This window comes from Neisseria benedictiae (genome assembly GCF_958267435.1).
Taxonomy (GTDB): Bacteria; Pseudomonadota; Gammaproteobacteria; order Burkholderiales; family Neisseriaceae; genus Neisseria; species Neisseria bergeri.
In genome coordinates, this window is the sequence record NZ_CATQFV010000027.1 from 113,540 (window position 1) to 171,210 (window position 57,671).

The window sequence follows — 57,671 nt, forward strand, 5'->3', positions numbered from 1 at the left end:
AGGACGGCGGCTGGTATCAGACCAACGGCCTCTTCCTGCTCGCCCCCAGCGCGTTCTTCATCATCGGCTTTTTGATTTGGGGACTGCGTACCTGGAAGCCCGAACAGGCGGAGGAATAAGCTATGGAACACTATTTGAGTCTCTTCATCAAATCCGTCTTCATTGAAAATATGGCGCTATCCTTCTTTTTGGGTATGTGTACGTTTTTGGCGGTATCCAAAAAAGTATCCACCGCATTCGGTTTGGGTGTGGCGGTCATTTTCGTACTCGGGCTGTCCGTCCCCGCCAACCAACTCGTTTACTCGCTGCTCAAAGACGGCGCGATTGTCGAAGGCGTGGATTTGACCTTTTTGAAATTCATCACCTTCATCGGCGTGATTGCCGCTTTGGTGCAGATTTTGGAAATGTTTTTGGACAAATTCGTCCCCGCCCTCTACAACGCATTGGGTATCTACCTGCCTCTGATTACCGTAAACTGCGCAATTTTCGGCGCCGTATCGTTTATGGCGCAGCGCGAATACAACTTCGGCGAATCCGTCGTGTACGGCTTCGGCGCGGGTTTAGGCTGGATGTTGGCGATTGTCGCTTTGGCGGGCATTACCGAAAAAATGAAATATTCGGACGCTCCCAAAGGCCTCAAAGGCTTGGGCATTACCTTTATCGCCGCCGGCCTGATGGCGATGGCGTTTATGTCGTTCTCCGGCATCCAGTTATAAGAAAGGGACCGGTATGGAGATTATTTTAGGTATCGTGATGTTTACCGTCATCGTTTTGGTTCTGGCACTGATGATTCTGTTTGCCAAATCCAAACTGGTCAGCGAAGGCGACATCACCATCAAAGTCAACGGCGAAAAAGAGCTGACGATGCCCGCCGGCGGCAAACTCTTGGGCGCGCTTGCCAACGAAGGCATCTTTATCCCCTCCGCCTGCGGCGGGGGCGGTTCGTGCGGTCAGTGCCGCGTTGTCGTGAAAAGCGGCGGCGGCGACATTCTGCCGACCGAGTTGTCCCACATCAGCAAACGCGAAGCACGCGAAGGCTGCCGTCTGTCGTGCCAAGTCAACGTCAAAACCGACATGGACATCGAAGTCCCCGAAGAAGTGTTCGGTGTGAAAAAATGGGAATGTACTGTCATTTCCAACGACAACAAAGCCACGTTCATTAAAGAACTCAAGCTTGCCATTCCCGAAGGTGAAGAAGTCCCCTTCCGCGCCGGCGGCTACATCCAAATCGAAGCCCCGCCGCACACCGTTGCCTACAAAGACTTCGACGTTCCCGAGGAATACCACGAAGACTGGGACAAATACAATCTGTGGCAATACGTTTCCAAAGTGGACGAGCCGATTTTGCGCGCCTACTCTATGGCTTCGTATCCTGAAGAAAAAGGCATCATTATGCTGAACGTGCGTATCGCCACGCCGCCCCCACGCGTACCCGATGCGCCTCCGGGACAAATGTCTTCCTACATCTGGTCGCTCAAACCCGGCGACAAAGTTACGATTTCCGGCCCGTTCGGCGAATTTTTCGCCAAAGACACCGATGCCGAAATGGTATTTATCGGCGGCGGCGCGGGTATGGCACCGATGCGTTCCCACATTTTCGACCAGTTGAAACGTTTGAACTCCAAACGCAAAATTACCTTCTGGTATGGCGCACGTTCCAAACGCGAGATGTTCTATGTCGAAGACTTCGACCAACTCGCAGCCGAGTTCCCGAACTTCACGTGGCACGTCGCCCTGTCCGACCCGTTGCCTGAAGACAACTGGGACGGCTACACAGGCTTCATCCACAACGTGGTTTACGAAAACCACCTGAAAAACCACGAGGCACCGGAAGACTGCGAATTCTATATGTGCGGCCCTCCGATTATGAACCAGTCCGTCATCAAAATGCTCAAAGACTTAGGCGTGGAAGACGAAAACATCCTCTTGGACGATTTCGGCGGTTAAATATTCGGCTTCAAACACAAAAGGAAGAAACCTCGGTTTCTTCCTTTTTTTATCCCGATGCCGTCCGAACACCCTTCAGACGGCATCCGCCCATACCAGTATCAATATCGTTGAACTTCCATTTTTACCCTGCGGCGGATGTGCGGTTAAATATTTTGGCGGAAAAGCAAAGAAGTACACTTCTTTTTAGTTATGGTTGATTCCATAACTAAAAAAGTATCGATAAACCCATTTTGCGAGGTACGGATAATGTCTGACAGCTTTGAAAACAGCCCCGAATACGATGATTGGATTGAATCGGGCGGTCGTGATGAAGATTACGAATACTACTACAATAAATGGCAACGCAGGACGCGCTGACCATTAAACCCTGACAAACCGGTTGGTAAAACACCGGTTTGTTTTTTATAGTGGATTAAATTTAAACCAGTACGGCGTTGCCTCGCCTTGCCGTACTATTTGTACTGTCTGCGGCTTCGTTGCCTTGTCCTGATTTAAATTTAATCCACTATATTACCGCCACCTAAACGACGGGCGATGCCGCCCGAACACCCTTCAGACGGCATCGGCATAGAAACATATCGGCCATTTTGCGATATAATTCAAGCCATTTGCCAAAACCGTCAAACACTATGCCGTCTGAAACACGCCTGCCGAACCTTATCCGCGCCTTGATATTTGCCCTGGGTTTCATCTTCCTGAACGCCTGTTCGGAACAAACCGCGCAAACCGTTACCCTGCAAGGCGAAACGATGGGCACTACCTATACCGTCAAATACCTTTCAAATAATCGGGACAAACTCCCCTCACCTGCCGAAATACAAAAGCTCATCGATGACGCGCTTAAAGAAGTCAACCGGCAGATGTCCACCTATCAGCCCGACTCCGAAATCAGCCGGTTCAACCAAACCGCAGCCGGCAAACCCCTCCGCATTTCAAGCGACTTCGCACACGTTACCGCCGAAGCCGTCCGCCTGAACCGCCTGACGCACGGCGCACTGGACGTAACCGTCGGCCCCTTGGTCAACCTTTGGGGATTCGGCCCCGACAAATCCGTTACCCGGGAACCGACACCGGAACAAATCAAACAGGCGGCATCTTATACGGGCATAGACAAAATCATTTTGAAACAAGGCAAAGATTACGCTTCCTTGAGCAAAACCCACCCCAAGGCCTATTTGGATTTATCTTCGATTGCCAAAGGCTTCGGCGTTGATAAAGTTGCGGGCGAACTGGAAAAATACGGCATTCAAAATTATCTGGTCGAAATCGGCGGCGAGTTGCACGGCAAAGGCAAAAACGCGCGCGGCGAACCGTGGCGCATCGGTATCGAGCAACCCAATATCGTCCAAGGCGGCAATACGCAGATTATCGTCCCGCTGAACAACCGTTCGCTTGCCACTTCCGGCGATTACCGTATTTTCCACGTCGATAAAAGCGGCAAACGCCTCTCCCACATCATCAATCCCAACAACAAACGACCTATCAGCCACAACCTCGCCTCCATCAGCGTGGTCGCAGACAGTGCGATGACGGCGGACGGCTTGTCCACAGGATTATTTGTTTTAGGCGAAACCGAAGCCTTAAAGCTGGCAGAACAAGAAAAACTCGCCGTTTTCCTGATTGTCAGGGATAAAGGCAGCTACCGCACCGCGATGTCTTCCGAATTTGCCAAGCTGCTCCGTTAAACACACACCGATTGGGAAACACTATGAAAACCCTGCTCCTCACCTTCGGCATCTTCCTGACCGTCATCATCGGTATGGCGGTCGGCTATATTTTCTCCAAACGCACCATCAAAGGCAGTTGCGGCGGCATTACCGCCTTGGGTATGAAAAAAATGTGCGACTGCGACACACCTTGCGACACCCTGCAAAAGAAACTGGATGAAGAAAAACAGGCAGGCGGCATACGGGTTGACCGTTAACGCCGAAATATAGTGGATTAAATTTAAACCAGTACAGCGTTGCCTCGCCTTGCCGTACTATTTGTACTGTCTGCGGCTTCGTCGCCTTGTCCTGATTTAAATTTAATCCACTATAAAATGCCGTCTGAAGCCCGACAGGCGGGTTCAGACGGCATTGCCGCTTTACTTCGATCGGTTTATACGCAAAACGCGCTTCAGGAAATAAATCAGATTATTCCCCAGGCGCCTTCAGGCTTCCTTCTGTGCCACCGTAACCATAGCCGGGCGCAACACGCGGTCGGACAGCGTATAACCCTTCTTCATCACACCCACCACGGTATTGGGTTCCTGTTCGCTTGCCACCGCCTGCATCGCCTGATGGATATTCGGATCGAGCTTGTCGCCCGCTTTAGGGTTGATTTCCTTGATTTGCGTGGCATCAAATGCTTTCTGCAACTCGTTCAAAGTCATCTGCACGCCCATTTTCAGCGCATCGAAATTGCCGCTCTGATCCAAAAGCGCCATTTCCAGATAATCCTTGACCGGCAGCATTTCCACGGCAAACTTCTGTCCGGCGAACTTGTGCGTATCGGCAATTTCCTGCTGATGGCGGCGGCGCAGGTTTTGCTCGTTTGCCAAAGCGCGCAGCTGTTCGTCTTTCAACTGCGCTTCCAGCTCGGCAATCCGCGCCTGCAAATCCTCATAAGCCGGCTCGGCGGCAGCCTGTTCCTGCACACCGTCCGCATTTCCTACTGTCTCGACGGTTTCCACCGCCTCCACATTTTCAACCGCTTCTTCACTGTTTTGCTGCTGTGTCTGTTCGCTCATATCATATCCCTTAAAACAAATTGGAAATCAAAATCCGGTTATTACCCGCGCAAGATAAGGACATTTTCAAGAAACTTCAAGCAAAGGCAGGAAATTTCACATCCGCCGCCGAATACCCTACCGCAAAAACCATATAAACGGTAAGATACCGCCGACCTTATGCTTTTCAGACGGCATCCATTATGAAAAAAAACCATTTGAACACAACCGGTTTCGACCTCTGGCACACCATCCGCGAAGAAACCGCGGCCGCGGCCGCCGCCGAACCGATGCTGGCAAGTTTTTTGCACCAAACCGTGTTGCGCCACGAGTCCCTCGGCTCCGTCCTTGCCTACCACCTTTCCAGCAAACTCGGCAGCCCGATTATGGACGTGCGCGCACTGTTTGAAATCTACCAGCAGGCGTTGGGCAGCGACACCCAAATCGGCAAATGCGTCGAAGCAGACTTAAAAGCCATCTACGAACGCGATCCCGCCTGCGACGAATATTCGCTGCCGCTTTTATATTTCAAAGGTTTTCACGCGATTCAGGCACACCGCATCAACCACCGGCTGTATCTCGACGGGCGCAAAACGCTGGCGTATTTCCTGCAAAACCGTATGTCCGAAGTATTCGGCGTGGACATCCATCCTGCCGCCCGTTTCGGATACGGGCTGATGCTCGACCACGCCACAGGCTTTGTTGCCGGTGAAACCGCCGTGTTGGGCAACAATATTTCCATCTTGCACGGCGTAACGCTCGGCGGTTCGGGCAAAGAAGGCGGAGACCGCCACCCCAAAATCGGCGACGGCGTGATGATCGGCGCAAACGCCTCGATATTGGGCAATATCCGCATCGGCAGCAATGCCAAAATCGGCGCGGGCAGCGTCGTGGTTTCAGACGTGCCGCCGTCCATCACGGTTGTCGGCGTACCCGCCAAACCCGTGGCGCGGTCGCTCAAAACCCCGTCGGCGGATATGGATCAAAATATCCAGTTTGCCGAAATCGACTTTATGATTTGAATATCCGCACCAATGCCGTCTGAAACGCCAAACGGGCTTCAGACGGCATTGCCCGCTTCAAGCCGCCGATACCGGCATTTATCAGTCGGACAAAATATCTTTTATTCGATACACCCGATTCCCACACAACCGGAAATATAGTGGATTAAATTTAAATCAGGACAAGGCGACGAAGCCGCAGACAGTACAGATAGTACGGCAAGGCGAGGCAACGCTGTACTGGTTTAAATTTAATCCACTATAACCGGTTTCCTTATAAACGGGCGGAGTCGGGCGATGATTCGGACAAAGCCTATTTCAAAAGCAAAATCAGCAGCAAAACAACCGCTATTACCGCCAGCCACAGGCTTTGCCGCTGCTGCACTTTGACCAAATGAATATAGGCATCGCGCATTTCCTGCCGGCGCGCCTCATCGACCAAGGCATTGATTTTGCGCGGCAATGAAGGGATGATTTGCGCCCAGTCGGGGGCTTCGTTTTTGAGGTTGCGCCAAAGGGCTTTGGGGCCGACCTGCCCGTTCATCCATTTCACCAAAAACGGTTTGGCGGTTTTCCACAAGTCCAAATCGGGATCGAGTTGGCGGCCCAGACCTTCGATGTTGAGCAGCGTTTTTTGCAGCAATACAAGCTGCGGTTGGATTTCGACATTGAAGCGGCGGCTGACTTCAAACAGGCGCATCAGCACCAAGCCGAAGGAAATCTGCGAAATCGGCTTGTTGAACACCGGTTCGCACACGGCGCGGACGGCGGCTTCCAATTCTTCCGCACGCGTGTCGGCAGGCACCCATCCCGATTCGATGTGGGCGGTGGCGACACGGTGGTAATCGCGGTTGAAAAAAGCGAGGAAGTTGATGGCGAGATAACGTTTGTCGTAATCGGTCAGCGTGCCGACGATGCCGAAATCGAGGGCGATGTAGCGGTTGTCGGCGGCAACCAAAATATTGCCGGGGTGCATATCCGCGTGGAAAAAGCCGTCGCGGAAAACTTGCGTGAAAAAGATTTCCACGCCGTAATCGGCGAGTTTGTGCAAATCGATGCCGTCTGCTTTGAGTTTGGCGATGTCGGCAACCGGCGTGCCGTCCATCCATTCAATCGTCAGCACGTCGCTTGTGCAGTAGTCGTAAAACACCTTGGGCACAATCAGCATATTGCTGTTTTGGAAATTGCGACCGAGCTGTCCGGCATTGGCGGCTTCGCGCATCAAATCCAACTCGTCGTGCAGATATTTGTCGAACTCCGCCACCACTTCGCGCGGCTTCAGACGCTTGCCGTCTGAAAACAAGCGTTCGACCCAAGCCGCGCCGAAACGCATCAGCGACAAGTCCTGTTCGATAAGGGGCAAGAGGTTGGGGCGCAAAACTTTGACCGCCACTCGTTCGCCCGAATGCAGGCGGGCTTTGTGTACTTGGGCGATGGACGCGCTGGCGACGGGCTCGGTTTCAAATTCCGCATACAGCTTTTCGATGGGCTGACCCAACGATTTTTCGATTTGTTCACGCGAAAGCCGCGCATCAAAAGGCGGCACTTTGTCTTGCAGCTTTGCCAGTTCGACGGCGTAATCGTGCGGAATCAAATCGGGGCGTGTGGACAAAACCTGCCCGAACTTGATGAAAATCGGCCCCAGGCTTTCCAAGGCAAGGCGCAGGCGGACGGCAGGCGGTTCGTTTTTCAATTTGGACGACTGCGGCATCATTTTCAGCAGAGCGCATATCCAACCGCTACCCATCAGCGAAGCGCACAGGCCTGCCAGCCGATAGCGGTAAAAAGTCCCGACAATGACCGTCAGGCGTTTCAACCATTTCATATATAAAATCCCGAATACAGCATTTATCGGACAATCAAAAAATCTTACCGAGCAGATAGCCCAAAAAGGCAATCAGCAGCCCAAAAACCAGCGGTTTGATATTGCGGGGCGGAGGTTCGGGTTGCGAAGGTGTGGGAATATCATCTTCCCGCCCGCCGTGAAGTTCAAGATATTCGGGTATTTCCCCATCCGCGCCTTCTCCTTTGCCCTCCCCTTCCTCTGGAGGCACAACCGTTTCCAACTCCATATATCTCCGGGTAATAATATCCAAACCCAAATAGCTGAAATAATCGTGCAACTCTTCCCGTTTCTCCCAAGTGCATTTTTCCTCAACCAGCACTTGCGGTTTGGAATCGAGGGACGCAATCAACCCTTCCGCCTTTTCTTCGCCGAGATTCTCCTTAAGGCACTCCCGGATAAGCCCGCGATCCACTTGGGGCGGGTAGGAAACATATACATCATACAAATCGTTTCGGTAATCTTTACTCATCTCAATCATAAGGGAACAAATACGCCTGATACCGTTCCGCCCGTTCCTTTCGGGAAACCCGATTCATCTTCAAACAATCGGATTATATGTGAATTCATCCCGATAATATATTTTCCAAAAGTAAAAATGCCGTCTGAACGTTCAGACGGCATCACACGAACCAAGCGGTCATACGGAAAACGACGATCCGCAACCGCAGGTCGTTTCCGCATTGGGATTGCGGATGACAAATTGCGAACCCTGCAAACTTTCCGTATAGTCGATTTCCGCACCGACCAGATATTGATAGCTCATCGGATCGACCAAAAAGACCAAACCGTTTTTCTCAATTTCAAAATCGTCGTCGTTTTTGATTTCGTCAAAAGTAAATCCGTACTGGAAACCAGAGCAACCGCCGCCGTTGACAAAAACCCGCAATTTCAAATCGGGGTTGTTTTCTTCGGCAATCAAATCGGCAACTTTGGCACAGCAGCTGTCAGTAAAAATAATGGGGCTTTCATCCGACATGGTGTTATTCCTTAATATAGTATTTTCTGCATTCTCTCTCAAACCCCCTTCAAAGGCAAGCAGGCTTCGCCTTTGAAAAAGGAATTGTTCCAATAGATAAGTTTGACCGCCTGCAATTTCAAGCCCCAAACTCAAATCGTCCTGCCGAACCACTCGACACGCCCGATAATCTCCACATCATCGGTCAAGTCGTTCAAATTGATTTCAAAAGCAGGGTAAGCCTCGTTGGCGGAAATGACATTGATAATCCCGCCGGGTACGATTTGCAGGCGTTTGACCAACAGGTTTTCATTAATCCGCAACACATACAGTCCGTCCTTCGGCGTATTCTCGCTATGGTTGACCAAAATCGAATCCCCGTCATTCAAAACCCCCTCCATCGAATCCCCCTTGACGGAAATTACAGACAGGTTTTTCACATCACGGGTAACATAATTCTCAATCCAATGCCGTCTGAACGCCATTGTAAATACCGGTTCCTCATGATCGACAAACTGCCCGTATCCCGCAGCCGCCCGAATATCATATCTCGGCACGAAGACAAACTCGTCCGTATCGACTTCATTGCCCAAAGTATCGTAAGCAAGGGATTTTTTTGGGGCTTCATCCGGAAACGGATCACCCTCCCCCGTCAGCAGCCAATCGATACTACACCCCTTCAACTGCTTGATTTTTTTCAATGTTTCAGACTTCGGCAGACCGCCTTCATTCCATATCCTGCTGAAGCCCGCAATCGTCATTTCAATATCGGATGCGATTTTTGCCTGCTTCGCTTCGCTTTTCCATAAAAAAACCAGTCTGTCTTTAAAGGTTTCCATAAATATCCTTCCGCTCCCCTTCATTCAATCATCTAAAGTAAACATAAAATATATTTTACCTTAGCTATCCAAAAAACGGAATAACTATGATAAACTAAATTTAAGTTATGATTTTTCTTACTCAATGCATAATTTTTCAGATTTTCCATAGGTTTGATCCTGAATTGACAGAAAAAGGATAAAAAAATGAAGAAAACCGGCAAATATCTTATCTATACTGCGGCATTTACCGCATTCTGCTTTGCCTTCCAAGAAAACCGTTCTGAAGCCAAACAGCCCGACATCACTTTATCCGCATCCCTGTGCGAACAATTCAATATGCTGAACGCCAAAGATATGGATGCAGAACAAGTCTCCCTTTCCAAAGAATGCGACATCATCGAGTCTTCACACGACTGGGAAAAAGAGTACGGCAACTTGAACGAACAGGAAATGCTCGCCGGCATCGTCTATGAATAAACCTGCCTGCCATTTGAAATACTATGCTGGAATGCATTGGAGCCAAATGTATTAAATCAAATATAAAACCAATATATTCATAAAGTTACATACTTACACCCGTACTGCGGCTTGAAACAGCCCGCCGCCCGCCCTATTTACAGCCCATCGGGACAAAATGTTCCAACATATTTCGCAAAATAAGCAAAATCAAATAGGAGTATCCACATGGCAAAAGTAATCGGTATCGACTTAGGTACAACCAACTCTTGTGTATCCATTTCTGAAAACGGTCAAACCAAAGTCATTGAAAACGCAGAAGGCGCACGCACCACGCCGTCCGTTATCGCTTATTTGGACGGCGGTGAAATCCTCGTCGGCGCACCGGCAAAACGCCAAGCCGTAACCAACGCTAAAAACACTATTTACGCCGCCAAACGTTTGATTGGTCACAAATTTGAAGACAAAGAAGTCCAACGCGACATCGAATCTATGCCTTTTGAAATCATCAAAGCCAACAACGGCGATGCGTGGGTGAAAGCACAAGGCAAAGAGCTGTCTCCTCCTCAAATTTCCGCAGAAGTTTTGCGTAAAATGAAAGAAGCCGCCGAAGCTTACTTGGGTGAAAAAGTAACCGAAGCCGTGATTACCGTTCCGGCCTACTTCAACGACAGCCAACGCCAAGCCACCAAAGACGCAGGCCGCATCGCCGGTTTGGACGTAAAACGCATCATCAACGAGCCGACTGCAGCTGCTTTGGCATTCGGTATGGACAAAGGCGACAACAAAGACCGCAAAGTAGCCGTATATGACTTGGGCGGCGGTACCTTCGATATTTCCATCATCGAAATCGCCAATCTCGACGGCGACAAACAATTCGAAGTATTGGCAACCAACGGCGATACCTTCTTGGGCGGTGAAGACTTCGACCAACGCCTCATCGACCACATCATCGCCGAGTTCAAAAAAGAACAAGGTATTGATTTGAAACAAGACGTAATGGCTCTGCAACGTCTGAAAGAAGCTGCCGAAAAAGCCAAAATCGAATTGTCCAGCGGTCAGCAAACCGAAATTAACCTGCCGTACATCACCATGGACGCAACCGGCCCGAAACACTTGGCCATGAAAATCACCCGCGCCAAATTCGAAAGCCTGGTTGAAGACCTGATTACCCGCTCTATCGAACCTTGCAAAATTGCATTGAAAGATGCCGGCTTGAGCACCGGCGACATCGACGACGTAATCTTGGTTGGCGGTCAAAGCCGTATGCCGAAAGTACAAGAAGCCGTGAGAGACTTCTTCGGCAAAGAACCGCGCAAAGACGTGAACCCTGACGAAGCCGTTGCCGTAGGCGCAGCGATCCAAGGCGAAGTATTGAGCGGCGGCCGCAGCGACGTATTGCTGCTGGACGTAACCCCTCTGTCCTTGGGTATCGAAACCATGGGCGGCGTGATGACCAAGCTGATTCAAAAGAACACGACTATTCCGACTAAAGCGTCTCAAGTGTTCTCTACCGCCGAAGACAACCAAAGTGCAGTAACCATCCACGTACTGCAAGGCGAACGCGAACGTGCTTCTGCCAACAAATCTTTGGGTCAGTTCAACTTGGGCGACATTGCACCCGCACCGCGCGGCATGCCGCAAATTGAAGTTACTTTCGACATCGACGCCAACGGTATCTTGCACGTTTCTGCCAAAGACAAAGGTACTGGCAAAGCGGCCAACATTACCATCCAAGGTTCTTCAGGTTTGAGCGAAGAAGAAATCGAACGCATGGTAAAAGATGCCGAAGCCAATGCTGAGGAAGATAAAAAACTGCATGAGCTGGTACAAAGCCGCAACCAAGCCGAAGCCCTGATTCACTCCGTGAAAAAATCTTTGGCGGACTACGGCGACAAACTCGACGCTGCCGAGAAAGAAAAAATCGAAGCCGCGCTGAAAGAAGCCGAAGAAGCCGTTAAAGGCGACGACAAAGCAGCTATCGATGCCAAAGCCGAAGCTTTGGGTGCAGCCAGCCAAAAACTGGGCGAAATGGTTTACGCGCAAGCGCAAGCTGAAGCCCAAGCAGGTGAAAGCGCACAAGCGGACGCATCATCCCAAAAAGACGATGACGTGGTCGATGCGGACTTTACCGAAGTTAAAGACGATAAAAAATAATTGATGCCGTCTGAAAAAAGCGCGAACCGTTTGGTTCGCGCTTTTTTAGGCTGTGTTTTAATATAGTGCCGACAGGCATACTCGGCTTCAAGGTATTCGATAGGATAGGTTTCTACCCAACCGGAAAAATAATTTTCTTTCCCCTGACAAGTAGTTGTAATCAACGGATTATTAAAATACAGCCTTTTTTATCAGCCGCTGCAAAAACGACAGTATGGCAACAGTTCCAAATCAATCTGCCGCAACGCTCCAAAAATCAAGTTTCAACCGATGTATCACGCTCCAGGCGTTTTTATATCATTTTCTTGTTTACTTAAATTTTTTTTAATAGGATAATAAATAATAATTATTATCATGAGCTAAAAAATGAAACTAAATACTCTCACATGGGCTTTGATGACCGTTTTTTCCGTTGCTCCATCTTGGGCAGAACAACTGGCAAATACTGAAGAAATACAATCCGTCAAAACCTTCTCCCCGCCCAAACCGATTGCACCGACCGCAGCGCAAGGCTATTTCCCCGAAAACCAATTCGACCGCACCGACCGCAGCGATCATTACTTTGTTACCGAAAACATAGACCAAGCCTTCCGTCCGCTGAAAGCAAACAGCGGCTTCTACGGCAAAAGTTTTTATAATTCCGTTACCGCGCAAGCACGCGGGGCGAAGGTATACGGCGTAGCCAACCTCAATCACACCAAGGCAAACGGCTATAAAGACGGCGGCGGGCGCGATACCGATTGGAAATACAGCCGCTTCAATCAGGCTTTGGTACTCGGTTTCGTGCCGTCTGAAAATCAAGAATACCGCCTCACTTATCTGCACGACGACATCAACAACGATCGCCAACCGCAGTTCGTCAACGACGCATTGGACACCGAACGCCACATCTCCAAACTCAATGCGCGTTGGGGCAATGCCGATTTGAGCAATACGGTCAGCGCGGAAGCAGGCGTCATCAAACTCAAACGCCATGCCGACAATTACTCCCTGCGCCAAAACAATACGCCGCAGCAAGTGTTCGTAGAGCTTGACCGCAAAGTGTATGATTTCTCGCTCAAACACGACGCGGATTTCGGCAAGTTCCACAACACCGCCGCCGTCAGCTACCGCAACGACAGCCAAAACGGCGAGCGCAACGCCCACACTCCCATGCGCGACTTCCTCAACGGCTACCGTTTCGCCGATGTACACCTCGACCGCTGGCGCATTGCCGATACCTTGTCTTACAAGTTTGACGACCAACACAAACTGGGCTTGGGCTTAAGCCACGAAATCAACGAAGCAGACGTACGCAAAAATACGGCACAGCCCGCCCATCCGATGAACCGTAACCTTGCCTTCGCCTCATCGCAACAAATCTGGAAAACCCATTACGGCTACGACTTCAACGGCAAAGTGCGCCGTCATGCTTTGTCGGGCGAACTCAAATACGATTTCACGCCGTCTGAAACGCAAAAATACAGCGTTTCCCTCGCGCATTTGGAACGAATCGGCGACAACACCGAACGCTTCAACTCGCTTGCCGCCATCGTGCAAGACCGTACGAACGGCGCGTTAACAAATTCCAAACCGGCCGCCGCCATCGCAGGCAACCCCCTGCTAAAAACCGAAAAACACAACCGCATCAAGCTCACCGCCGACAGCCGCAACGACTACTACAACGGCTACATGAACTCTCTGGCAGGCGCGGGCTGGAACGTGGGCGGCACGCTTGTGGCGGACAAAGTCAAAGACCTGATTATTTTTGACCGCGCACACGGACAAAGCGGCACAGCTTCCAAAGGCGGCGGCATCATCACACGCAATGTCGATGCACGCCTATTCACCGCGCAAGCCTACGTGCGTTACAACTTCAATCCGCACTGGGCGGCAGGCATCAAAGCCACCTACAACTACGGACACAACGAAACCGACGGCAGACCGCTCTATCAAATCCGTCCGTTTGAAGCCGCCGTCCAAGCCGACTACAAAAACTACTTTGCCCACGGCAGTTACAACATCGGCGCGGCTGCACGCTTTGTTGCCAAACAAACGCGCGGCGATTTTGACGTGGCAAGCGGTTTGGGCATAGACAAACGCGAAGCCGCCAAAGGCTTTACCGTTGCCGACGTGTACGCAGGCGTAAACCTCAAAGACAAATACGGCTTGCGCTTGGGCGTGAACAACGTATTCAACAAAAAATACGCTGAACACATCAGCGGCGACCACGTCCTCGCCCTGTCGCCCAGCGTGGTGTATGCACCGGGCAAGACATATTGGCTGAGTTTGCACGCGGCGTTTTAAAATCAGGCCGTCTGAAAGAATGCCTACACCGGCTTATTAAGAATTAGGAGATAAAAAATGGATATGAAAAGACGTGATTTCTTAAAAATGACCGCCGCGCTGGCAGCCGCAGGCGTTTCGCCTTCATTGTTGGCTGCAGGTAAAGAACAATTTACCGTGTACGGCGCACCGGCGATGCCCAGCGTAACCATTGCCGTAGCGGCGTTGCAAGGCAAGCTGGCAAAACAGGCGGATGTATCGCTGAAAATCTGGCGTTCGCCCGACCAACTGCGCGCAGGCGTAGCAAGCGGACAATTTAAAGTAATGATGAGCCCGAGCAATGTCGGCGTGAACCTGCGCAACCAAGGGCAGAAAGTCGGCATGGTCAATATTTTGACCAACGGCATCACGCAGCTGATGTGCAAAGGCAGCGCGATTGCCTCGCCGCAGGATTTGGTCGGCAAAAAAATCCTTGTGCCGTTTAAAAACGACATGCCCGACATCGTGCTGCAAGCCTTGTTGAAAAAACTGAAAATTGACGCACACAAAGTCGGCATCACTTACACCGCCACACCGCCCGAAGCAGTCGGACTGTTTTTGAGCAAGGATTACCACGCCGCCATCCTGCCTGAACCGATGGCAACCGCCAGCCTACTGAAAGGCAAAACCATGGGCGTAAACGTCGTGCGTGGTTTTGATTTGGTAAAAGCATGGGGACAGGCGTTTGACACCAAACCGCTGATTCCGATGGCAGGCATCATCGCCAACGAAGAATATTTCCACGCACACAAAGCGCAGTTCGACCTCTTCCATCAGGATTTGAAAAACGCGCTCAACTGGATACTGACCAACCGCCAAAGCGCGGCGAAAATCGGCAAAAACTACCTCCCCGCTTCCGAACCCGCCCTAGTCATGGGCTTGGACGGCGCGCGGCTGACGGTAACCAAAGGCAGCGAAGTGAAGAACGAGATTTTGAAGTTTTACGAAATCATGATGCAGTTCAACCCGAAACTTCTAGGCGGCAAGCTGCCTGATAACGGATTCTTCTTGGCTTAAAAGGAGAAGAGGTCGTCTGAAAAGGGCAGGGTGGTTGTGAATACCTGATTTATCATTTTTCAGACGACCTATCAGATAATAGTTCGAACAGTACACAAAGAGCCGTCATTCCCGCGCAGGCGGGAATCCAGTCTCTGATATTGCAGGAATGTTTTAAAATTGCAGCAACGTCAAACCTCTGGATTCCCGTCTGCGCGGGAATGACGGCGGGTAGTAACCGTAGGTTGTCAAACTCAACAAAACTGTCGAACTGTCTGAAATGTTGGGTCATGACCCAACCTACGATTACTATTTAATTGTTAAGACAAGGAATTTTTATGAACAAACAGCCCCTGACCATTGCCGGGCAAGGCAGCTTTTTCGTAGGTGGTACAGTAATTCAGGCAGACGGCACATACAGCACCGAAAACCCGATGAGCCACACAGGACAAACCTTTCACGGCGACCATGCCTACGTTTCCTACCAAATTCCCGTAAACGCCCGTCGCCTGCCGCTCGTTTTCCTGCACGGCGCAGGACAATCAGGCAAAACCTGGGAATCCACACCCGATGGGCGAGAGGGCTTCGGCACGTTATTTCTGCGGCGCGGTTTTAGCACCTATCTTTTAGACCAACCCCGACGCGGACGCGCGGGCAACAGCACCATCGCCGACAACGCCCCCGTGTTGCCCAACGACCAGTTCTGGTTTGAAAACTTCCGCATGGGCATCTTCCCAAACCTGTTTGTGAACGGTCAATTTCCCAAAGATGCCGCCAGCCTGAACCAGTTTTTGCGCCAAATCACACCCAACACCGGCGCGTATGACTTGAACGTGGTGTCCGATGCCGTTGCTGCCGTGTTCGACCGCATTGGCGAAGGCGTACTGATTACCCACTCGCAAGGCGGCGGCCCGGGCTGGCAAACTGTGCTGAAAAACCCTGAAAAAGTGAAAGCCGTGGTTTCCTACGAACCCGGCACCGAGTTTGTTTTCCCCGAAAACGAAGTGCCGAGTGTAGCCACACCTGCTAACGACGCAGCCAACATTTCACTCTCACAGCCTATCAGTGCCGAACGTTTCACCCTGCTGACTAAAATGCCTATCGTCATCTACTACGGCGATTACATCTCGGCAGACAACCCGCATTGGGTATCACAACGGTGGATTGAGCGTATCCATATGGCGCAAGCTTTCGCCGACTGTGTCAACCGACACGGCGGCGATGCCAGCGTTGTGCGCCTGCCTGAAATCGGCATACGCGGCAACAGCCATTTTGCCTTTGCCGAAGCAAATAACGTGGAAATCGCTGATGTGCTGGAGAATTGGCTTAAAGAAAAAGGCTTGGATTAGATTCGTTTGGAGGTCTCAGTTAAATATTCATGCCTCATAAATATAAAACAATATAACCAGCTTTTTTTCAGACGACCTATCATCCCCAAACCATCCCCATCAACCAACACCCAAATCATGATTAAAACCGACAAAATCCGCAAACCGCAGCCTGCGGTGTTTTACATCATCGACTACCTGTGGAGCGGCTTTGCCGGTCTGAGCGTGGCGATGATGGTAGTGGCGTTGTGGGCGTGGGGCAGTGCCGTGTTTGGCGGGTTTATGCTGCCTGCGCCGGTTGAGGTGTTTCAAAAGTCTTTGTATTTATTGAAACATTTTCAGGAAAACGAAATCGGGATTTCGCTGTGGCGGTCGGTGGTGGGGATTTCGGTTGCGCTGGTAGCGGGATTGGCGGCGGGGCTGGTGGCGGGCAGTTTTAAGACGGCGATGGCGTTGCTCAAGCCTGTGATTACGGTTTTGTTGGCGATGCCGCCGATTATTTGGGTGGTGATGGCGTTGTTTTGGTTCGGTTTCGGCAATCCGAGCGTGTTGTTTACCATCATTGTATTGGTTGCGCCGCTGACGTTTGCGAGTGCGGCGGTCGGGATGGCGAGTGTGAACAGGCAGCATGAGGAGTTGTTTGACGCTTATAAATTAGGCCGTCTGAAAAAAATCCGTTATCTGTATATCCCGCATCTGACGGGCTATGTGATTTCCAGCGTCGGCGTGGCGGTGGCGATGGGGGTGAAGGTGGTGATTATGGCGGAACTCTTGGGCGCAAGCGAAGGCGTGGGCGCGCGGATTGCGGACGCGAGGGCGATGCTGGAGACTTCGACGGTGATGGCTTATGTGGTGCTGGTTATTATGTTTGTGTCGCTGTTTGAATACCTGATTACCAAGCCTTTGGAAATTTTGTTTATGCCGTGGAGAAGATGATGCTCTGTCTTGAAAACGTGCGTTTTGAAATTCTCCGCGACCCCATTGTGCGCGATTTCAGTTTGAACCTGCAACATGGCGAAGTAAAAGCCTTGTTCGGGCCGAGCGGCTGCGGCAAGACGACGGTTTTGCGGCTGATTGCGGGCTTGGAAACGCCGAAATCGGGCACGATACGCAATACTTTCCGCAAAACGGGTTTTCTGTTTCAGGAAAACCGCCTGCCGGAAAACCTGACCGCGATGCAGAATATCGCCATTTTTATGGACAAACCCGATGAAGGCGAAATCATCGCGCTGGCGGCGAAAGTCGGGCTGACTGCGGGCGATTTGAACAAATATCCGACCGAATTGTCCGGCGGTATGGCGAAACGGGTGGCGTTTTTGCGCCTGCTGCTGTGCGGCTGCGACCTTGCCTTGCTGGACGAGCCGTTTGTCGGTTTGGACCGCGATTTGCGCGATATTTTGGTTGCCATGCTGGTGGAAAAAATCGAGCGGCAGGGCATGGCGTGTATGCTGGTAACGCACGACCGCTTCGAAGCCGCACGCCTGAGCCATGAAATCATGCTGCTTTCCACTAAGGGCATGAACGTGCAAAACGTGATGACCCTGCCCACGCCGTTGTCCGAACGCGATTCGGCTTTTGAAGAAACCGTGGTAGCAAGGGAGTTTCAAGGGATTCATTATTATGAGTGATAAGGGGATTTGAGTGTCTGACGAACCTTGCGGTTCGTTACCCTCTCCCTAACCCTCTCCCACCGGGAGAGGGAATCAGGTTGCTGAAAATCAGAGGGCGCGTAGGATTGGGAATTAGATGGCAGGTAAACCTGAAAATGTTCGGGAACGACAACCCAATCCCCTTGCCCCGTGGGGGAGGGCAAGTAAGCCGTAGGCTTGCCTCTTCGGCGAAAGGTACGAATCTGTTATCCGAACGCGACTCGGTTTTTGAAAAAGCCGTGGTGCCAAGGGGGCAGGGGATTCATTATGAGGTGCTTTATGTTTTCGACTGTGATTACTGCTGCTGTTTTATATATTGCTACAGCAGTAGATTTGTTGGTAATACTATTAATATTTTTTGCTAGAGCAAATACTAGAAAAGAATATCGAGATATTTATATCGGACAATATTTAGGTTCTGTAATTTTAATATTAGTTAGTTTATTTCTAGCTTTTGTTTTAAATTATGTTCCGGAAAAATGGGTGTTGGGTTTATTAGGTTTAATACCGATTTACTTAGGTATTAAAGTTGCTATTTACGACGATTGTGAGGGCGAAAAAAGAGCTAAAAAAGAATTGGATGAAAAAGGGTTGTCAAAATTAGTCGGTATTGTTGCTTTGGTTACAGTTGCTAGTTGTGGTGCAGATAATATTGGACTTTTTGTTCCTTACTTTGTGACTTTAGATCTTGTCGACTTATTAGTTACTCTTCTTGTATTTTTAATATTGATTTTTGTTTTAGTATATACAGCACAAAGATTGGCTAATATTGCAGGTGTTGGTGAAATTGTAGAGAAGTTTAGTCGTTGGATAATGGCTGTTATTTATATTGGTTTAGGGTTATTTATTATTATTGAAAATAATACAATTCAAACAATAATATCAATAATATGAATGATACGGGCATTTGAGTATCTGACAAACCTTCGGCTTGCTTCTTCAATACAAGATACAACCCTGTCCTCCCAATAAATCTATATCCGAAAGCATCTTCATGCAGAATCAAGCCAAACCATGAATAAGTTTTTCACCCACCCCATGCGGCCGTTTTTCGTCGGTGCGGCGGTGCTTGCCATACTCGGCGCGTTGGTGTTTTTCATCAGCCCCGGTGCCGTCATTTTGCACCGCCAAATCTTCTTAGAACTCATGCTGCCTGCGGCATACGGCGGCTTCCTGACTGCAGCCATGCTCGAATGGACGGGTTATAAAGGTCGTCTGAAACCTGTCGCTACTTTGATGGCGGCATTACTGCTCGCCGCATCTGCCATACTGCCCTTTTCGCCGCAAACTGCCTCGTTTTTCGTTGCCGCCTATTGGCTGGTATTGCTGCTGTTCTGCACTTGGCTGATTTGGCTCGACCGGAACACTGACAACTTCGCTCTTTTGACGTTGCTTGCCGCGTTTACTGCTTTTCAGACGGCCTATGCCGTCAGCGGCGATTTGAACTTACTGCGTGCGCAAGTACATCTGAACATGGCAGCGGTCATGTTTGTATCCGTCCGCGTCAGCGTCCTTTTGGGCGCGGAAGCCCTCAAAAAATGCCGTCTGAAAGACCCTGTATTCATCCCCAACGTTGTCTATAAAAACATCGCCATCACCTTCCTGTTGCTGCACGCCGCCGCCGAACTTTGGCTGCCCGCGCAAACCGCCGGTTTTACCGCGCTCGCCGTCGGCTTCATCCTGCTTGCCAAGCTGCGCGAACTGCACCATCACGAACTCCTGCGCAAACACTACGTCCGCACCTATTACCTGCTCCAACTCTTTGCCGCGGCAGGCTATCTGTGGACAGGCGCGGCGAAATTGCAAAACCTGCCCGCCTCCGCGCCCCTGCACCTGATTACCCTCGGCGGCATGATGGGCGGCGTGATGATGGTGTGGCTGACCGCCGGACTGTGGCACAGCGGCTTTACCAAACTTGACTACCCCAAACTCTGCCGCATCGCCGTCCCCATCCTTTTCGCCGCCGCCGTTTCGCGCGCTGTTTTAATGAACGTGAACCCGATATTCTTCATCACCGTTCCCGCGATTCTGACCGCCGCCGTGTTCGTGCTTTACATGCTGACATTCGTACCGATTTTTCGAGCGAACGCGTTTACAGACGATCCGGAATAAAAATGCCGTCTGAAACGGTTTCAGACGGCATCGTATTGCCGATAATCAGGCCTCCTGCGGATCGACATCCACCGACCATCGGATTTTGCCGTCCCTGTTCTGCTGCAACACCTGCACCCACAAACTCACGGCGCGGTGCAAATCCTGTCGGGACGGAGATTCGATGAAAATTTGCGCGCGTTCGCGTTCGGCAAGGCGCACCATCAGCATGGGGGCGGCACCAAACTGGGAGACGCTTTCGGGCAACAGCGGGGCAAGGGTTTCTTTGGCGGCGTTGAGAAATTCCATCGCATCGGCAACACGCGGCGCATCGGCGCGGACGGCGGTCTGGAAACCGAAGGGCGGCATCGCGAACATTTGCCGCTCGTTCAATTCGTTTTCGGCGAACACGGCGTAATTTTGCGCTTTGACGGCAGTAAAGACGGGATGTTCGGGCAGCTGGGTCTGTATCAGCACCTTGCCGGGTTTGTCGGCACGCCCCGCCCTGCCGGACACCTGCATCAGCTCGGCAAACAGCCTTTCCGGGGCGCGAAAGTCCGCGCTGTACAGGCTGCCGTCGGCGTTCAACACGATAACGAGGTTGAGCCGCGCGAAATCATGCCCTTTGGCGAGCATCTGCGTGCCGACCAAAATGTCGATTTCATTGTCGGCGATGCGGCGGTACAAATCCGCCCAGTCGTTTTTGTGCGCGGTGCTGTCCCTGTCAACACGGACGACGGCTGCCTTGGGCAGGAAGGCGCGCAGGGTTTCTTCGACGCGCTGCGTGCCGTGTCCGACGGCGGTCAGATCTTGGTTGCCGCAGTCGGGGCATTTGAACGGGACGGGTTCGCGGTGGTCGCAGTGGTGGCAGCGCAGTTGGCGGGCGCGTTGGTGCAGCACCATTTTGGCGGAGCAGTTCGGGCAGCCGAAGGTATGGCCGCAGTCGCCGCAAAACAGCGCGGGCGCGAAACCGCGACGGTTGAGGTACACCAGCGACATACCGCCCGCTTCAAAGTTCTGTTTCAAAAGCTGCAAGGCTTGCGGCGAGAAACCGTTGTCGAGTTTCAGACGGCCTACGTTGAGGATGTCCACTTGCGGCAGTTGCGCGGCGGTATGGGCGCGTTCGGTCAGTTGCAGCAGGCGGTACGCGCCGCTTTGCGCCTTGTGCCAACTCTCCAAACTGGGCGTAGCACTGCCCAACACAACGGGGCAGCCGCCCTGCTTCGCCCGCCACACCGCCAAATCGCGGGCGTGGTAGCGCAATTCGTTGTCCTGTTTGAACGAGCCGTCGTGTTCCTCATCGACCACAATCAGCCCGACATCATCCATCGGCGTGAACACCGCCAGCCGCGTACCGATCACCAGCTTCGCCTGCCCTAACATCGCGCGCAGATAATCCTGCGTACGCCTGCCTGCCGCCATCCGGCTGTGCAACACGGCAGTCGGCACGTCGGCAAAACGGTTTTCCACCCGCTTCAAAAGCTGCGGCGTGAGGTTGATTTCGGGCAACAGAAACAACACCTGCCGCCCCTGCGCCAACACTTTCGCCATCGCATCAAAATACACCTCGGTCTTGCCGCTGCCGGTGATGCCGTACAGCAGAAACGGCCGGAAGCGTCCCAATGCCGTCTGAATGGCATCGGAAGCCTGCCGTTGGTCGGCATTTAATACAAATTCAGAGTGCGAAACCTGCCCGTAGTACGACCTTAAAACCGGTTTCGCCGCTTCCGCCGTTTCAATCCAACCCTGCGCCGCCCAATCCTCAATCAATTTCGCCGCCTGCGTGTTTACCTGTTTCAACGCCGCCATCGTCATCCCGCCTGACAGTAGCGCGTCCCACAAAGCCGCTTTTTTGTTGAACCGCGCCAGCGGCGGCGTTTGCGCCCTGCCTGCTTCGTTTAAAGCATAAAACAACGGCGGCTGCGGCATTTCCACTGCGCGCGTTTCCTTCAAACCTTGCGGCAATGCGGCAAATACCGCCTGCCCGGTCGGATAGTGGTAATAACGCGACGTAAACGCCAACAAATCACGCCAGCTTTGAGGCAATGGCTTTTCTTCCACAAAGGCCGTCTGAACGCTCAAAATCCGCGCCGTATCCATATCAGGCGCGATATCCGTTTCCCACACAATCCCGACAACAGTTTTATTGCGAAAAGGCACAAGCACCCGCACTCCCTGCGGCAGCGGCTCGGAATGGGAATAAGTCAAAAGGCCGTCTGAAAGCGGCACGTTCACGGCGATGCGGTGGTAGATCATAGCGTGGTCGGACAAATGGTTTGAGACCGTCTGAAGAAACGGAAGTTATTTGCACAAATACAAACAGTCTTTATCTAAAGTAAAGCCGTAACCCTGTTTCCACAAATCGAAATAAGGACGGAGAAAATCGCTGTCGGGCTTGGTGCGGTAAAGCGGATATTGCAGATAGGCGGACAGGTAATAATCGCAATTTATAGAATAATAGGCTTCGTCCAACACTTGTTCGGGGCTGTTGTCATCTGTATTACTAACCCGCCATTCATCAAATGCTTCTCCAAACAAATCCTGAGTATCGTCAAACTCTTCCGCAGGCTCGCCAAAACGTATCTGTTTAATCGCTGCCAAGGCTGCAATCAGCTCTTCATCTTCAACAAAGCGGGCAAATTCGCGCAACCCTTCCAGCAAACGCTCGCCCGTCTGTCTCACTTCTGCCTCATCTTGCACAGGCGGGCAGAAATAGCCGGGAATATAGCCGCCGTCGAGGATTTCTTGATTGTGTTCGGCAGTGTTTTGATACACAGGCATGATGCGCGCCAGCAATTCCTGTCCCTTTTCCAAAGGTTCAAACACCGCAGCCACGCCTTCTCCGTCGGGCATAAAACCTTGAAACAAACCGTAGAAATAATCTTCCCAGCCATTATATTTATCTGCTGCCTGCGGCTCTTCGCCCAGCAGCTTAAACAGATATTCAGCGTATTCTTGTTGGTTCATCATTTTTCTCAAAGTGTCGGTAAAATCTTTCAGTTGCCCGCAGCAAATCTTTCAGACGGCCTCAAACCGCACTAAAATCCGCTTAGCCATATATTTACAGCGATGCGGTGGTAGATCATACAAACAATCAAATTATTTTTGCGTATTTTAACAGCCGGAAGCTATTTTCAGACGATAAATTGAGCCTCGGCGCAATGCAGGCGCAACAGAGGTTTGATACAATGCCGCTTTTCCAACACGCGCAATCATCTGATATGAAAACCAAGTTAATCAAAATCTTAACCCCCTTTACCGTCCTCCCGCTGCTGGCGTGCGGTCAAACGCCCGTTTCCAACGCCAACGCCGAACCCGCCGTCAAAGCCGAGTCCGCCGCCCCCGTACAAGGAAAAGTCGGCGAAGCCTTGAAAGCACGCCTCGAAAAAATTTACGAATCCCAAGACCTGAAAGTCATCAGCGTCAGCGAAACACCGGTCAGAGGCATTTACGAAGTCGTCATCAGCGGAAGGCAGATTATCTACACCGATGCAAACGCCGATTATCTATTTTCCGGCGAACTTCTTGACATCAACAACCGGAAAAACCTCACCGAACAGCGTATGGCAGATTTGAACAAAATCGACTTCGCCTCCCTGCCTTTGGACAAAGCCATCAAAGAAGTACGCGGCAACGGCAAGCTGAAAGTCGCCGTCTTCTCCGACCCGGATTGTCCGTTCTGCAAACGCTTGGAACACGAGTTTGAAAAAATGACCGACGTGACGGTTTACAGCTTTATGATGCCCATTGCCGGCCTGCACCCCGATGCCGCACGCAAAGCGCAAATCTTATGGTGCCAGCACGACCGCGCCAAAGCGTGGACGGAATGGATGCGTAAAGGCAAATTCCCGGCCGGCGGCAGCATCTGCGACAACCCCGTCGCGGAAACCACTTCCTTGGGCGAACAGTTCGGATTCAACGGCACACCGACCCTCGTCTTCCCCAACGGGCGCACCCAAAGCGGCTACAGCCCGATGCCCCAACTGGAGGAAATCATCCGCAAAAATCAATAATCCATCCGCAAAACAAAAGGCTTGGAACCGTGTTCCAAGCCTTTTTCAAATGCCGTCTGAAGCCTGCCCGGCAGCTTCAGACGGCATCTTTGTGCCAACCTCAATCCTGCGCCAATGCGTCTATCGGATTGAGTTTGGCTGCTTTATTGGCAGGCATAAAGCCGAACGCGATGCCGATTCCGGTCGAACAGGCGACCGCGCCGATAACGGATGCCGCCGAAATATCCATCGGGAAATCGGTTACAAAATGATTGAACACGAGGCTGACGGCGACGGACAAACCTACGCCGACCAAGCCTCCGATGATGCAGATTAACACTGCTTCAATCAAAAACTGCTGCAAAATATTGCCGCGCCGCGCGCCGATTGCCATCCGTATGCCGATTTCTTTGGTGCGCTCGGTAACGGACACCAGCATAATGTTCATCACGCCGATGCCGCCGACTACCAACGAAATCAATGCGATGGAGGAAATCAGCAGCTTCATCGTACCGGTGGTGCTTTCGACCATCTGCCTGATGCTGTCGCTGTTGTTCATAAAGAAATCTTCCGTGCCGTGCCGCGCTTTGAGCAGCTCGGTCAACCCTTTTTCGGCGACTTGGGTGTTGGCATCGTCTTTGATTTTAACGGTGATGGAGTTGGTGTGGCTCTCGCCTGTGATTTGGTGCATCACGGTCGTATAGGGCGACCAAAGCATCAGCACGTCGGAATTGCCGAAAGCGTTTTCGTCTTTTTTCATCACGCCGATGACGGTCAAGGGGCGTTTCCTGAACAAAATGGTTTTACCCAACGGATCCGAATCCGCAAAGAGTTTGTCTTTAACATTTTGGTCGATGACGACGACTTGCGCGTCTTCTTTCACATCGTTTTCGTCAAACAGCCGCCCCGTTTCCAGCTTCAGCCCGCGCACGTCGAAATATTGTTCGCCCACGCCGTAAAGCGAGGCGGTCAGGTCGGTGTTGCGGTAGGTCAGCGTGCCGCCGCTCGAAGTCATGGGCGTGGCGGAAGCAACGTAGCTTTGTTTGGCGATGATTTTTGCGTCGTCTATGGTCAGGGTTCTGATTTTGCCGCTGCGCCTGTCGCCGAAGCCGCGCCCGGGGAAGATGCTGATGGTGTTCGTCCCCATCGAACTGATGTCTTCGAGGATTTTTTTCTGCGAACCGTTGCCCAATGCGACGACGGAAACCACCGAAGCGATACCGATGATGATGCCGAGCATGGTCAGCAGCGAACGCATTTTGTGCGCCAATACTGCTTGCACCGACATTCTGAAGGCTTCGACAAACTGGTCGTAATAAAACGACCACGAGGCTTTTTCCTGAATCCTCCCGACCTTGCTTGCGGGGATTTCGGGATTTTTCGAGGTGTCGGAAATGATTTCGCCGTCCCGGATTTCGATGACGCGGTTGGCGTTGGCGGCGATGCCGGGGTCGTGCGTGACCATAATGACGGTATGCCCCGCTTCGTGCAGCTTATGGATGATTTCCATCACGTTTTTGCCGCTGGCGGTATCGAGCGCGCCGGTCGGCTCGTCGGCGAAGATGATTTCTCCGCCGTTCATCAGGGCGCGGGCGATGGAGACGCGCTGCTGCTGTCCGCCCGAGAGTTCGCCGGGCTTGTTGCCCTCTTTGCTTGCCAAGCCCAAATCCTGCAACAACTTCTCCGCCCGCGCGGAACGCTCTTTGCCGCCCACGCCCATATAGACGGCCGGCAGCGCGACGTTGTCCCTTGCGGTCAGCGAGCTTAAGAGGTTGTAGCGTTGGAAGATGAAACCGAAGCGTTCGCGGCGCAATGCCGCCAGTTCGTCAGGCTGCATTTTGGCAGTTTCGATGCCGTCGATTCGGTACGAACCGGAACCGGCGGTATCCAAACAGCCGAGTATGTTCATCAGCGTGGACTTGCCCGAACCGGACTGCCCGATGATGGCGACAAAATCGCCCTTCTCTATCGACAGGCTGATGTTTTTCAAAATATGGACGCGGTTCTCGCCGCTGCCGAAATAGCGGTTGATGTTTTTACATTCGATCAAGCTCATAATGTTCCGTAAATCAATAACAAATGCCGTCTGAAACCGTTTCCGTGTTCAGACGGCATATTCGTTTATCAGCGCGGCGGGCCGCCCATGACGCGTTCGCTGCTTTCCTGTTGCTCGGCGGCGGTCATTTCGGAGATAACCACTTTGTCCCCCTCTTTCAAACCGCTTTTCACTTCGGTATTCATACTGTCTTTCATACCGGTCCGGATTTCGCGTTCCACTGCTTTGCCGTCTGCGCCCAACACGCGCACAAACGCCTTGCCGCCGCGATTTTTCACGGTCAGCGACGGAATAATCAGCACATTTTTCACACCGTCGATTTCAACCGTATTCTGCGTCGTCATCCCCGTGGCGAGTTTGCCGTCCGGATTCGGCACAAACGAACGGGCATAATAATAGACCGCATTGGAAGCCGTATCCGTACTGCTGTTGTAGCCGCCCGACGACATCGTGGTCAGCCCGGGGTCGACGCTGTCGAGCTTCGCCTTAATCGGCGTATCCGGTTCGGACAAAATCGTAAACGAAATATCCTGCCCCGCCTTCACCTTGGTAATATCGCCCTCGGCAATCTGCATTTTGTTCAACATCATATCCAAATTGGCAAGCTGGATAATCGTCGGTGCGGACTGCGCCGCGTTCACGGTTTGCCCTTCTTCCACGGGAATCGCCACCACCGTGCCGTCCATCGTCGCGGTAATGCGCGTGTAACCCAATTCCGACTCGGCGGTATTGATGGAAATTTTGCTCTGTCTGATTAAAGCCTTCAGCTCGGCAACATTGGCTTTGGCGGCGGCAAGCTCATCCTGCGCGCTTTCCAAATCTTCTTTAGAGGTCGCATCATCCTTCCACAAGACCGCCTGACGCTTATATTTCTTCTCCGCACTGCCCAATGCAATCTGTGCCGATGCCAGCTTCGCCTGATACGTTTCCAATTTGGATTTTTCCATATTGAGCGTGTTGGTCTGCGAGGTCGAATTGATTTCCGCAATCAAATCGCCCTTTTTGACCTGTTGTCCGAGTTTGACATAAAGTTTCTTAATCTGCCCCGATGCCTGCGCGCCGACCGACACCAGATTCGACGGCGAAATCTCCCCCGTCGCGGAAACCGTCCGGCTGATGTCGCCGCGCCTGACCGTTTCCGTAATATAAGAGGCCTGCGGTTCGGGCTTCAGATAAGACCATCCGCCCCAAACCGCTGCCGCCGCAACTGCCGCAACAGCCGCCCATTTCATCATTTTTGCCATATTTTCAATTCTCTGTATGCGCCAATCCCATAAATCGGAAGCGGATTCTACCGCAAGTCCCTGCCCCATCCAAGGAGGCAAACTGCCGACAATAAAAATAACCATTTGTTTTAAATGGCTTATACAATCTGCTTTCCCGAAAATTTCAATCCGTTTACATATTCCGCCATTTCCGATACGGCGTTATAATGCCGCCGACCGATAAACAAATGGAAACACATTGCTATGAAAAACGTTCAAAAAGGCTTTACGCTGCTCGAGCTGCTGATTGCCGTCGCCATTCTCAGCATCCTGACGCTCATCGCCTACCCTTCTTATAAAGCCTACACCCGCCGCATCCGCCTGTCGGAAGTCAAATCCACCCTGCTGATGAACGCGCAAAACTTGGAGCGTTACTACCGCCAAAAAGGGACGTTTGAAAACTACGACCCAAAAAAACTGAAACAAAACAAATATTTCAACATTACCTTGAGCAAAGTCAACCCCGACCACTTCACCCTTCAGGCCGTCCCCGATCCGACGACCAACGAAGGCGAAACCTGCATCGTCACGCTCAACGACGGCGGCACACTTTCCGCCGCCGGCAACGGACAATCCTGCCCGGACTTCGACTGATCCTCCGCCGAACCCGCAAACCCGCAAAAATGCCGTCTGAAGCTGTGTTCAGACGGCATTTTTGCGGGTTTCCCGTCCGGTTTTTTCAAACTGAAAACCTGCCGCCCCTTATCCGGCAACCGCCCGGATGCCGCGCCTTTCCAAGCCGTTATAGTATAACATATAACCCATATTTTTCAACAACATACCATTTGACCCGCAAGATGCGGAAGCGTATGCTTACCCTTATAGTGGATAACATTCCGTTTACAGGTTTTTTACCGTAACTAAGGAGCGCAATCATGAAAATGCAGGCAGTTGTTGTGAATAAAAATGTAGCGGGCGATGTGGAAGTAGTCGAACGCGAGGTTCGCCCGTTGGAATACGGCGAGGCATTGGTCGAAGTAGAATATTGCGGCGTATGCCACACCGACCTGCACGTTGCGGCGGGCGACTACGGCGAAAAACCGGGCCGCGTGTTGGGACACGAAGGCATCGGTTTGGTTAAAGAAGTTGCCGACGGTGTGAAAAATCTGAAAGTCGGCGACCGCGTCAGCATCGCCTGGCTGTTCCAAAGCTGCGGCTCGTGCGAATACTGCAATACCGGCCGTGAAACCCTGTGCCGTTCCGTATTGAACGCGGGCTACACCGCCGACGGCGGTATGGCGACCCACTGCATCGTCAATGCGGACTACGCCGTCAAAGTCCCCGACGGACTCGACCCCGCACAAGCGTCCAGCATCACTTGCGCCGGCGTTACCTGCTACAAAGCCATTAAAGTTTCCGGCGTGCGTCCGGGACAGTGGATTGCCATCTACGGCGCGGGCGGTTTGGGCAACCTGGGTGTCCAATACGCGAAAAAAGTGTTCGGCGCGCACGTCGTCGCCGTTGATGTCAACGATGAAAAACTGGCGTTTGCCAAAGAAACCGGCTCGGATTTGGTTGTCAACGCCGCCAAAGAAGACGCTGCCAAAGTGATTCAGGAAAAAACCGGCGGCGCACACGCTGCGGTCGTAACCGCCGTATCTGCCGCCGCATTCAACTCTGCCGTGGATTGCGTCCGCGCGGGCGGACGTGTGGTTGCCGTCGGTCTGCCGCCGGAATCGATGGATTTGTCCATCCCGCGTTTGGTTTTGGACGGCATCGAAGTGGTCGGCTCGCTGGTCGGCACGCGCAAAGATTTGGAAGAAGCCTTCCAATTCGGCGCGGAAGGTTTGGTTGTGCCGAAAGTCCAACTGCGTGCTTTGGATGAAGCTCCCGCCATTTTCCAAGAAATGCGCGAAGGCAAAATCACCGGCCGTATGGTGATCGATATGAAAAAAGAATGCGGCTGCGGCCATCGCCACTGATTTGACGTAGCGGTACACATCGAAATGCCGTCTGAACGCTGTTCAGACGGCATTTTTGACATCCGTACTCGTCGTTCAGGCAGATTCCGCCATTTCCAACGCCTGCTTGATGTCCACGGCAACGACGCGCGATACGCCTTTTTCCTGCATCGTTACGCCGACGAGCTGCTCCGCCATTTCCATCGTCAGGCGGTTGTGGGAGATGTAGAGGAACTGGGTTTGCGCCGACATTTCTTTGACCAGGTTGCAGAAACGCGAGGTGTTGGCGTCGTCCAGCGGGGCGTCGACTTCGTCCAGAAGGCAGAAGGGGGCGGGGTTGAGGCTGAACAGGGCGAACACGAGGCTCATGGCGGTGAGGGCTTTTTCGCCGCCGGAGAGGAGGTGGATGGTGCTGTTTTTCTTGCCGGGCGGGCGCGCCATGATGGACACGCCGGCGGTCAGGAGGTCGTCGCCTATCATTTTGAGGGTGGCTTCGCCGCCGCCGAACAGGGTCGGGAAGAAGGTTTGGACTTTGCCGTTGACGGCGTCGAAGGTTTCTTTGAAACGCTCTTTGGTCTTGTCGTCGATTTGGGCGATGGCTTCTTCCAAAAGGGAGATGGCGGCCTGCACGTCTTCGCTTTGGCTGCGGTAGTAGCCGTCGCGTTCGCGAGCTTCTTCGAGTTCTTGCAGGGCGGCGAGGTTGACGGCACCGAGGGCTTCGATTTGCTGGGTGAGGCTGCCGATGCTGCTGTTCAATACTTTCGGCGATTCTTTCGCCAACGCTTCGAGCGCGTCCAAATCGGCGGCGCGTTCGGTCAGGTTTTGATGGTAGCGTTTGGCGTTGATCAGGGCTTCCTGCTGCTGCAACAGGGCGGTTTGGGTGGCGGCCTGAAGCTGCGGCAGCTTGGTTTGCAGGGTTTGTACGCGGGCGTATTGTTCCCTGCCCTGCTCCTGAATCTGAGCGAGTTTTTCTTGTACGACGATATATTCTTCGTCCAAAGTCTGTACGGCTTCGCTTAATTCTTCAAGCTTGATGTGCTGCTCGTCGTTTTGGAACTCGGTTTCATAGGCGAGGGCAAGCTCTTGCTGGCGTTCCTGCCAGTCGAAGGTTTGCTGTTCAAGCTGTGCAATTTGCTGTTGGTAATTTTGTTTTTGCTGGTTGAGCTTGTGAACGGCGACTTCGGCAAGCCCGTATTGGCGGTTGGCTTCCAACAGGGCAAGCTGCGCCTGTTTCAGACGGCCTTGCTGCTCTTGGCGGCTGTGTGCGGTGGTTTGCTGTTGGTGTTCGAGTTCGGCGGCGGCTTCCTGCAAAATAGCGATGTCGTCTGAAAGCCCGTCGGACGTGTGTTGCAACACGGTCTGCTCTTCCGCCAACTGCGCCAGTTCGCGGACGATGTGTTCGCGGCGGATTTGCCCTTGGTTGGTACGCGCCAGAAGTTCGGCGGCGCGTTGCTGCGCCCGGCCGTATTGGCGCGTGTGCTGCTGTTGCTGCTGCATCAGGTTTTTGTACTGCGTTTCAGACGAGCGCACGGCGGCTTCCGCCTGTTTGAACGCGGCTTCGGCGGCGGAGAGTTCGGGGGCGAGGTTTTCCAGTTCGGACGCGATGCCGTCGAGACGGGCTTTTTGGGCAATCAGGCTTTCCTGCGCGGGTTTGGCATAGAGCAGGACGCTGACTTTGTCGACCTGATGGCCTTCGGGCGTAAGCCAGATTTGATGTGCGCCCAAATCGCTTTGATGCGCGAGGGCGTAACTCAAATCGGGTGCGCACAATACGCCGTCGAGCCAGTGGTGCAATGCCGTCTGAAACGGCGGCTGCGCTTGGATTTGGTTCAGCAATGCCTGTACGGGCAGGGATTTTTTGATGCCGCCGGAGAGGCCGTCTGAAAGCCATGCCGCCTGCCCCTGCGGCAACGGCGCGGGCGGAACGAAACCAGACGGCACGCTGCGGGCGTGCAGGCGTTCGGCAAGGATGACGGACAAGGCGTGCTGCCACTCCGCGGGCGCGGTGATGTGTTGCCACAGTTGCGGCGCGGCGGCGTGGTCGGTTGCCTGCCAGAAGTCGGCGGCTTCCTGCTGTTGCGACAGGATTTGCGACAACGCCTGCTGCTGCGCCTGCAAGGTGATGTGTTGCTGCTTCAGGCTTTGGAAGCGGTTTGATGCCGTCTGAAACACCTCGCGTGCGGCGTGCAAGGCTTCTTCGGCGGCGATGATTTGTTCTTCGTAATGCTCTTGCCGGCTTTGCAACAAGGCGGCGGCTTCCTGCGCGGCGGCGGTTTCGGCTTCGTCGGGCAGGTTCAGGGCTTGGTTTTCCTGTTTCAGACGACCTTTGCGCTCTTCGTGCTTGGCAACGGTTTGTTCGGCATGGGCAAGCTGCTGCTGCTTCAACGCCAGTTCGCGGCGGATGCGGTTCGCCTCGTCCTGCTGGGTTTGGAAAGCGGCGTTGAGCGTGGCTTGGGCTTCTTCCAATTCGGGCAGACGCTCTTCGTGTTCGGCAACCTGCATCGCCCATTCCGCCAATTCGGTTTGCTTTTCTTCCGCTTGCAACTCGTTTTCTTCAAGCTGCACGCGGATTTGCTGCTGCTCTTGATGAATGCGTTGCAACTGCGCCTGCGCTGCCTGCTTGTCGCGTTCGATGCGTTGATGCAGGTTTTGCTGATGACGGATTTGTTCTTCCAAACGGGCAATCTGCTCGCGCAACACGCCGCGTTTGTTGCTCAATTCGTGTACCGCCTGCTGCTGCGACTGTTCGGCGGTCTGCAAGGCGTGTACTTCATCGTTTAACGCCTGAACCTGCGCGGCGGTTTCGTCCTGCTGCGCCTGCAAAGATTGATGCTGCGCGGTCGCCTTGTCGGCGGCGGCAAGCGATTGCTGCCATTGGGCGTAATCGAGCAAATCCTGTTGTTGATTCAACTGCGCGGTCAGGGATTTATAGCGTTCGGCGGTTTCCGCCTGTTTCTCCAGCTTTTCCACCTGACGCTCCAACTCGTTCTGCAAATCGCCCAAACGCTGCAAATGCTCGCGCGTGTCTTTCAGACGGCCTTCCGTCTCCTTGCGGCGTTCCTTATATTTGGACACGCCTGCCGCCTCCTCGATATAGGCGCGCAACTCTTCCGGCCGCGCTTCGATGATGCGCGAAATCATCCCCTGCTCGATAACGGCATAACCGCGCGCGCCCACGCCCGTACCTAAAAACAAATCGGTAATGTCGCGGCGGCGCACGGTCTGATTGTTGATGAAATAAGTCGATTCGCCCTGACGCGTCAACTGCCGCTTGATGCTCACCTCGGCATACTGCCCCCACGCCCCCTGCAAACTGTGGTCGCTGTTGTCAAACACCAGCTCCACCGAAGCCCTCGGCGCAGGACGGCGCGTCGCCGCACCGTTAAAGATCACGTCCTGCATACTCTCGCCACGAAGCTGCTTCGCCGAAGCCTCGCCCAACACCCAGCGCACCGCGTCAATCACATTCGACTTGCCGCAGCCGTTGGGCCCGATAACCGCGACAAGCTGCCCCGGCACATAAATCGTGGTCGGGTCGGTAAAAGATTTGAAGCCGGAGAGTTTGATGTGGGTCAGGCGCATAATGGTCGGAAAAAATAAAAAAGAAGCGTATTTTAACGGAAATCCCGCCGCACCACCCCATATCTTTCCGGCAAAACCTTACCGCATCCCGCACCCGCGATGCCGTCTGAAGCCTTCAGATGGCATTTTTAACGCGCCCGAACCCCGGTTCCGCCAACGCCCGATGCTTGGCGCGGCATTTGCCGTATTGCCCCGCCGCCGGGCGCGTTATAATCCGCCACTACATCCGCCCGATTGGAAAGCAACCTATGAAACCCGCCTATTTCATTTCCGACCTGCATTTGAGCGAAAAGCATCCCGAACTGACCGCGCTGTTGCTGCTTTTTTTACGTTCTTCCGCCGCCGGACAGGCGCGGGCGGTTTATATTTTGGGCGATTTGTTTGATTTCTGTGTGGGCGATGACGAAGTTTCCGAGTTGAATACTTCGGTTGCGCGTGAAATCAGGAAATTGTCCGACAAAGGCGTTGCCGTGTTCTTTGTCAGGGGTAACCGCGACTTCCTAATCGGTCAGGATTTTTGCCGGCGTGCGGGCATGACGCTACTGCCAGATTACTCGGTTTTGGACTTGTTCGGCTGCAAAACCCTCATCTGCCACGGAGACACATTATGCACCGACGACAGGGCATACCAACGTTTCCGCAAAATCGTGCATCGGAAGCGGCTGCAAAAACTGTTCCTGATGCTGCCTCTGAAGTGGCGCACACGCCTTGCCGCCAAAATCAGGCGTGTCAGCAAAATGGAAAAACAGGTCAAGCCCGCCGATATTATGGATGTCAATGCCGCCTTTACCACGCGGCAGGTTCGCGCCTTTAACGCGGAAAGGCTGATACACGGGCACACCCACCGCGAGCATATCCATCACGAAAACGGCTTTACCCGCATCGTTTTGGGCGACTGGCATAACGACTATGCTTCAATCCTCCGCGTGGACGGGGACGGCGCGGTATTCGTGCCGCTGGAAAAATGCTGAAAATGCCGTCTGAAGCCTTTCGGGCGGCTTTTTTTACACGCCCCTTTCCCACACTCCCTCCGCCGCATCATCACCATCCTTAACCCGCATTAATAGCCATTATCGATAAAATGCTTGACCGATTACATAAGATTACGTAAAGTGTGCAAACGCATAATAATTGGTCTTACCAATTTATCTTTTAACCAAAATATCGGGTGTGCGGGATTTGAACGTCTTTCCAAACCTCGACGCGCCTTATGATGCAAATGCCTAAAAAGGATTCGTTATGGCACTTTTCCTCAGCATATTCCCCATCGTCCTGCTGATTTGGCTGATGGTGAAAAAAAACAGTATGCCTTCCTACGTCGCACTGCCGATTACCGCAGTGCTGATTTACGCCATCAAACTTTTCTACTTCGGCGATGCGGGAATACTGCTCAACGCCACCGCCGCTTCCGGCCTCGTCAAAACGCTCACGCCGATTACCGTGATTTTCGGCGCGATTATGTTCAACCGTATGATGGAAACCACGGGCTGCATCGATGTCATCCGCAAATGGCTGGCGACCATCAGCCCCAATCCCGTAGCGCAACTGATGATTATCGGCTGGTCGTTTGCCTTTATGATTGAAGGCGCATCCGGCTTCGGCACGCCTGCCGCGATTGCCGCGCCGATTCTGATGAGCTTGGGCTTCAATCCGTTGAAAGTAGCGATTTTCACTTTGGTGATGAACTCCGTCCCCGTCTCTTTCGGCGCGGTCGGTACGCCGACTTGGTTCGGTTTCGCACCGCTGAACCTGAGTGCCGAAGACATCCTCGCCATCGGCAGGCAGACCGGCGTGATGCACTTCTTCGCAGGTTTCGTCATCCCCGTCATCGGCTTGAGTTTTATCGTACCTTGGTCTGAAATCCGCAAAAACTTGGGCTTCGTCGCCATTGCCGTTTTCTCCTGTACCCTTCCCTATGTCGCATTGGCAATGGTCAACGAAGAATTTCCTTCTTTGGTTGCCGGCGCAATCGGTCTGATGTTTTCCGTATTTGCAGCTAATAAAGGCTGGGGCTTGAGCAAAGACCACGCCAAAGACCCGAATGCCGAAAAAGTGCCGTTCGCCCAAGTCGCCAAAGCACTCGCCCCTTTGGGTATGCTGATCGGTATGCTGGTGGTTACGCGCATCAAACAGATCGGCATCAAAGGCATTTTGACCAGCAAAGAAGAATGGTTCAGCTTCCAACTGCCGTTTGATTTGTCCAAAATTACCGTCAGCGACTCCCTGACGATTACCTTCGGCAATATTTTCGGACAAGATGTCAGCGCGTCCTACCAAACGCTGTACGTTCCCGCTTGGATTCCGTTTGTCTTTACCGTTTGGATCTGCATCCTGCTGTATAAGACCAAATTCAAAGATGCTTGGACGATTTATGCCGTAACCTTCAATCAAACCAAAAAACCGCTGCTTGCCCTGATGGGCGCGCTGATTATGGTTCAGCTGATGCTGGTCGGCGGCGACAATTCGATGGTGAAAATCATCGGTAAGGAATTTGCCGCAATGGCGGGCGAACACTGGGTTTATTTCTCGCCGTATCTGGGCGCGATCGGTGCGTTCTTCTCCGGCTCCAACACCGTGTCCAACCTGACCTTCGGCCCGATTCAGCAGCAAATCGCCCTGGATACCGGCCTGTCCGTTACCCTGATTTTGGCGTTGCAATCCGTCGGCGGCGCGATGGGCAATATGGTGTGCCTCAACAACATCATCGCCGTATGTACCGTATTGGACGTGAAAAATTCCGAAGGTGCGATTATCAAGAAAACCGTTATACCGATGGCGATTTACGGCGTGATTGCCGTCGTCGTGGCAATGATTTTCTTCCTCTAGGCGAAACGCCGCCATCCATAGCGGCAGCACGCGGAGGACGGAAACCTCCTCTCCCCGTCCGGGCGGCGCGCCGGGCAGAATCCCTACCCGCCTCGCCAAACAAATGCCGTCTGAAACCGGAAAAGGCTTCAGACGGCATTTTTCCGCCGTTTGCATTCAGGCGTAATGATGATGCGGCATCTTTCCGTCAAGGCGGTAGCGCGTGCCGCAATACGGACAGGCAACGCTGCCCGATTCTCCTTCGCCCAAAGGCAAAAACACCCTCGGATGCCCGTTCCACTGCTCGCTGTCCGGCCCCGAGCAATACAGCGGCAGATTTTCCGGCAACACGGAAATTTCCTGCGGATTCAGATTGTCCATTTGATTTTCCTTTGCGTGGTTGGTGTACGCCTATTTTACGCCATCGGCAGGCTAAAGGATATTTTCGGCGAAAAGCCGCAATCCGCTATAATCCCCACTTTTCAGACGGCATACCATGACTGCGCTTACCCTTCCGGAAGACATCCGCCAACAAGAACCATCCGTTCTGCTCTATACCCTCGTTTCCGCCTACCTCGAACACACCGCCCAAACCGGCGACGAATCCCTCTCCTGCCTGTCCGACGACCAGCACACGCTGACCGCATTCTGCTACCTCGACAGCCAAGTCGAAGAAGGCGGCTTCGTACAGCTTATCGCCTCCGGCTACGGCGAATACATTTTCCGCAACCCGCTTGCCGACAGCCTGCGCCGCTGGAAAATCAAAGCCGTGCCGAAAGTCTTGGACAAAGCCAAAGCCCTCTACGAACAACACGGGGAAACCATCGAAACGCTCGCCGACGGAGGCGCAGACATCGAATCCCTGCGCAAACAGTTCCCCGACTTTGAAGAATGGGACGGCGCATACTACGAAGCCGCCGAACAAGACCTGCCCCTGCTTGCAGAACACATACGGTCAAACTGGGAAACCTTCGCCCATATCGGGCAGGTATAGGCACGGCTGTTTCCAGCACATATAAAACAGCGTAAAATCGGCAAACCCGAATGACCTTCCGTCCCCATCAAGGAGCAAGCTATGTTCTTCAAGCACATCGAAGCCGCCCCCGCCGATCCGATCCTCGGTTTGGGCGAAGCGTTCAAAGCCGAAACCCGCCCTGAAAAAGTCAACCTCGGCATCGGCGTGTACAAAGACGCATCCGGCGCGACACCCATTGTCAAAGCCGTCAAAGAGGCTGAAAAACGCCTGTTGGAAAGCGAAACCACTAAAAACTACCTGACCATCGACGGCGTTGCCGACTACAACGAGCAAACCCAAATTCTGCTGTTTGGCAAAGACCACGAAATTATCGCCAGCCGCCGCGCCAAAACAGCGCAAAGCCTTGGCGGCACAGGCGCATTGCGTATTGCGACCGAATTTGCCAAACGCCAGTTGAACGCGCAAACCATCTGGATTTCCAATCCGACTTGGCCTAACCACAACGCCATCGCCAAAGCGGTCGGTATCCAAGATAAACCTTATCGCTACTATGATGCCGCCAAACACGGTTTGGATTGGGACGGCATGATTGAAGACTTGAGCCAAGCGCAAAAAGGCGACATCGTCCTGCTGCACGGCTGCTGCCACAACCCTACCGGCATCGACCCTACGCCCGAACAATGGGAAACTCTGGCAAAACTTTCTGCCGAAAAAGGCTGGCTGCCGCTGTTTGACTTTGCCTACCAAGGCTTTGGCAACGGTTTGGAAGAAGATGCCTACGGCTTGCGCGTGTTCTTGAAACACAATACAGAATTGCTGATTGCCAGCTCTTATTCCAAAAACTTCGGTATGTACAACGAGCGCGTCGGCGCGTTCACTTTGGTGGCCGAAGATGAAGCAACCGCCGCCCGCGCCCACAGCCAAGTCAAAACCATCATCCGTACCTTGTATTCCAATCCGGCTTCACACGGCGCGAACACTATTGCGCTGGTGTTGAAAAATGATGATTTGAAAGCACAATGGATTGCTGAACTCGATGAAATGCGCGGCCGTATCAAAGCCATGCGCCAAAAATTTGTCGAGTTACTCAAAGCCAAAGGTGCTACCCAAGACTTTGATTTTATTATTGAACAAAACGGCATGTTCTCTTTCAGCGGCTTGACTCCCGAACAAGTTGACCGTTTGAAAAACGAGTTTGCCATTTATGCCGTCCGTTCCGGCCGTATCAACGTCGCCGGCATTACCGACGACAACATCGATTATCTGTGCGAAAGTATCGTAAAAGTACTGTAAAAAGCGCAGCCATATGAAAATGCCGTCTGAACCTTAACCAGTTCAGACGGCATCTGTTTTTTGTTAAAAAACAATAAACTATAACAATTTCAAACAAGCTAAAAACATCTATAAAATCAACCCAATATGATGAATTCAAATAAAAATACGAATATCATCATTCTCAAATTCAAAATTTGAACGCCACAGTATAGTGGATTAACTTTAAACCAGTACGGCGTTGCCTCGCCTTGTCGTACTATCTGTACTGTCTGCGGCTTCGTCGCCTTGTCCTGATTTTTGTTAATCCACTATAAATTTTCGATAAAATCAATTTTCTGTATTCAATACTGCTCCAATCAATTCCTGAGCACCGTCGTCCGCCAATTTCTTAGCGACTGCGCGTCCGAGCGCGTCGGCGTATTCGGCAGGTGCTTGCGCGTCTGCCTGCAACACAACCGAACCGTCGGGATGACCGACCAAGCCGCGCAAGGTCAGCAAACCGTTTTCTTCAGTGCAATATGCGGCCAGCGGCACTTGGCAGCTTCCGCCCAAAGCGCGCGCCAACGCACGTTCGGCCGTAACGCAGGCGTGTGTGGTATCGTGGTTTAACGGCTTCAAGACTTCGTACAAATCTTCGCGATGCGCGGCAATTTCAATACCCAATGCGCCTTGTCCGGCTGCAGGCAGGCTGTCGGATTCCGACAAAATCATGCGGATGCGTTCGTCCAATTCCAGACGCTGCAAACCGGCGGCAGCCAAGATAATTGCGTCGTATTCGCCGTTATCGAGTTTAGACAAACGGGTTTGCACATTGCCGCGCAGGGGTTTGATAAGCAAATGCGGATAGCGCGCACGCAACTGGGCTTCGCGGCGCAGGCTGGATGTGCCTACGACAGCGCCTTTGGGCATTTCTTCCAAACGCGCGTATTGGTTGGACACAAATGCGTCAAACGGATTGGCGCGTTCGCCGATGGCTGCAAGCGCGAAACCTTCAGGCAAATCCATCGGTACGTCTTTAATCGAATGCACGGCCAAATCAGCCCGGCCGTCATACAAAGCCTGTTCCAACTCTTTGACAAACAAGCCTTTACCGCCGACCTTTGACAAAGTTCTGTCCAAAATCTGGTCGCCGCGCGTGGTCATGCCCAAAATCTCGACCTCGCAATCGGGATACAGGGCTTTCAGACGGCCTTGGATGTGTTTTGCCTGCCACATGGCAAGCAGGCTTTCGCGACTGGCGATAACGAGTTTTTTCGGGTTCATAATGGTTGCCTGAAAGATGGAAAACGGCATGAAGTCTATCATATTTTGGGCGTTTTTTCAGACGGCATGGGGGTGAATATGTTATATTTACACCTAAAAACCAAATTTTCCGGACAACATGAAACGCGCCAAAAAATATCCTTTTTTATCCTTACAGCGGCAACGTTTTCATCTGAACTTTGAAAACGCCTCTTCCGCCGCCGACCTTCCGAGCGAACGCGATTTTTACCGCTGGGCATGGTCTGCCCTGAAAAACGAATACCGCCGCGCTGACATCAGCCTGATTCTTCTGGACGAAGAAGAAGCTCGCGCCTACAACCGCGACTACCGCGGCAAAGATTACGCCACCAATGTATTGAGTTTTGCGCTCAACGAAGGCGAAATCCTACCCGACCAGTTTTCAGACGGCCTGTATGGCGATTTGGTGATTTGTCCGCAAGTGGTTTTGAAAGAAGCCAGCGAACAAGGCAAAACACCCGAGCAGCATTTTGCCCACCTGACCATACACGGCACTTTACACCTGATGGGCTACGACCACATCGAAGACGATGAAGCCGAAATAATGGAAGCCGAAGAAATCCGCCTGATGCTGGCGGCAGGCTTCCCCAACCCCTACCAAGAGGACGAATATTAAAATGGACGGTACGCAGTCGAAACCCAAGTTTTTCGAACGCCTGATCTCCCGACTTGCCGGCGAGCCCGACTCCGCCGAAGACGTATTGACCCTGTTGCGCCAAGCGCACGAACAGGAAGTTTTTGATGCCGACACACTGACCCGGCTGGAAAAAGTATTGGACTTTGCCGAGCTGGAAGTGCGCGATGCCATGATTACGCGCAGCCGCATGAACGTATTGAAAGAAAACGACAGCATCGAGCGCATCACGGCCTACATCATCGAAACCGCCCATTCGCGTTTCCCTGTTATTGGAGAAGACAAAGACGAAGTTTTGGGCATTTTGCACGCCAAAGACCTGCTCAAATATATGTTCAACCCCGAGCAGTTCCATCTGAAATCTGTCTTGCGCCCTGCCGTTTTCGTTCCCGAAGGCAAATCACTGGCCTCCCTGTTAAAAGAGTTCCGCGAACAACGCAACCACATGGCGATTGTCATTGACGAATACGGCGGCACATCCGGCCTGGTAACCTTTGAAGACATCATCGAGCAAATCGTCGGCGACATCGAAGACGAGTTTGACGAAGACGACAGCGCCGACAATATCCACGCCGTTTCTTCCGAACGCTGGCGCATCCACGCCACAACCGAAATCGAAGACATCAACGCCTTTTTCGGTACGGAATACAGCAGCGAAGAAGCCGACACCATCGGCGGTCTGGTCATTCAGGAATTGGGACACTTGCCCGTGCGCGGCGAAAAAGTCATCATCGGCAACCTGCAATTTACCGTTGCGCGCGCCGACAACCGCCGCCTGCATACGCTGATGGCGACCCGCGTGAAGTAAGCACCGCCGTTTCTGCACAGTTTAGGATGACGGTACGGGCGTTTTCTGTTTCAATCCGCCCCATCCGACAAACATATAGTGGATTAAATTTAAATCAGGACAAGGCGACGAAGCCGCAGACAGTACAGATAGTACGGCAAGGCGAGGTAACGCCGTACTGGTTTAAATTTAATCCACTATAAAAATGCCGTCTGGAACCGGAAAACAGGTTCAGACGGCATTTCACTTATCCGCTTATTTTTTGCTCAAAGTCAGCCCCGTCCAACCGAACAGAAGCGTCAGTGCCAAACTCAAATAGCAGAAGAAGGCATAGGGCAGATATTCCCAAACGGGTACGCCGAGGGCGTGGCTGATGAACACGCCGCACACGCTCCACGGAACAAGCGGGTTGATGACCGTACCCGCATCTTCGAGCGTGCGCGAGAGGTTGCGGGAATGTAGTCCGAGTTTGTCGTAAACGGGTTTGAACGTTTCTCCCGACAATAAAATACTCAAATATTGCTCTCCAATCAGGAAATTGACCCCGACCGAAGTCATGGCGACGCTAAACGTCGCGCATCCTGCATTCGTCAAAAAGCTGCGGACGGCATCCAGCAGGGAAGGAATTACACCGAGCGCAAACAACAGTCCGCCCAAACTCATACCGAGAATCACGATGGTCTGCGTGAAAAACATACTTTCCAAACCGCCGCGCGAAATGAGTTTAGCGATGTCTTTAAACGCTTCGCCTTCGAGTTTGTAGCCGCCGTAAAACCACGCGCCGAGCTGACGCAGGTCGGGCGTGCTGTGCAGATACGTTACGGCAACGGCAACCATGACGGTAAAGAGCATGGCGACGACGGCGTTGACGCGCATCAATGCCAAAACGACCAACAGTGCAAACGGAATCAGCGAATAGCCGTGCACCAATCCCGTGGCTTCAAGCTGGCTGCGGAAGGATTCGACGCTGTTCAAATCCTGCGCGGCGACGCTGGGAAGAAGCCAAAGCATCAGTGCCGCACTGATGAGCCACGCGGGGATGGTGGTGTACATCATATTTTTGATGTGTTCAAACAGGTCGATACCGACGATGGACGCGGAAATGCCCGTCGTATCGGAAAGCGGGGACATTTTGTCGCCAAAAAACGCACCCGAGACGACCGCGCCCGCCGTCATCGCCATATCAGCCTGAAACGCCGCCGCCATACCCATAAAGGCAACGCCTACAGTAGCGCAGGTGGTCAGGCTGCTGCCGATGGACACGCCGATGACGGAACACAGCGCGAAGGCGGAAAAATAAAAATAAGTCGGGGAAATCAGTCCGAAACCGTAATACATCAGCGTCGGAATCGCGCCGCTCATCATCAGCGCGCTGACCATCAGCCCGATGAAGAAAAACAGGTAAATCGCGCCCATACCCTGATTCAACGCGCCAATCATCCCCGCCTGCATATCGTTGTATTTCAAACCGCGCGCCAAGCCGTACAAAATCAGCACGACGATGGCGGCAATAATGGACATATGCGGCAGCCACTCCAATGAAATGATGGTATAGCCCATCGCGGCAATCAGAGCGACGACGACGGCAATTGCCTCACCGCGCGGCATATCGAGTAAGGATTTGAAAGCAAACATGATTCTTTGCCCGATTTGATATAAAGTTAACGGATTCTAACACACCATACCGAATCCGCCCGACGTTTTCAGACGGCATTTTAGCGTTTTACAAAAGCCTGGCAGAAACAAAACAGCAATTTTCTCAATTTAAATTAATTTTTTTGAAATATAATTTTTTATTTTTTTGTTTGTTGGCATATAAGACTTTTATGGATTGAAGTATAATGGATTAACAAAAATCAGGACAAGGCGACGAAGCCGCAGACAGTACAGATAGTACGGAACCGATTCACTTGGTGCTTCAGCACCTTAGAGAATCGTTCTCTTTGAGCTAAGGCGAGGCAACGCTGTACTGGTTTTTGTTAATCCACTATATTAAAACCTCGGCACACACGCCGCAAACACCGGTACGCAAAAATGCCATCTGAAAGATGTTCAGACGGCATTTCTCAAGAAAAAGATTATTCGTCCGCCCTATATCCGTACACCGCAAAAAACACGATATACAGGTAACAGATAACGGAAACGACAAACGAAGACATCAGGGTGTAAGTATCCGCCGCCCAACCTTGAATCACCGGCACGACCGCACCGCCGACAATCGCGGTACACAGCACACCGGAAGCCGCGTTGGTGAATTTGCCCAATCCTTTGGTTGCCAAAGAGAAAATCGTCGGGAACATAATCGAGTTGAAAAAACCGATGGCAAGCAGCGACCACATCGCCACATCCGCATTGCCGCTGCCCGTCGCCATCGCAACGGCAAGCAGCACGACCGCAGCCGATGCGTTAAACGCCAGATAGCGGTTGGGCGCGAATTTCGCCATCACTGCCGAACCGAGGAAACGTCCGACCATCGCGCCGCCCCAATAGAACGACAGGTAATGCGCGGCAGAGGCGTGGTTCAGCCCTTTCAGATAACCCAATACGTTGACCATCAGCGAACCGATGGAGACTTCCGCACCGACATAGCAGAAAATGCCTGCCGCGCCGAACACGAGATGTTTGTACTGCCACACGCCGGTTTTGCCGTCGTGGTTGTGTTCGCTTTCTTCGGCGGCAATTTTTTGCGCGTCGGGCAGACGGATCAGTTTGACAAATACGGCAAGGATAATCAGCAGCCCCGCCAGCCCCAAATAGGGAATCTGTACGGAAGAAATCTGTTCCGCCTTGCTGACGGTTCGGGTTGCGTCCGCCAAAATCAGGAACGCGCCGATTTGCGGCGCAATGGTCGTACCCAAAGAGTTAAACGCCTGAACCAGCGTCAGCGTTGCCGATTCCTTGCCGGGTTTCGCCAGCAGGGTAACATAAGGATTACCGGCAACCTGAAGCAGCGTTACGCCGGAAGCCAAAATAAACAACGCGCCCAAAAATACCGCGTAAGAATGGCTGCCCGCAGCAGGATAAAACAACAGGCATCCGATCGCCGTCAGCAGAAAGCCGCCGATAACGCCGTTTTTATAACCGATTTTGCCCACCAGCGTACCCATGGGAATCGACATCACCGCATAGGCGGTAAAGAAACAGAATTGAATCAGCATCGCCTGAACGTAAGTCAGGTCGAAAATTTCTTTCAAATGAGGAATAAGGATGTCGTTCATGCAGGTAATAAAACCCATCATGAAGAACAGCGTGGTCAAGACGACCAACGGAGACGTATGGTTGTTTTGTGATTGCGCAGACATGATTTGCCTTTCATTTTATTGGAATACATTGCACAGTTCGGACGGCAAAAATTGATATTCTTCAAGGGCGGCGTGAATCATACTGACATTTCACAAATTTGCAAGCCGCCGGCATATCCTTGCCGGACAACATCCGCTATTATCCCGACAAGCATGCCGACGCTGTATTTTTTCAATCCTCATTTTGATTTACCACAAACCGTACATGACCGTCTTTTACGCCTACGCCGCCCTCGCTTTTTCCGCCTTCACTTCCGCCACCCTCCTGCCCGGCACATCGGAAGCCGCCTTTGCTCTATTCGTCCACCGCTTTTCCGAACATGCATACGGCGCATGGCTGTGCGCCGGCCTTGCCAACGGATTGGGCAGTATGGTTTCCTATTGGATGGGGCGTTTGCTGCCTTCCCGAAAAATGCCGTCTGAAAAAACAATCAGGATAATGAAGCGTTACGGCGTATGGCTGCTTGCGTTTGCCTGGCTGCCCGTCATCGGCGACGCACTGCCGCTTGCCGCTGGCTGGCTGCGGTTGAATCCGTGGACAAGCGGGCTGATGCTGGTTATCGGCAAAACGGCGCGTTACGCCTTCATTCTGTGGGGAATGCAATATTACGCCGCCTGAACCATACGTTATAATGCCGAACACACAAACCCACCGTATAAAAAAATGAACAGACACATCCGCCAAGAAATTTTCGAACGCTTCCGCGCCGCCAACCCCCATCCGACCACCGAGCTGAATTTCAACTCCCCTTTCGAGCTTTTAATTGCCGTTCTGCTTTCGGCGCAAGCAACCGACGTCGGCGTGAACAAGGCGACGGCGAAGCTGTTTCCAATTGCCGATACGCCGCAGGCGATGCTGAATTTGGGCTTGGACGGCGTGATGGAATACACAAAAACCATCGGGCTGTATAAAACCAAGTCCAAACACATCATGCAGACCTGCCGCATCCTGCTGGAAAAATACAACGGCGAAGTGCCGGAAGACCGCGAGGCTTTGGAATCCTTGCCGGGCGTGGGGCGCAAAACGGCAAACGTGGTATTGAACACGGCGTTCGGACACCCCGTTATGGCGGTCGATACGCATATCTTCCGCGTGTCCAACCGAACCAAAATCGCCCCCGGGAAAGATGTACGCGAAGTCGAAGACAAACTGATGCGCTTCATTCCTAAAGAATTTCTGATGGACGCGCACCACTGGCTGATTTTGCACGGACGCTACACCTGCAAGGCTTTAAAGCCGCAATGCCAAACCTGCATCATCAACGATTTGTGCGAATATCCCGCCAAAGCCTGACCGCCGCCGTCCTTCAAAATGAAACGCTTGAAAATTCGGACGGACGTTGTAGAATTTCATCCCATGCCGTCTGAAGCCGACAAAATGCGCTTCAGACGGCATTAAAGCCGGTACCGGCATCCGACAAAGGACAAAACGTGTTCAAAAAATACCAATACCTCGCTTTGGCAGCACTGTGTGCCGCCTCGCTGGCAGGCTGCGACAAGGCAGGCAGCTTTTTCGGTGCGGACAAAAAAGAAGCATCCTTCGTAGAACGCATCGAACACACCAAAGACGACGGCAGCGTCAGTATGCTGCTGCCCGACTTTGCCCAACTGGTTCAAAGCGAAGGCCCGGCAGTCGTCAATATTCAGGCAGCCCCCGCCCCGCGCACCCAAAACGGCAGCGGCAATGCCGAAAACGATTCCGACCCGATTGCCGACAGCGACCCGTTCTACGAATTTTTCAAACGCCTCGTCCCGAATATGCCCGAAATCCCCCAAGAAGAAGCAGACGACGGCGGATTGAACTTCGGTTCGGGCTTCATCATCAGCAAAGACGGCTACATCCTGACCAATACCCACGTCGTTGCCGGTATGGGCAGCATCAAAGTCCTGCTCAACGACAAGCGCGAATATACCGCCAAACTCATCGGCTCGGATGTCCAATCCGACGTGGCGCTTTTAAAAATCGACGCAACGGAAGAGCTGCCCGTCGTCAAAATCGGCAATCCCAAAGATTTGAAACCGGGAGAATGGGTCGCCGCCATCGGCGCGCCCTTCGGCTTCGACAACAGCGTTACCGCCGGCATCGTGTCCGCCAAAGGCAGAAGCCTGCCCAACGAAAGCTACACACCCTTCATTCAAACCGATGTCGCCATCAATCCGGGCAACTCCGGCGGCCCGCTGTTCAACTTAAAAGGACAGGTCGTCGGCATCAATTCGCAAATATACAGCCGCAGCGGCGGATTTATGGGCATTTCCTTCGCCATCCCGATTGACGTTGCCATGAATGTCGCCGAACAACTGAAAAACACCGGCAAAGTCCAACGCGGGCAACTGGGCGTGATTATTCAGGAAGTATCCTACGGTTTGGCACAGTCCTTCGGTCTGGATAAAGCCGGCGGCGCACTGATTGCCAAAGTCCTGCCCGGCAGCCCCGCAGAACGCTCCGGCCTGCAGGCAGGCGATATCGTCCTCAGCCTCGACGGCGGAGAAATACGTTCTTCCGGCGATCTTCCCGTTATGGTCGGCGCCATTACACCGGGAAAAGAAGTCAGCCTCGGCGTATGGCGCAAAGGCAAGGAAATCACCGTTACCGTCAAACTGGGCAATGCTTCCGAACAAACCGGTTCCTCGTCCGAGCCGGACAAAGTCCCTTATGCCGAACACCAATCCGGCACGTTCTCGGTCGAATCTGCCGGCATTACCCTCCAAACCGATACAGACGGCAGCGGCGGACGGCTGGTCGTCGTGCAGGTTTCGGGTGCGGCGCAACGCGCGGGCCTGCGGCGCGGCGACGAAATCCTCGCCGTCGGGCAAACCCCCGTCAATGACGAAGACGGTTTCCGCAATGCGCTGGACAGGGCGGGTAAAAACATCCCCCTTTTGGTTATGCGCCGGGGCGGCACTTTGTTCATTGCGCTGACCCTGCCGTAAACCGCATAATCCGCCCGAAATGTCCTTTAAATGGTAAAATGCCCGCCTGCACCCGCCGACGGGCATTTTAAAGAAATCAATCCTTTGATTTCAAATCAGTATTTGAAAATACAAAAAAATACTTCCGCCCGTTTTGCCGACCAACCCGAACCGTTGCGGACAAAAACCGCCATCCGGACACTTATACCTCGCACATTATGCAGCTCATTGATTATTCACACTCATTTCTCTCGGTTATCCCGCCTTTTTTGGCACTGGCCCTCGCCGTCGTTACCCGGCGTGTATTGCTGTCGTTAAGCATAGGCATTTTGGTCGGCACCGCCTTCCTGACGGGCGGCAACCCCGCAAACGGCCTGATTCATTTGAAAGATATGGCGGAAGGGTTGGTACGGGCAGACGGGGAATGGTCTCTCGGCAAGCTCAAAATACTGATTTTCCTGATACTTTTGGGCATCTTTACTTCACTGCTGACCCTTTCCGGCAGCAATCAGGCGTTTGCCGACTGGGCAAAACGGCACATTAAAAACCGGCGCGGCGCGAAAATGCTGACCGCCTGCCTCGTGTTCGTAACCTTTATCGACGACTATTTCCACAGCCTCGCCGTCGGTGCGATTGCCCGCCCCGTTACCGACAAGTTTAAAGTTTCCCGCGCCAAACTCGCCTACATCCTCGACTCCACTGCCGCGCCGATGTGCGTGCTGATGCCCGTTTCAAGCTGGGGCGCGTCGATTATCGCCACGCTTGCCGGATTGCTCGTTACCTACAAAATCACCGGATACACGCCGATGGGAACGTTTGTCGCCATGAGCCTGATGAACTATTACGCGCTGTTTGCCCTGATTATGGTATTCGTCGTCTCCTGGTTCTCCTTCGACATCGGCTCGATGGAACGCTTCGAGCAGGCCGCCTTGAACGAAACCCATAATGAAACAGCCGTTTCAGACGGCATCGAGGGCAGGGTTTACGCGTTGATTATTCCCGTTTTGACCTTAATCGCCTCAACGGTTTCCGCCATGATCTACACCGGCGCGCAGGCAAGCGAAACCTTCAGCATTTTGGGGGCATTTGAAAATACGGACGTGAACACTTCGCTGGTATTCGGCGGCACTTGCGGCGTGCTTGCCGTCGTCCTCTGCACGCTCGGCACGATTAAAACCGCCGACTATCCCAAAGCCGTTTGGCAGGGTGCGAAATCTATGTTCGGCGCAATCGCCATTTTAATCCTCGCTTGGCTCATCAGTACGGTTGTCGGCGAAATGCACACCGGCGACTACCTCTCCACGCTGGTTGCCGACAGCATCCGCCCCGGCTTTCTGCCCGTCATCCTCTTCCTGCTCGCCAGCGTGATGGCGTTTGCCACCGGCACAAGCTGGGGAACGTTCGGCATTATGCTGCCGATTGCCGCCGCCATGGCAGTCAAAGTCGAACCCGCGCTGATTATCCCGTGTATGTCCGCAGTGATGGCGGGGGCGGTATGCGGCGACCACTGCTCGCCCATCTCCGACACGACCATCCTGTCGTCCACCGGCGCACGCTGCAACCACATCGACCACGTTACCTCGCAACTGCCTTATGCCCTGACGGTTGCCGCCGCCGCCGCATCGGGCTACCTCGCATTGGGTCTGACAAAATCCGCGCTGTTGGGCTTTGGCACGACAGGCATTGTATTGGCGGTGCTGATTTTTCTGTTGAAAGACAAAAAACGCGCCAACGCCTGACCCCTTTCCCTGTTCAGACGGCCTATGCCGTCTGAAGCTTTTTGGAGCAAACCGCAATGACCGTCCCCCATATTCCGCGCGGCCCCTTAATGGCCGACATTGCCGCCTTCCGCCTGACCGGAGAAGAAAAACAACGCCTGCTCGACCCCGCAATCGGCGGCATCATCCTCTTCCGCCGCAACTTCCAAAACATCGAACAGCTCAAAGAACTTACCGCCGAAATCAAATCCCTCCGCACCCCCGAACTCATCATCGCCGTCGATCACGAAGGCGGCAGGGTGCAACGGTTTATCGAAGGCTTTACCCGCCTGCCCGCAATGAACGTTTTAGGGCAAATTTGGGACAAAGACGGCGCGTCCGCCGCCGAAACCGCCGCCGGACAAGTCGGCCGGGTTTTGGCAACCGAGCTTTCCGCCTGCGGCATCGACTTGTCCTTCACTCCTGTCTTGGATTTGGACTGGGGAAACTGCCCCGTCATCGGCAACCGCAGTTTCCACCGCAACCCCGAAGCCGTAACCCGCCTTGCCCTCGCCCTTCAAAAAGGTTTGGCAAAAGGCGGTATGAAATCCTGCGGCAAACATTTTCCCGGACACGGCTTTGTCGAAGGGGACAGCCATTTGGTGCTGCCCGAAGACGGGCGCAGCCTCGACGAACTCGAAGCCGCCGACCTCATCCCTTTCCGCATTATGAGCCGCGAAGGTATGGCGGCGGTTATGCCCGCCCACGTCGTTTATCCGCAAGTGGACACAAAACCCGCCGGGTTTTCCGAAATCTGGCTCAAACAAATTTTGCGCCGCGACATCGGATTCAAAGGCGTGATTTTCTCGGACGATTTGACTATGGAGGGCGCGTGCGGGGCCGGCGGCATCAAAGAACGCGCCCGGCTGTCGTTTGAAGCGGGCTGCGACATCATATTGGTTTGCAACCGTCCCGACCTTGTGGACGAACTGCGCGAAGATTTCCGCATTCCCGACAATCCCGCTTTGGCGCAACGTTGGCAATATATGGCCAACACGCTCGGCAGTGCCGCCGCGCAAGCCGTGATGCAGACGGCGGATTTCCAAGCGGCACAAGCCTTGACCTCCCGTTTGACTTCGCCGCAAGACACGGCGGGCGGCGTGAAAGTCGGAGAGGCCTTTTAAATCGGCTGCGTTTCAACAATCTGCCGATTTCAACCGTTTGTCAGGGAAAGGCAATGATTTTTTTCGGTCAGGTAGAAAGTTATCTTATTGAATTACTTGGAGATAAGGATGCTTATCAACACTGTATTCAAACACAGCCCTTTAAATCCACCCGACACGCGGCAAAAAGGCAAAACGGTATAGGCACGCCATATTTTTTGCGCTATAATCACGCCTTACTTAATTCGGAATGTAGCGCAGCCCGGTAGCGCACTTCGTTCGGGACGAAGGGGTCGGAGGTTCGAATCCTCTCATTCCGACCATATTCAAACCGCCTCGGCATGGATTGCCGGGGCGGTTTTTCCTTTTGGCGGCAACAGAAAAATGCCGTCTGAAACAGAATGCTGTTTCAGACGGCATTTCGTTTTCCCTAACCCTGCCATTTGCGCGCACTGACAAAGAGTATCGGCAAGGTTCAAAAGACCATCGGAATTTAGGAAGCCGGGCTTGTACCCAACGGCGGCATCTTATTCAGTAAGGTTCCAAACCAATTAGGCAGCGGAAATGTCGGCAATTTCACGCGGAAGCGGTACACTTCCCGTATGTCAAACATCGGCAAAACGGTAAGCCGACCCTTTGAGTTACACTACTTAAACTACTCTATTCCCGCCCATTTGTGCGTCTGCACGCTCAACTGCCAATGCACCGGCGCGTCGGGACGGCTGTTCAGAATACCGATTTGGCGGATAGTGTCGTAAATGTTCATTGCGCCGTTTTGTTCGCAGGGCGAAAGGTAGTAATGATGTGCGCGGATTTTGCGTTCCATATTTTCGCAGAACCCGACGACATCGCCGTCGGCAACAATCCGCACTTCGTCGGCTGTTTCGATACAGCTTTTTTCGTATTTGGCGGCATAGCAGGCTTTGGGGCTGGTGGCGACATAGTCGATTTGCGGCGGCGCGGGATTGAGTCCGTTGGTTTCGATACAGAGGAAATAGCCTTCCGCCTTGAGCGCGTTCAAGAGGGTGTCGAGATGCGGCTGGATGGTCGGCTCGCCGCCGGTGATGATGATGTTGCGGGCGGCGTAGGTTTTCAGACGGTCTAAAATGTCGGACAGGCTCATCATGCCGAATGTCAAATAATCGGTATCACACCAGCCGCAGGCAAGGTTGCATTTGCCCAAGCGGACGAAAACGGCAGGCATGCCCGTGTTCCAGCCCTCGCCTTGCAGGCTTTCAAAGATTTCAACGATGCGGTATTGCGGATTTTCGGGGGCAACATTGATTTTTTTCATACCGCCAATACCGCCGCCGCTGCCAAAAATGCGGGCAAACCTTGTTTGACGAGTATGCCTTTGTTGCCTGTGGTAAACGCGCCCCATGCGGCGGCAATCAATACGAAACCGAGAAACAGAATCGTCGCGCCGTAAACGGCGTTGTCCAGCACGGCAAACCGCGCCCACACCAGCCCAATGCCGAGAAAGCCGTTATACAGCCCTTGGTTGCCAAACAGGGTCTGCACACGCTTTTGTTCCATAAATTCGTAAGGCAGCTTGAACGTTTCCGCCGCTTTTTCGCTGGGAATCTGTGTCATTTCAAGCCAGGCGATGTAGAAATGTTCGGCGGCGACGAGGAGAACGAGAATGGTGGAGAGGAGTTTCATGGGTGTTCCTTTTAATGGGTACGTTTGAGATGGAATGCCGTTTGAAAAGACGGGGAATCCGTGCAGGAGAAAAAACCGTTTTACGGTATATTGGTAGATCTTATCTGCTCTGGCTCTCAGGCTTCGTTCGCCGGGTGTGAATCCGTCCAAACGGTCTAGGGCATTATTCTCCACCGCATTCTGCCCCAGCACACCCCCTACCTGTGCACTGATCAGCATGAAAAAAGTGTAAACAATGCAATTTTTCCAATAAATAATCAATACAGAAATTTACTTGCATCTATTATATTCACTTTGCAACCATGTTAAATCACTGTATTTTATTTTATTAATTTTATCAAAAACTATTTGGTGCTTATTTATTTGAGCATTTTCTATACTATCAGTTAGTTTGTTAATACGTAATAGCTTTAACTTTTTATTTGTATAGCAGAAATCATGCACAATACCTCCATCAATATATGAAAAATAAATAAAGTTACCCTCTTCTATATAGTTATTAATAAAGAAATAAATAATGGAATTCTGATTTTTATCTATTAAGAAATAGTTAAATGGTATGCCAGAATTATAACTGTATGACTTCTCAAAAATAAATCGTTTTGTTGATAATTCCTTCTCATTTGGATAAAAAATGAAAATCCAAAATAAAGTCATAACTACCCATAAAATTATTTTTTTAATTAACAATATTAACTCTCCCTTTGAAATCTATCTTGAATTTTGTACCACTAGTGGATTAACAAAAATCAGGACAAGGCGACGAAGCCGCAGACAGTACAAATAGTACGGAACCGATTCACTTGATGCTTCAGCACCTTAGAGAATCGTTCTCTTTGAGCTAAGGCGAGGCAACGCTGTACTGGTTTAAATTTAATCCACTATAAAGCAGATTCAAATAAGGACGCCCCACATCGTCATTCCCGCGCAGGCGGGAATCCAGAGATTTGGAATTGCTGCAATTTTTAAATATTCCTGATAAATCAAGGTCTGGATTCCCGCCTGCGCGGGAATGACGGCTTAGTGCAAGTTTCATTCAAATTCACTATATCGATACGTTCAAACTATCCCCTACTCCCCTTCATACTCCGCACACGATGTCGACGTTTCCCACAATTTCACGCTGTACACGTTCAGCCCTGCGTTTTTCAAACGGTCGTACATTTCGACCGCCATATTTTCGGCAGTGGTGCGGCAGGGCAGGCGCAGGGTTTTCATGTTCCAGCCTTCCAAGAGTGCGGCGATTTGAGATTCGCGCCCGTTGCCGCCGTCGTAGATGAAGGCGTGGTCGAAGGGGTCGGTAATGTGTTGTTTGACAATGGCTTTCAAGTCGGTAAAGTCCATCACCATACCGTCTTTCGCGCCGCCTTTGATAATGCCGTCTGAAACGGTGATTTCGAGTTTGTAGGTATGCCCGTGCAGGTTTTGGCATTTGCCGTCATGCCCGTCGAGCATATGCGAAGAGTCGAAGGTGAAGATTTTGGTGATTTTCATGGGTTCTCAAATGGGCAAATAACCTTGAAAGCCGATTTCGGCAGGCTTGCCGTGCGGATTCGGGGTCAGGCGGATATGGAAATTGCCGATGCGGTCAAGTCGGAGCAGGTTGTCCACGTCTTTTAAGTTGTCTTTATGTTGCTGAACATGGTCGGTCAACAGGGTTTGCAGGGCTTTTTGTTTGGCTTCGGCAGGCGTGGCGGCGGCGAACAGTCCGAAAGCGTGCGCTTCTGCAAGCTGACCCGCGCGATAACCGCCGACATTGACAAAATACAGGTGCTGGGCGTGTTCAGACGGCATTGCGGTATGTTCTCCCGCCTCCCGTACGCAGACATCGTAACCATCCGCCCATTCGACAATCTGCCAGCCGTCGATGTGGATTTTGTCCGCATCGCCGAACCATGCGGCTTTAAGCGCGGGGATGGCTTCGCGATAATCGTCGCACACGGCAAATTGGATGTCGTGCACTTCGATATTGGAGCGGCCTGCGTTACCGCCGAGATAGAACATATAAAGTTTGGGCATGATAAGGCTTGTATCGGATAATGGTTGTATTTTCAGACGGCCTTTTTACTTTCCAAATATTCCGCCAATCCACGCTCGCGCAATACGCAGCTCGGGCATTCGTGGCAGCCGCCGACGATGCCGTTATAGCAGGTGTGGGTTTGCTCGCGGATATAGTCCAGCGCGCCCATTTCGTCCGCCAACGCCCAAGTTTGCGCTTTGGTCAGGTACATCAGCGGCGTGTGGATTTGGAAATCATAGTCCATCGCCAGATTAAGGGTAACATTCATCGATTTGACAAACACATCGCGGCAGTCGGGATAGCCGGAAAAGTCGGTTTCGCACACGCCCGCGATAATGTGCCGTATCCCCTGCCCTTTGGCGTAAATCGCGGCGTAGAGCAGGAAAAGCGCATTGCGGCCGTCTACAAAAGTATTTGGAACGCCGTTTTCGGCAGTTTCGATGGCGGCGGCTTCGTCCATCAGGGCATTGTGCGTAATCTGCCGCATCAGGCTCAAGTCGAGTACGGTTTGTTTGACGCCCAAATCCTGCGCAATCCAGCGGGCGCGTTCCAGCTCGACGGCGTGGCGTTGCCCGTATTGGAAGGTGATGGCTTGGACGTTTTCGCGCCCGTAGGTTTGAACCGCCTGAATCAGGCAGGTAGTGGAATCTTGGCCGCCCGAAAAGATGACCAAGGCTTGTTGGTTTGACATACTGAATCCTAGTTTTGGTAACGCGGGAGGTTTTCGAACCGCGAATGCGGAAAGGCAAAGATGCGGATTATACAGGCAAACGCTTTCAGACGGCATCATTTCTCATGCCGTCTGAAAGGAGGCTGTTTAGGCCAACTTGACGGCAAGCTCCGCAAGCCGTCTGCCTTGTGCGAAGGCGATGTCGTTTTCTTCTGCGGTCAGGACGGGTTTGCCGTCATGTCCGGCAACGTGGGACGCGCCGTAAGGGGTACCGCCGCTTCGGGTATTGCCGAGGGCGGATTCGGTGTAGGGGATGCCGCTGATAATCATGCCATGGTGCAGAAGGGGGAGCATCATGGTAAGCAGCGTGGTTTCTTGTCCGCCGTGCAGGGAGGCGGTGCTGGTGAAGACGGTGGCGGGTTTGCCGGCGAGTTCCGCGCCGAGCCACAGGGGGATGGTGCCGTCGATGAAGTATTTCATGGCGGCCGCCATGTTGCCGAAGCGGGTGGGGCTGCCTAGGGCGAGGGCGGCGCAGGTTTTGAGGTCTTCGGCGGTGGCATAGGGCGCACCGCTGTCGGGGATGTCTTCTTCGACGGCTTCGCAGACGGTAGAGACTTTGGGGACGGTGCGCAATACGGCTTCGCAGCCTGCGACGCTTTCGATGCCGCGTGCGATTTGGCGGGCAAGGTTGAGGGTGCTGCCGTTTTGAGAGTAGTAGAGGACGAGGATTTTGAGGGAATTTGGGTTCATGGGCGGATTCCGTTAAAATAGTTTGGCGTTCAGACGGCATAACGGTTGTCCAGATGCCGTCTGAAACAGTTTGAAAACATGAAATCTGGTAAGAGATTATGACCTTTTTACAACGTTGGCAAGGTTTGGCGGACAATAAAATCTGTGCATTTGCATGGTTCGTCGTCCGCCGTTTCAGTGAAGAGCGCGTACCGCAGGCAGCGGCAAGCATGACGTTTACGACGCTGCTGGCACTCGTCCCCGTACTGACCGTAATGGTCGCGGTCGCTTCGATTTTCCCCGTATTTGACCGCTGGTCGGATTCGTTCGTCTCCTTCGTCAACCAAACCATTGTGCCGCAGGGCGCGGACATGGTGTTCGACTATATCAATGCGTTCCGCGAGCAGGCGAACCGGCTGACGGCAATCGGCAGCGTAATGCTGGTCGTTACCTCGCTGATGCTGATTCGGACGATAGACAATACGTTCAACCGCATCTGGCGGGTCAATTCCCAGCGTCCGTGGATGATGCAGTTTCTCGTCTATTGGGCTTTACTGACGTTCGGGCCGCTGTCTTTGGGCGTGGGCATTTCCTTTATGGTCGGGTCGGTACAGGATGCCGCGCTTGCCTCAGGTGCGCCGCAGTGGTCGGGCGCGTTGCGGACGGCGGCGACGCTGACCTTCATGACGCTTTTGCTGTGGGGGCTGTACCGCTTCGTGCCAAACCGCTTCGTTCCCGCGCGGCAGGCGTTTGTCGGGGCTTTGGCAACAGCGTTCTGTCTGGAAACCGCGCGTTCCCTCTTCACTTGGTATATGGGCAATTTCGACGGCTACCGCTCGATTTACGGCGCGTTTGCCGCCGTGCCGTTTTTCCTGCTTTGGTTAAACCTGCTGTGGACGCTGGTCTTAGGTGGCGCAGTGCTGACTTCGTCGCTGTCTTATTGGCAGGGCGAGGCCTTCCGCAGGGGGTTCGACTCGCGCGGACGGTTTGACGACGTATTGAAAATTCTGCTGCTTCTGGATGCGGCGCAAAAAGAAGGCAAAGCCTTGCCTGTTCAGGAGTTCAGACGGCATATCAATATGGGCTACGACGAGTTGGGCGAGCTTCTGGAAAAGCTGGCGCGGTACGGCTATATCTATTCCGGCAGACAGGGCTGGGTTTTGAAAACGGGGGCGGATTCGATTGAGTTGAGCGAACTCTTCAAACTCTTCGTGTACCGCCCCGCCGCCCAAAACAAAGACAAAGCCAACCAAACCGTCGATACCGTCATGCAGCCCTGTCTGCAGACGCTCAACATGACGCTGGCGGAGTTTGACGCGCAGACCAAACAAACCGTTTCCCCCGATTCCCCCACAACATCCGGAGGATAAGCCATGTTGTGCAAAACCTTCCTCATCCTTTCCGCAACCCTCGCCTTCGCGCACGCATACGCCGATGCGCCCGACGGCATTTTCGTCGTCAATTTCCAATCCCCGAGCGGCAACATCGTCTGCGGAGGCGACACCGAACCGCCGGAAGGCGAAGAACCGTGGCACGGCGTATCCTGCTTCATCCGCGAAACCGACAATACCAAACCCGCCATGCCGAAACCCAAAGGATGCGGATTCGACTGGGGCAATGTGTTCAACATCGACAACAAAGGGAAAGCCTACATGAGCTGTTACAGCGACTACCCGTACAGCCCCGAACCGCCCGTCCTCGCCTACGGACACACCGCCAAAGGAAAAGGCTGGCAGTGCGGCAGCCTTGAAAACGGCGTACTCTGCACCAATTCGGGCGGACACGGCTTCCTGCTCAACCGCAAATGGCAGCGTATGTTTTAAAACAGAATGCCGTCTGAACCGCAGTTTTGCAGCGTTCGGACGGCATACCCGCCAACCACACAAAGGAAAAACCATGAGCAAAAAAATCAAAGCCGGCATTGTCGGCGCGACGGGCTACACGGGCGTGGAACTGCTGCGCCTGCTTGCCGCCCATCCCGATGTCGAAGTTGCCGCCGTAACCAGCCGCAGCGAAGCGGGAACCGCAGTTGCCGATTACTTTCCAAGTCTGCGCGGCGTGTACGGCCTCGCCTTCCAAACGCCCGACGAGGCAGGTTTGGAACAATGCGACATCGTCTTCTTCGCCACGCCCAACGGCATCGCCATGAAAGACGCGCCGCGCCTGATTGAACAGGGCGTGCGCGTCATCGACCTCTCCGCCGACTTCCGCATACGCGACATTCCGACCTGGGAACACTGGTACGGCATGACCCACGCCGCCCCCGGCCTCATTCCCCAAGCCGTGTACGGATTGAGCGAACTCAACCGCGAAGCCGTCGCACAGGCACGCCTCGTCGCCAACCCCGGCTGCTACCCGACCTGCGTTTCCCTGCCGCTCGTGCCGCTGTTGCGGCAATGCCGTCTGAAGCCCGGTATGCCGCTGATTGCCGACTGCAAATCCGGCGTGTCCGGCGCGGGCAGGAAAGGCAATGTCGGTTCGCTGTTGTGCGAAGCCGGCGACAACTTCAAAGCCTACGGCATAGCCGGACACCGCCACCTGCCCGAAATCAGGCAGACCATCGCCGGGCTTCAGGACGGCATCGCCGAAGGATTCGTGTTCACGCCGCACCTCGCGCCGATGATACGCGGTATGCACGCCACCGTTTACCTCCACCTTTCAGACGGCAGCGACCCCGAAACCGTCCTGCGCGACTATTAT

The 57,671-nt window shown here is 52.9% G+C and carries 54 protein-coding genes, 1 tRNA gene and 2 pseudogenes (2 of these 57 running past the window's edge); 34 read left to right on the top strand and 23 right to left on the bottom strand.

The features are described 5' to 3' along the window. From Q3O12_RS02750 to nqrM, 5 genes are all read left to right on the top strand, one after another. Positions 1-119 carry the final stretch of an NADH:ubiquinone reductase (Na(+)-transporting) subunit D gene (locus Q3O12_RS02750; RefSeq protein ID WP_002214361.1) on the top strand. The gene continues 508 nt to the left of window position 1, outside the view, so 119 of the gene's 627 nt are visible here — the last part of the coding sequence; the start codon falls outside the window, past its left edge; the stop codon is at positions 117-119. A gap of 3 nt (positions 120-122) precedes the next feature. After that, positions 123-716, top strand: coding sequence for an NADH:ubiquinone reductase (Na(+)-transporting) subunit E (gene nqrE / locus Q3O12_RS02755; protein WP_002223986.1), 594 nt, complete (start codon positions 123-125; stop codon positions 714-716). Positions 717-729: 13 nt separating this feature from the next. Beyond that, the gene (gene nqrF / locus Q3O12_RS02760) at positions 730-1,947 is read left to right on the top strand and encodes an NADH:ubiquinone reductase (Na(+)-transporting) subunit F (protein WP_301669217.1); all 1,218 of its coding nucleotides are present in this window, start codon (positions 730-732) and stop codon (positions 1,945-1,947) included. A gap of 632 nt (positions 1,948-2,579) precedes the next feature. Continuing rightward, on the top strand, positions 2,580-3,635 hold the full coding sequence (locus tag Q3O12_RS02765) for an FAD:protein FMN transferase (protein WP_301669219.1): 1,056 nt from the start codon (positions 2,580-2,582) through the stop codon (positions 3,633-3,635). A 23-nt stretch (positions 3,636-3,658) separates the two neighbouring features. Then, complete coding sequence (gene nqrM / locus Q3O12_RS02770) at positions 3,659-3,874, top strand: (Na+)-NQR maturation NqrM (protein WP_002214367.1); 216 nt, start codon at positions 3,659-3,661, stop codon at positions 3,872-3,874. A 7-nt stretch (positions 3,875-3,881) separates the two neighbouring features. On the opposite strand, the pseudogene Q3O12_RS02775 reads toward nqrM, so the two are convergent. Beyond that, positions 3,882-4,040 (bottom strand): annotated as a pseudogene (locus Q3O12_RS02775) (IS5/IS1182 family transposase); the annotation flags it as partial. Positions 4,041-4,102: 62 nt separating this feature from the next. After that, complete coding sequence (gene grpE, locus Q3O12_RS02780; protein ID WP_002214370.1) at positions 4,103-4,681, bottom strand: nucleotide exchange factor GrpE; 579 nt, start codon at positions 4,679-4,681, stop codon at positions 4,103-4,105. Between the two features lie 182 nt (positions 4,682-4,863). Between grpE and cysE the strand changes: the two genes are divergently transcribed. Together cysE and Q3O12_RS02790 are read left to right on the top strand one after the other, a co-directional pair. Beyond that, complete coding sequence (gene cysE, locus Q3O12_RS02785) at positions 4,864-5,682, top strand: serine O-acetyltransferase (RefSeq protein WP_025457874.1); 819 nt, start codon at positions 4,864-4,866, stop codon at positions 5,680-5,682. 133 nt (positions 5,683-5,815) lie between these two features. Beyond that, a pseudogene (locus tag Q3O12_RS02790) lies at positions 5,816-5,923 on the top strand (IS5/IS1182 family transposase); the annotation flags it as partial. Positions 5,924-5,974: 51 nt separating this feature from the next. On the opposite strand, the gene ubiB reads toward Q3O12_RS02790, so the two are convergent. From ubiB to Q3O12_RS02815, 5 genes are all read right to left on the bottom strand, one after another. After that, entirely contained in the window at positions 5,975-7,486 is a 1,512-nt protein-coding gene (gene ubiB / locus Q3O12_RS02795) for a ubiquinone biosynthesis regulatory protein kinase UbiB (RefSeq protein ID WP_301669220.1), read from the bottom strand. Between the two features lie 34 nt (positions 7,487-7,520). Further along, positions 7,521-7,985: a peptidase gene (locus tag Q3O12_RS02800; RefSeq protein WP_301669221.1), complete on the bottom strand. Its 465-nt coding sequence runs from the start codon at positions 7,983-7,985 to the stop codon at positions 7,521-7,523. Beyond that, entirely contained in the window at positions 7,982-8,128 is a 147-nt protein-coding gene (locus tag Q3O12_RS02805) for a hypothetical protein (protein ID WP_003709540.1), read from the bottom strand. Before Q3O12_RS02805 ends, Q3O12_RS02800 begins: the two co-directional genes overlap by 4 nt. Positions 8,129-8,144: 16 nt before the next feature. Continuing rightward, complete coding sequence (erpA, locus tag Q3O12_RS02810) at positions 8,145-8,483, bottom strand: iron-sulfur cluster insertion protein ErpA (protein WP_002219692.1); 339 nt, start codon at positions 8,481-8,483, stop codon at positions 8,145-8,147. Positions 8,484-8,614: 131 nt separating this feature from the next. Further along, positions 8,615-9,301 carry a S24 family peptidase gene (locus Q3O12_RS02815; RefSeq protein ID WP_301667045.1) on the bottom strand — a complete coding sequence of 229 codons (687 nt, stop codon included), beginning with the start codon at positions 9,299-9,301 and terminating at the stop codon, positions 8,615-8,617. A 186-nt stretch (positions 9,302-9,487) separates the two neighbouring features. Between Q3O12_RS02815 and Q3O12_RS02820 the strand changes: the two genes are divergently transcribed. The 9 genes from Q3O12_RS02820 (at position 9,488) to Q3O12_RS02860 (ending at position 20,285) form a co-directional block, all read left to right on the top strand. Beyond that, on the top strand, positions 9,488-9,760 hold the full coding sequence (locus Q3O12_RS02820) for a hypothetical protein (protein ID WP_003709535.1): 273 nt from the start codon (positions 9,488-9,490) through the stop codon (positions 9,758-9,760). 207 nt (positions 9,761-9,967) lie between these two features. Beyond that, positions 9,968-11,896, top strand: a complete 1,929-nt coding sequence (gene dnaK, locus Q3O12_RS02825; protein WP_301669222.1) for a molecular chaperone DnaK — start codon at positions 9,968-9,970, stop codon at positions 11,894-11,896. Positions 11,897-12,262: 366 nt separating this feature from the next. Next, positions 12,263-14,182 (top strand): TonB-dependent receptor, encoded by a 1,920-nt coding sequence (locus tag Q3O12_RS02830; RefSeq protein ID WP_301669223.1) that lies wholly within the window; start codon positions 12,263-12,265, stop codon positions 14,180-14,182. Positions 14,183-14,239: 57 nt separating this feature from the next. Further along, on the top strand, positions 14,240-15,217 hold the full coding sequence (locus Q3O12_RS02835; protein ID WP_301669224.1) for an ABC transporter substrate-binding protein: 978 nt from the start codon (positions 14,240-14,242) through the stop codon (positions 15,215-15,217). 317 nt (positions 15,218-15,534) lie between these two features. After that, entirely contained in the window at positions 15,535-16,545 is a 1,011-nt protein-coding gene (locus Q3O12_RS02840) for an alpha/beta hydrolase (protein WP_301669225.1), read from the top strand. 117 nt (positions 16,546-16,662) lie between these two features. Continuing rightward, positions 16,663-17,460 carry an ABC transporter permease gene (locus tag Q3O12_RS02845; protein WP_301669226.1) on the top strand — a complete coding sequence of 266 codons (798 nt, stop codon included), beginning with the start codon at positions 16,663-16,665 and terminating at the stop codon, positions 17,458-17,460. Further along, positions 17,460-18,152, top strand: a complete 693-nt coding sequence (locus Q3O12_RS02850; RefSeq protein WP_301669333.1) for an ATP-binding cassette domain-containing protein — start codon at positions 17,460-17,462, stop codon at positions 18,150-18,152. The genes Q3O12_RS02845 and Q3O12_RS02850 overlap by 1 nt, the downstream gene beginning before the upstream one ends. A 300-nt stretch (positions 18,153-18,452) precedes the next feature. Further along, positions 18,453-19,067, top strand: coding sequence for a CadD family cadmium resistance transporter (locus Q3O12_RS02855; protein ID WP_301669334.1), 615 nt, complete (start codon positions 18,453-18,455; stop codon positions 19,065-19,067). 120 nt (positions 19,068-19,187) lie between these two features. Further along, on the top strand, positions 19,188-20,285 hold the full coding sequence (locus Q3O12_RS02860) for an NnrS family protein (RefSeq protein WP_301669227.1): 1,098 nt from the start codon (positions 19,188-19,190) through the stop codon (positions 20,283-20,285). A 45-nt stretch (positions 20,286-20,330) separates the two neighbouring features. On the opposite strand, the gene Q3O12_RS02865 is transcribed toward Q3O12_RS02860, so the two are convergent. Continuing rightward, positions 20,331-22,520, bottom strand: a complete 2,190-nt coding sequence (locus Q3O12_RS02865) for a primosomal protein N' (RefSeq protein ID WP_301669228.1) — start codon at positions 22,518-22,520, stop codon at positions 20,331-20,333. A 45-nt stretch (positions 22,521-22,565) separates the two neighbouring features. After that, entirely contained in the window at positions 22,566-23,231 is a 666-nt protein-coding gene (locus Q3O12_RS02870; RefSeq protein WP_308447781.1) for a hypothetical protein, read from the bottom strand. A gap of 254 nt (positions 23,232-23,485) precedes the next feature. Between Q3O12_RS02870 and Q3O12_RS02875 the strand changes: the two genes are divergently transcribed. Continuing rightward, on the top strand, positions 23,486-24,277 hold the full coding sequence (locus tag Q3O12_RS02875; RefSeq protein ID WP_107818840.1) for a DsbC family protein: 792 nt from the start codon (positions 23,486-23,488) through the stop codon (positions 24,275-24,277). 100 nt (positions 24,278-24,377) lie between these two features. Here Q3O12_RS02875 and Q3O12_RS02880 read toward each other — a convergent pair whose 3' ends face one another. After that, on the bottom strand, positions 24,378-26,312 hold the full coding sequence (locus Q3O12_RS02880) for a MacB family efflux pump subunit (RefSeq protein WP_301669231.1): 1,935 nt from the start codon (positions 26,310-26,312) through the stop codon (positions 24,378-24,380). A 68-nt stretch (positions 26,313-26,380) separates the two neighbouring features. Next, positions 26,381-27,556 carry a MacA family efflux pump subunit gene (locus tag Q3O12_RS02885; protein WP_301669335.1) on the bottom strand — a complete coding sequence of 392 codons (1,176 nt, stop codon included), beginning with the start codon at positions 27,554-27,556 and terminating at the stop codon, positions 26,381-26,383. A 225-nt stretch (positions 27,557-27,781) separates the two neighbouring features. On the opposite strand from Q3O12_RS02885, the gene Q3O12_RS02890 reads away from it, so the two are divergent. After that, positions 27,782-28,171 (top strand): type IV pilin protein, encoded by a 390-nt coding sequence (locus tag Q3O12_RS02890; RefSeq protein WP_301669232.1) that lies wholly within the window; start codon positions 27,782-27,784, stop codon positions 28,169-28,171. A gap of 281 nt (positions 28,172-28,452) precedes the next feature. After that, entirely contained in the window at positions 28,453-29,499 is a 1,047-nt protein-coding gene (gene adhP / locus Q3O12_RS02895) for an alcohol dehydrogenase AdhP (RefSeq protein ID WP_301669233.1), read from the top strand. Between the two features lie 75 nt (positions 29,500-29,574). Here adhP and smc read toward each other — a convergent pair whose 3' ends face one another. After that, the gene (gene smc / locus Q3O12_RS02900; RefSeq protein WP_301669234.1) at positions 29,575-33,060 is read right to left on the bottom strand and encodes a chromosome segregation protein SMC; all 3,486 of its coding nucleotides are present in this window, start codon (positions 33,058-33,060) and stop codon (positions 29,575-29,577) included. 248 nt (positions 33,061-33,308) lie between these two features. Between smc and lpxH the strand changes: the two genes are divergently transcribed. After that, positions 33,309-34,031: a UDP-2,3-diacylglucosamine diphosphatase gene (lpxH, locus tag Q3O12_RS02905; protein WP_301669336.1), complete on the top strand. Its 723-nt coding sequence runs from the start codon at positions 33,309-33,311 to the stop codon at positions 34,029-34,031. 268 nt (positions 34,032-34,299) lie between these two features. Beyond that, entirely contained in the window at positions 34,300-35,886 is a 1,587-nt protein-coding gene (locus tag Q3O12_RS02910) for an L-lactate permease (protein ID WP_301669235.1), read from the top strand. A gap of 156 nt (positions 35,887-36,042) precedes the next feature. Here Q3O12_RS02910 and Q3O12_RS02915 read toward each other — a convergent pair whose 3' ends face one another. Next, positions 36,043-36,246: a zinc-finger domain-containing protein gene (locus tag Q3O12_RS02915; protein WP_301669236.1), complete on the bottom strand. Its 204-nt coding sequence runs from the start codon at positions 36,244-36,246 to the stop codon at positions 36,043-36,045. Positions 36,247-36,361: 115 nt separating this feature from the next. Here Q3O12_RS02915 and Q3O12_RS02920 point away from each other — a divergent pair, with 115 nt between their 5' ends. Both Q3O12_RS02920 and Q3O12_RS02925 read left to right on the top strand, forming a co-directional pair. Then, the gene (locus Q3O12_RS02920; protein ID WP_107818491.1) at positions 36,362-36,859 is read left to right on the top strand and encodes a DNA-mimic protein DMP19; all 498 of its coding nucleotides are present in this window, start codon (positions 36,362-36,364) and stop codon (positions 36,857-36,859) included. Between the two features lie 81 nt (positions 36,860-36,940). Further along, positions 36,941-38,134: an amino acid aminotransferase gene (locus Q3O12_RS02925; protein ID WP_301669238.1), complete on the top strand. Its 1,194-nt coding sequence runs from the start codon at positions 36,941-36,943 to the stop codon at positions 38,132-38,134. A gap of 309 nt (positions 38,135-38,443) precedes the next feature. On the opposite strand, the gene hemC is transcribed toward Q3O12_RS02925, so the two are convergent. Beyond that, entirely contained in the window at positions 38,444-39,379 is a 936-nt protein-coding gene (gene hemC / locus Q3O12_RS02930) for a hydroxymethylbilane synthase (protein ID WP_301669337.1), read from the bottom strand. A 118-nt stretch (positions 39,380-39,497) separates the two neighbouring features. Here hemC and ybeY point away from each other — a divergent pair, with 118 nt between their 5' ends. Together ybeY and Q3O12_RS02940 are read left to right on the top strand one after the other, a co-directional pair. Beyond that, complete coding sequence (gene ybeY / locus Q3O12_RS02935; protein WP_070814791.1) at positions 39,498-40,013, top strand: rRNA maturation RNase YbeY; 516 nt, start codon at positions 39,498-39,500, stop codon at positions 40,011-40,013. A gap of 1 nt (position 40,014) precedes the next feature. After that, positions 40,015-40,839: a CorC family transporter gene (locus Q3O12_RS02940; RefSeq protein ID WP_301669239.1), complete on the top strand. Its 825-nt coding sequence runs from the start codon at positions 40,015-40,017 to the stop codon at positions 40,837-40,839. 234 nt (positions 40,840-41,073) lie between these two features. Here the strand turns inward: Q3O12_RS02940 and nhaC are convergent, their stop codons facing one another. Then, positions 41,074-42,453: a Na+/H+ antiporter NhaC gene (gene nhaC / locus Q3O12_RS02950; protein ID WP_301669240.1), complete on the bottom strand. Its 1,380-nt coding sequence runs from the start codon at positions 42,451-42,453 to the stop codon at positions 41,074-41,076. A gap of 443 nt (positions 42,454-42,896) precedes the next feature. Next, positions 42,897-44,120 carry a sugar MFS transporter gene (locus tag Q3O12_RS02955; protein WP_301669241.1) on the bottom strand — a complete coding sequence of 408 codons (1,224 nt, stop codon included), beginning with the start codon at positions 44,118-44,120 and terminating at the stop codon, positions 42,897-42,899. A 205-nt stretch (positions 44,121-44,325) separates the two neighbouring features. Between Q3O12_RS02955 and Q3O12_RS02960 the strand changes: the two genes are divergently transcribed. The 6 genes from Q3O12_RS02960 to Q3O12_RS02985 all read left to right on the top strand — a co-directional run bounded on the left by Q3O12_RS02960 (position 44,326) and on the right by Q3O12_RS02985 (position 50,213). Next, positions 44,326-44,739, top strand: coding sequence for a YqaA family protein (locus Q3O12_RS02960; protein WP_301669242.1), 414 nt, complete (start codon positions 44,326-44,328; stop codon positions 44,737-44,739). A gap of 45 nt (positions 44,740-44,784) precedes the next feature. Then, positions 44,785-45,414, top strand: coding sequence for an endonuclease III (nth, locus tag Q3O12_RS02965; protein WP_301669243.1), 630 nt, complete (start codon positions 44,785-44,787; stop codon positions 45,412-45,414). Between the two features lie 137 nt (positions 45,415-45,551). Beyond that, positions 45,552-47,051 carry a DegQ family serine endoprotease gene (locus Q3O12_RS02970; protein WP_301669245.1) on the top strand — a complete coding sequence of 500 codons (1,500 nt, stop codon included), beginning with the start codon at positions 45,552-45,554 and terminating at the stop codon, positions 47,049-47,051. A gap of 197 nt (positions 47,052-47,248) precedes the next feature. Continuing rightward, positions 47,249-48,769, top strand: coding sequence for a Na+/H+ antiporter NhaC family protein (locus Q3O12_RS02975; RefSeq protein WP_301669246.1), 1,521 nt, complete (start codon positions 47,249-47,251; stop codon positions 48,767-48,769). Positions 48,770-48,825: 56 nt separating this feature from the next. After that, positions 48,826-49,911, top strand: coding sequence for a beta-N-acetylhexosaminidase (gene nagZ / locus Q3O12_RS02980; RefSeq protein WP_301669247.1), 1,086 nt, complete (start codon positions 48,826-48,828; stop codon positions 49,909-49,911). A gap of 225 nt (positions 49,912-50,136) precedes the next feature. Then, positions 50,137-50,213, top strand: a tRNA-Pro gene (locus tag Q3O12_RS02985). A gap of 332 nt (positions 50,214-50,545) precedes the next feature. On the opposite strand, the gene Q3O12_RS02990 is transcribed toward Q3O12_RS02985, so the two are convergent. The 7 genes from Q3O12_RS02990 to wrbA all read right to left on the bottom strand — a co-directional run bounded on the left by Q3O12_RS02990 (position 50,546) and on the right by wrbA (position 54,992). Then, positions 50,546-51,184: a 7-carboxy-7-deazaguanine synthase QueE gene (locus Q3O12_RS02990; protein ID WP_301669248.1), complete on the bottom strand. Its 639-nt coding sequence runs from the start codon at positions 51,182-51,184 to the stop codon at positions 50,546-50,548. Next, positions 51,181-51,552 carry a DUF1304 domain-containing protein gene (locus Q3O12_RS02995; RefSeq protein ID WP_301669249.1) on the bottom strand — a complete coding sequence of 124 codons (372 nt, stop codon included), beginning with the start codon at positions 51,550-51,552 and terminating at the stop codon, positions 51,181-51,183. The genes Q3O12_RS02990 and Q3O12_RS02995 overlap by 4 nt, the downstream gene beginning before the upstream one ends. A gap of 270 nt (positions 51,553-51,822) precedes the next feature. Then, on the bottom strand, positions 51,823-52,242 hold the full coding sequence (locus Q3O12_RS03000) for a hypothetical protein (RefSeq protein ID WP_042508533.1): 420 nt from the start codon (positions 52,240-52,242) through the stop codon (positions 51,823-51,825). A gap of 381 nt (positions 52,243-52,623) precedes the next feature. Beyond that, on the bottom strand, positions 52,624-53,046 hold the full coding sequence (gene queD / locus Q3O12_RS03005; RefSeq protein ID WP_301669250.1) for a 6-carboxytetrahydropterin synthase QueD: 423 nt from the start codon (positions 53,044-53,046) through the stop codon (positions 52,624-52,626). 6 nt (positions 53,047-53,052) lie between these two features. Beyond that, positions 53,053-53,571: a DUF1543 domain-containing protein gene (locus Q3O12_RS03010; RefSeq protein WP_301669251.1), complete on the bottom strand. Its 519-nt coding sequence runs from the start codon at positions 53,569-53,571 to the stop codon at positions 53,053-53,055. A 32-nt stretch (positions 53,572-53,603) separates the two neighbouring features. Next, positions 53,604-54,263, bottom strand: coding sequence for a 7-cyano-7-deazaguanine synthase QueC (gene queC / locus Q3O12_RS03015; protein WP_301669252.1), 660 nt, complete (start codon positions 54,261-54,263; stop codon positions 53,604-53,606). Between the two features lie 126 nt (positions 54,264-54,389). Then, positions 54,390-54,992 (bottom strand): NAD(P)H:quinone oxidoreductase, encoded by a 603-nt coding sequence (gene wrbA / locus Q3O12_RS03020; protein ID WP_301669253.1) that lies wholly within the window; start codon positions 54,990-54,992, stop codon positions 54,390-54,392. Between the two features lie 98 nt (positions 54,993-55,090). Here wrbA and Q3O12_RS03025 point away from each other — a divergent pair, with 98 nt between their 5' ends. The 3 genes from Q3O12_RS03025 to argC all read left to right on the top strand — a co-directional run. After that, positions 55,091-56,341, top strand: a complete 1,251-nt coding sequence (locus Q3O12_RS03025; RefSeq protein ID WP_301669254.1) for a YihY family inner membrane protein — start codon at positions 55,091-55,093, stop codon at positions 56,339-56,341. A 3-nt stretch (positions 56,342-56,344) separates the two neighbouring features. After that, a complete protein-coding gene (locus tag Q3O12_RS03030) occupies positions 56,345-56,794 on the top strand; it encodes a DUF6636 domain-containing protein (RefSeq protein ID WP_301669256.1) in 450 nt (149 codons plus the stop codon). Between the two features lie 73 nt (positions 56,795-56,867). Further along, positions 56,868-57,671 carry the 5' portion of an N-acetyl-gamma-glutamyl-phosphate reductase gene (gene argC / locus Q3O12_RS03035; RefSeq protein WP_301669257.1) on the top strand. Its footprint extends 240 nt past the window's final position, so only the first 804 of its 1,044 coding nucleotides appear in the window; it begins with the start codon at positions 56,868-56,870; its stop codon lies beyond the right edge, outside the window.

Coding starts and splice junctions, on each gene's coding strand:
- Q3O12_RS02850 (WP_301669333.1), top strand. CDS start 17,460: ATGCTCTGTCTTGAAAACGTGCGTTTTGAAATTCTCCGCGACCCCATT.
- Q3O12_RS02855 (WP_301669334.1), top strand. CDS start 18,453: ATGTTTTCGACTGTGATTACTGCTGCTGTTTTATATATTGCTACAGCA.
- cysE (WP_025457874.1), top strand. CDS start 4,864: ATGAAAAAAAACCATTTGAACACAACCGGTTTCGACCTCTGGCACACC.
- adhP (WP_301669233.1), top strand. CDS start 28,453: ATGAAAATGCAGGCAGTTGTTGTGAATAAAAATGTAGCGGGCGATGTG.
- Q3O12_RS02860 (WP_301669227.1), top strand. CDS start 19,188: ATGAATAAGTTTTTCACCCACCCCATGCGGCCGTTTTTCGTCGGTGCG.
- Q3O12_RS02840 (WP_301669225.1), top strand. CDS start 15,535: ATGAACAAACAGCCCCTGACCATTGCCGGGCAAGGCAGCTTTTTCGTA.
- Q3O12_RS02815 (WP_301667045.1), bottom strand. CDS start 9,301: ATGGAAACCTTTAAAGACAGACTGGTTTTTTTATGGAAAAGCGAAGCG.
- Q3O12_RS02915 (WP_301669236.1), bottom strand. CDS start 36,246: ATGGACAATCTGAATCCGCAGGAAATTTCCGTGTTGCCGGAAAATCTG.
- Q3O12_RS02885 (WP_301669335.1), bottom strand. CDS start 27,556: ATGGCAAAAATGATGAAATGGGCGGCTGTTGCGGCAGTTGCGGCGGCA.
- queD (WP_301669250.1), bottom strand. CDS start 53,046: ATGAAAATCACCAAAATCTTCACCTTCGACTCTTCGCATATGCTCGAC.
- Q3O12_RS02880 (WP_301669231.1), bottom strand. CDS start 26,312: ATGAGCTTGATCGAATGTAAAAACATCAACCGCTATTTCGGCAGCGGC.
- Q3O12_RS02805 (WP_003709540.1), bottom strand. CDS start 8,128: ATGCCGTCTGAACGTTCAGACGGCATTTTTACTTTTGGAAAATATATT.
- nqrM (WP_002214367.1), top strand. CDS start 3,659: ATGAAAACCCTGCTCCTCACCTTCGGCATCTTCCTGACCGTCATCATC.
- hemC (WP_301669337.1), bottom strand. CDS start 39,379: ATGAACCCGAAAAAACTCGTTATCGCCAGTCGCGAAAGCCTGCTTGCC.
- Q3O12_RS02835 (WP_301669224.1), top strand. CDS start 14,240: ATGGATATGAAAAGACGTGATTTCTTAAAAATGACCGCCGCGCTGGCA.
- Q3O12_RS02820 (WP_003709535.1), top strand. CDS start 9,488: ATGAAGAAAACCGGCAAATATCTTATCTATACTGCGGCATTTACCGCA.
- Q3O12_RS02875 (WP_107818840.1), top strand. CDS start 23,486: ATGAAAACCAAGTTAATCAAAATCTTAACCCCCTTTACCGTCCTCCCG.
- Q3O12_RS02975 (WP_301669246.1), top strand. CDS start 47,249: ATGCAGCTCATTGATTATTCACACTCATTTCTCTCGGTTATCCCGCCT.
- Q3O12_RS03010 (WP_301669251.1), bottom strand. CDS start 53,571: ATGCCCAAACTTTATATGTTCTATCTCGGCGGTAACGCAGGCCGCTCC.
- Q3O12_RS02830 (WP_301669223.1), top strand. CDS start 12,263: ATGAAACTAAATACTCTCACATGGGCTTTGATGACCGTTTTTTCCGTT.
- Q3O12_RS02870 (WP_308447781.1), bottom strand. CDS start 23,231: ATGAACCAACAAGAATACGCTGAATATCTGTTTAAGCTGCTGGGCGAA.
- Q3O12_RS02765 (WP_301669219.1), top strand. CDS start 2,580: ATGCCGTCTGAAACACGCCTGCCGAACCTTATCCGCGCCTTGATATTT.
- Q3O12_RS02960 (WP_301669242.1), top strand. CDS start 44,326: ATGACCGTCTTTTACGCCTACGCCGCCCTCGCTTTTTCCGCCTTCACT.
- nagZ (WP_301669247.1), top strand. CDS start 48,826: ATGACCGTCCCCCATATTCCGCGCGGCCCCTTAATGGCCGACATTGCC.
- Q3O12_RS02910 (WP_301669235.1), top strand. CDS start 34,300: ATGGCACTTTTCCTCAGCATATTCCCCATCGTCCTGCTGATTTGGCTG.
- erpA (WP_002219692.1), bottom strand. CDS start 8,483: ATGTCGGATGAAAGCCCCATTATTTTTACTGACAGCTGCTGTGCCAAA.
- queC (WP_301669252.1), bottom strand. CDS start 54,263: ATGTCAAACCAACAAGCCTTGGTCATCTTTTCGGGCGGCCAAGATTCC.
- grpE (WP_002214370.1), bottom strand. CDS start 4,681: ATGAGCGAACAGACACAGCAGCAAAACAGTGAAGAAGCGGTTGAAAAT.
- Q3O12_RS02940 (WP_301669239.1), top strand. CDS start 40,015: ATGGACGGTACGCAGTCGAAACCCAAGTTTTTCGAACGCCTGATCTCC.
- Q3O12_RS02925 (WP_301669238.1), top strand. CDS start 36,941: ATGTTCTTCAAGCACATCGAAGCCGCCCCCGCCGATCCGATCCTCGGT.
- nqrE (WP_002223986.1), top strand. CDS start 123: ATGGAACACTATTTGAGTCTCTTCATCAAATCCGTCTTCATTGAAAAT.
- nth (WP_301669243.1), top strand. CDS start 44,785: ATGAACAGACACATCCGCCAAGAAATTTTCGAACGCTTCCGCGCCGCC.
- lpxH (WP_301669336.1), top strand. CDS start 33,309: ATGAAACCCGCCTATTTCATTTCCGACCTGCATTTGAGCGAAAAGCAT.
- wrbA (WP_301669253.1), bottom strand. CDS start 54,992: ATGAACCCAAATTCCCTCAAAATCCTCGTCCTCTACTACTCTCAAAAC.
- Q3O12_RS02800 (WP_301669221.1), bottom strand. CDS start 7,985: ATGATTGAGATGAGTAAAGATTACCGAAACGATTTGTATGATGTATAT.
- Q3O12_RS03025 (WP_301669254.1), top strand. CDS start 55,091: ATGACCTTTTTACAACGTTGGCAAGGTTTGGCGGACAATAAAATCTGT.
- Q3O12_RS02865 (WP_301669228.1), bottom strand. CDS start 22,520: ATGATCTACCACCGCATCGCCGTGAACGTGCCGCTTTCAGACGGCCTT.
- Q3O12_RS02995 (WP_301669249.1), bottom strand. CDS start 51,552: ATGAAACTCCTCTCCACCATTCTCGTTCTCCTCGTCGCCGCCGAACAT.
- ubiB (WP_301669220.1), bottom strand. CDS start 7,486: ATGAAATGGTTGAAACGCCTGACGGTCATTGTCGGGACTTTTTACCGC.
- nhaC (WP_301669240.1), bottom strand. CDS start 42,453: ATGTTTGCTTTCAAATCCTTACTCGATATGCCGCGCGGTGAGGCAATT.
- Q3O12_RS02920 (WP_107818491.1), top strand. CDS start 36,362: ATGACTGCGCTTACCCTTCCGGAAGACATCCGCCAACAAGAACCATCC.
- ybeY (WP_070814791.1), top strand. CDS start 39,498: ATGAAACGCGCCAAAAAATATCCTTTTTTATCCTTACAGCGGCAACGT.
- nqrF (WP_301669217.1), top strand. CDS start 730: ATGGAGATTATTTTAGGTATCGTGATGTTTACCGTCATCGTTTTGGTT.
- Q3O12_RS03030 (WP_301669256.1), top strand. CDS start 56,345: ATGTTGTGCAAAACCTTCCTCATCCTTTCCGCAACCCTCGCCTTCGCG.
- Q3O12_RS02890 (WP_301669232.1), top strand. CDS start 27,782: ATGAAAAACGTTCAAAAAGGCTTTACGCTGCTCGAGCTGCTGATTGCC.
- Q3O12_RS02955 (WP_301669241.1), bottom strand. CDS start 44,120: ATGTCTGCGCAATCACAAAACAACCATACGTCTCCGTTGGTCGTCTTG.
- dnaK (WP_301669222.1), top strand. CDS start 9,968: ATGGCAAAAGTAATCGGTATCGACTTAGGTACAACCAACTCTTGTGTA.
- Q3O12_RS02990 (WP_301669248.1), bottom strand. CDS start 51,184: ATGAAAAAAATCAATGTTGCCCCCGAAAATCCGCAATACCGCATCGTT.
- Q3O12_RS02845 (WP_301669226.1), top strand. CDS start 16,663: ATGATTAAAACCGACAAAATCCGCAAACCGCAGCCTGCGGTGTTTTAC.
- smc (WP_301669234.1), bottom strand. CDS start 33,060: ATGCGCCTGACCCACATCAAACTCTCCGGCTTCAAATCTTTTACCGAC.